Origin of the sequence: Rhodovastum atsumiense (genome assembly GCF_937425535.1) — a bacterium.
GTDB classification, from domain to species: Bacteria; Pseudomonadota; Alphaproteobacteria; order Acetobacterales; family Acetobacteraceae; genus Rhodovastum; species Rhodovastum atsumiense.
This window is the reverse complement of sequence record NZ_OW485601.1, coordinates 1,367,229-1,422,500: the sequence shown is the minus strand read 5'-3', so window position 1 is coordinate 1,422,500 and position 55,272 is coordinate 1,367,229. Positions and strand designations below refer to the sequence as shown.

The window sequence follows — 55,272 nt, the reverse complement described above, 5'->3', positions numbered from 1 at the left end:
GGGACACGTGAAATCCTGTCTGAACATGGGGGGACCACCCTCCAAGCCTAAATACTCCCTGGTGACCGATAGCGAACAAGTACCGTGAGGGAAAGGTGAAAAGCACCCCGATGAGGGGAGTGAAATAGACCTGAAACCGAATGCCTACAAGCAGTCGGAGCCGCATCTGCGGTGACGGCGTACCTTTTGTATAATGGGTCAGCGAGTTTCTGTTCGCGGCAAGCTTAAGCCGATAGGCGTAGGCGCAGCGAAAGCGAGTCTGAACAGGGCGTTCAGTCGCGGGCAGAAGACCCGAAACCGAGTGATCTAGCCATGGCCAGGCTGAAGGTGGGGTAACACCCACTGGAGGGCCGAACCCACGCCTGTTGAAAAAGTCGGGGATGAGCTGTGGCTAGGGGTGAAAGGCCAATCAAACTCGGAAATAGCTGGTTCTCCGCGAAATCTATTGAGGTAGATCGTCGTGTGATCACCCTCGGGGGTAGAGCACTGGATGGGCTAGGGGGTCCCAAAGACTTACCAAACCTAACCAAACTCCGAATACCGAGGAGTGCAGCGCGGCAGACAGACGGTGGGTGCTAAGGTCCATCGTCGAGAGGGAAACAGCCCAGACCGCCAGCTAAGGCCCCCAAATCGTGGCTAAGTGGGAAAGGATGTGGGAATTCCAAAACAACCAGGAGGTTGGCTTAGAAGCAGCCATCCTTTAAAGAAAGCGTAATAGCTCACTGGTCTAATAGAAATCCTGCGCCGAAAATGTAACGGGGCTCAAGCCACGTGCCGAAGCTGCGGGTGCAGAGCAATCTGCGCGGTAGCGGAGCGTTCCGTAGGCCTGCGAAGGGAGTGGGGTGACCCCTCCTGGAGGTATCGGAAGTGCGAATGCTGACATGAGTAGCGACAAACAGTGTGAGAAACACTGTCGCCGAAAGTCCAAGGGTTCCTGCGCAAGGTTAATCCGCGCAGGGTGAGCCGGCCCCTAAGGCGAGGGCGAGAGCCGTAGTCGATGGGAACCAGGTTAAAATTCCTGGGCCTGCTGGAAGTGACGGATGTGAAACGTGGTGGGGGCTTATCGGATTGTCCCTGCGGCCGGAACATCCCGGGAAACAGCTCCAGCGTATAGACCGTACCCGAAACCGACACAGGTGGACTGGTAGAGTATACCAAGGCGCTTGAGAGAACGATGTCGAAGGAACTAGGCAAATTGCCCGCGTAACTTCGGGATAAGCGGGACCCGGCTGTGGGCAACCATGGTCGGGTGGCACAGACCAGGGGGTAGCGACTGTTTAGTAAAAACACAGGGCTCTGCGAAGTCGAGAGACGACGTATAGGGTCTGACGCCTGCCCGGTGCCGGAAGGTTAAGAGGAGGTGTGCGAGCACTGAATTGAAGCCCCGGTAAACGGCGGCCGTAACTATAACGGTCCTAAGGTAGCGAAATTCCTTGTCGGGTAAGTTCCGACCTGCACGAATGGCGTAACGACTTCCCCACTGTCTCCGGCATCGGCTCAGCGAAATTGAATTCCCCGTGAAGATGCGGGGTACCCGCGGTCAGACGGAAAGACCCTATGAACCTTTACTGCAGCTTTGCAGTGGCATTAGGAGAGCACTGTGTAGGATAGGTGGGAGGCTTTGAAACCGGGGCGCCAGCTTCGGCGGAGCCAACCTTGAAATACCACCCTGGGCGCTTCTGATGTCTAACCGCGATCGGTCAGCCCGATCCGGGACCCTGCATGGCAGGCAGTTTGACTGGGGCGGTCGCCTCCCAAATGGTAACGGAGGCGCGCGATGGTGGGCTCAGGCCGGTCGGACATCGGCTGCTGAGTGCAATGGCATAAGCCCGCCTGACTGCGAGAGCGACAGCTCGAGCAGAGACGAAAGTCGGCCATAGTGATCCGGTGGTCCCGCGTGGAAGGGCCATCGCTCAACGGATAAAAGGTACTCTAGGGATAACAGGCTGATCTCCCCCAAGAGTCCACATCGACGGGGAGGTTTGGCACCTCGATGTCGGCTCATCACATCCTGGGGCTGGAGCAGGTCCCAAGGGTTCGGCTGTTCGCCGATTAAAGTGGTACGTGAGCTGGGTTTAGAACGTCGTGAGACAGTTCGGTCCCTATCTGCCGTGGGTGAAGGAGACTTGCGAGGAGCTGTCCCTAGTACGAGAGGACCGGGATGGACGCACCTCTGGTGAACCGGTTGTCGCGCCAGCGGCACCGCCGGGTAGCTATGTGCGGACAAGATAACCGCTGAAAGCATCTAAGCGGGAAACTTCCCTCAAAACCAGGTCTCCCCGAGGGCCGTGCAAGACCAGCACGTCGATAGGCCGGATGTATACGCGCGGCAACGCGCTCAGCTAACCGGTCCTAATCGCCCAACAGGCTCGATCATCTCCCCCATCACGCACAGCAGTCATCCACACCAACCGCCACTCAGGCCTCACCACGCACACACACCGACGCAAACACCAGAACCTGCCCCCACACCCTGACACACACAATCAGGGTGGGTTTGACGACCTGGTGGCTCTGGCGGGGTCCCCCCACCCGATCCCATCCCGAACTCGGCCGTGAAATACCCCAGCGCCCATGGTACTGCGTCCTAAGACGCGGGAGAGTAGGTCGCCGCCAGGTCTTCAAACCCACCCTGACCCCACCACACCAACACTCCATACACCACGATCGTTTTCCCCCCTTCGCATCAAGCGTTTCACCGCAGTTGCGGTCACCTCGAACGGCGCCCGGATCCCGGACGGATCGGCTTATCCGACCATCGGGAGTGCACAGGGCGACTCACCGGCGAGGTGGCAGGCCACCGAATGGCCGGATGTTGCCTCGTGCAGGTCCGGTGTTTCCTGCCGGCATCTCGGGATTGCCAGCGGGCAGCGCGGATGGAAGTGGCAGCCGGGCGGCGGATCAAGCGGGCTCGGCACCTCGCCAGGCAAGGGCGGTGCGACGCGGCTCCGTGCCGCGGCGGGATTGGCGAGCGGTGTCGCGGCCATCAGGGCACGCGTGTAGGGATGCAGCGGGGCCTGCCACAGCATGTCACGTGGCGCGAACTCGACGATCCGGCCAAGATACATCACCGCCACCCGGTCGGCGAGATGGCGCACCACCGAAAGATCGTGCGAGATGAACAGCATGCCGAGACCGTGGTCGGCGCGCAGCCTCAGCAACAGGTTCAGCACCTGCGACCGCACCGAGACATCAAGGGCTGAGACCGCCTCGTCACAGACCAACATGCGCGGCTGCAGCATGAGCGCACGGGCAATGCCGACGCGCTGGCGCTGGCCGCCGGAGAGCTCCGAGGGGTAACGGGTGGCGAGTTCCGGCCGCAGGCCGACGCGCGCGAGCATGGCAAGCGCCTCGGCCCGGCGCGCGGACCTGCCGCCGCGGCGATGCACGATCAGGGGCTGTTCCAGGATGGTGCCGATCGTCTCGCGCGGGTTGAGCGCGGCATAGGGATCCTGGAAGACCATTTGCACGGCGGCGCGGTAGCGGCGCAGGTCCTCGCCGCGGGCCGTTGCCAGGTCGATGCCGTCGAAGCGGATGCTGCCGCTGCCGGGGGCAATCAGGCGCATCGCCAGCCGGGCGAGAGTCGATTTGCCGCACCCGCTCTCCCCCACCAATCCCAGCGTTTCCCCATGGTGCAGCCGCAGGCTGACCTCTTCCACCGCGCGCACCACGCCACGCGCCGTGACGAAGCCGCACGTCACCCTGTGCAGGTCCAACAGCGGCGGCGTCATGCCGCGGCCTGGCCGGCGTCGTCGCCGCGATGCGGGTTGAAGCAGGCATGGCGACAGCCATCGGCTTCGGTGCGCAGCACGGGATCCTCTTCTTCGCAGCGGGGAGAGACGCGGGCGCAGCGGGGGGCAAAGGCGCAGCCCGGCGGCCGCCGCACCAGCGAGGGCACCATGCCCGGGATCTCCGGCAGCCGGCTGCCGGGCGCCAGTGCCTCCAGCCGCACCGCATCGAGCAGGCCGCGCGCGTAGGGGTGGGCGGGGGCAGCGAAGAAACGGTCGACCGGACCTTCCTCCACCACCCGGCCGGCATACATGACGGCGACGCGGTCGGCGACTTCCGCCACCACGCCGAGGTCGTGGGTGATCAGCAGCAGGCCCATGCCAAGACGCCGCTGCAGGTCGCGCAGCAGGGCCAGGATCTGCACCTGGGTGGTGACGTCGAGCGCCGTGGTCGGCTCGTCGGCGATCAGCAATTCCGGCTCGCAGGCGAGCGCCATGGCGATCATCGCCCGCTGGCGCATGCCGCCCGACAGCCGGTGCGGGAATTCGCGGGCCCGCTCGTGCGGCGAGGGGATCTGCACCAGCGCCAGCAATTCCATGGCCCGCTTCCAGGCAGCACGGCGGCTCAGGCGGCGATGCAGCCGCAGCGCCTCGACGATCTGCGCGCCGATGGTCTGCACCGGGTTGAGCGCCGAGAGCGGTTCCTGGAAGATCATGGCGATGCGGTCGCCGCGCACGGCGCGGATACCGGCCGCGTCCAGCCGCAGCAGGTCGGTGCCGCGGAAGAGCACCTCCCCGCCGGCGATGCGCCCGCCGGCGGGCTCCACCAGGCGCAGCAGCGAGCAGGCGGTGACCGACTTGCCGCTGCCGCTCTCGCCGACCAGGGCCAGCGTCTCGCCGCGCTCCAGCGTCAGGTCGACGCCGTCCACCGCCTTGAGCATGCCGGCTTCGGTGCGGAACCAGGTGCGCAGGCCGCGGATCTCCAGCAGGGCCATTCCGGGTTTCCTCAGCGCCGCTGCAGATGCGGGTTCAGCGCGTCGTTCAACCCCTCGCCGAGCAGGTTGAAGGCCAGCACCGTGACGATGACGGCGATGCCGGGCAGGCCGCAGACATACCATGCCTCGCTCAGTTGCTCGCGGCCGCTGCCGATGATGGTGCCCCAGCTCATGACGTTCGGGTCGCCGAGGCCGAGGAATGCCAGGGCCGCTTCCGTCTGGATGGCGTGGGCGATGGTCAGCGTGGAGATGGCGATCACCGGCGGCAGCGCGTTGGGCAGGATCTGCGTGAAGATCAACCGGACCGGCCCCATGCCGAAGGTTTCCGCCGCCAGCACGAATTCCCGCCCACGCAGGGCGAGGAACTGTGCCCGCACCAGCCGCGCGGTGGCCGGCCAGGAGACGATGCCGATGGCCACCGTCGCGGTCGCGACCGATGGCTGGAACACCGCCACCAGCACCACCGCCAGGACGAAGGTCGGCACGGTCTGGAACAGTTCCGTCAGGCGCATCAGCAGGGCATCGACGCGCCCGCCGTAGAAGCCACCCAGCGCGCCGAGCAGCGTGCCCACGCAGGCGGCGATCGCGGTGCTGACGAAGCCGATCAGCAGCGAGACCCGCGCGCCGGAGACCAGCCCCATGGCGAGATCGCGTCCCATCACGTCGGTGCCGAGCGGATTGGCCAGATTCTCGCCCGGCCACAGCATGGGGGGCGCCGCCATCGCCCAGGGATCGCCCGGCCAGACGAACGGCCCGAGCAGTGCCAGCGCGAGCACCAGCGTCAGCAATGCCCCGCCGGCACAGGCGCTGCGCTGCCGCGCGAGGCGGCGCAGCAAGCCCCGCCGCGTGCTGTCCGGAGGGTCGTTCAAGAGCGTCGCGCCTGCAGGTCGACGCGCGGGTCGATCGCGACGTAAAGCAGGTCCACCGCGAGGTTCACCAGCGTCACCAGGATCGAGCTGAAGAACAGGATGCCGAGCAACAGGTTGAGATCGCGCGCGCGGATCGCCTCGAAGGCCAGCCGGCCGAGGCCGGGCCAACTGAACACCGTTTCCACCAGCACCGCGCCGCTGAGCAGCGAGGCGGCCTGGTAGCCGAGCATCGTCACCATCGGCAGCAGCGCGTTGCGGAAGGCGTGCAGCAGGGTCACGCGCCATTCGGGCGCGCCCTTGGCGCGGGCGGTGCGGATGAAGTCGGCGCCATGGAGTTCCAGCATGGCGCCGCGCACCAGCCGGGTATAGACGGCGAGATAAAAGGTGGAGAGCGTCAGCGCCGGCAGCAGCAGATGCGCCAGCACATCCCCTGCCAGCGCGCCGCCGTGCAGATCCGCGCCGACCGTCACCATTCCGCCCGAGGGCAGCCAGCCGAGGCCGGCGGAGAACAGCACGATGGCCATCAGTCCGAGCCAGAAGGTCGGCACCGCGTAGGTCAGCAGCACGAGGCCGGAAATCGCGCTGTCGATCCAGCTATGCACCCGCGCCGCGGCGATGACGCCAAGCAGCGCGCCGAGCACGACGGCAATGACCAGGGCCGAGAGCATCAGCAGCAGCGTGGCCGGCAGCCGGGTCAGGATCAGCTCCTGCACCGGCATGTTCTGACGGAAGGAGAAGCCGAGCTGCAGTTGCGCCAGGTTCCACAGGTAATGGGCGAAGCGCAGCAACAGCGGCTGGTCCAGGCCGAAGCTGCGGCGCAGCGCGGCCATGTATTCCGGGGTCGCCGCGCCGGCCTCGCCCGCCAGCACATCCACCACGTCGCCGGGCGCGATCTGCAGGATGAGGAAGTTCAGCGCGGCGATGCCGAACAGCACCGGCAGTACCTGCGCGAGCCGGCGCAGGAAATAGCGCCACAGCGCCGGCCGGATCACCGGGCGGGCACCAGCCAGGCATCCTCCAGGCCGGCGAACAGGCCGTCGCCCTGCGGCCGCAGCTTGCGCAAGCGCGCGGTGGAAACGGTGGTCCAGGTCAGTTCCACCAGGTCGAGGATCGGCACGTCTTCCTGCGCGATGTCCTGCCAGCGCCGGATCAGCGCCCGGCGGCGCGTCACGTCGCCCTCGGCCGCCGCAGCCTCCATGATGCGGTCCAGTTCCGGGTTGGAATAGCCGGAGCCGTTGGTCCAGGGCGCGCCCTTGATGATGTTGCGTGTCCAGTAGAGGCGCTGCACGCCGAGCGTCGGATCCGGCAGCCGGTGCAGGCTGGAGATCATGATGTCGTAGTTGGCGTCGGTGTAGACGCGGCGCAGGAAGGCGGCGGGTTCGTCGACGATGATGTCGATGTCGATGTCGACGCCGACACGGCCGAGATATTGCTTGAGGAACTCGCTCGCGCGGATGGCTTCCAGGCTGTCGCCGCTGCCGTTGACAAGGTTGAGGCGGAAGCGCCTGCCGTCCGGACCGCGGCGGAGTCCCGCCTCGTCCAGCAGTTGCTCGGCTTTCTTTGGGTCGTAGGCCTGCGGGGTGCCGTGCCAGTAGTACTGCGTGACCGAAGAGGGGATGGGCCCTGTGGCCGGCTTGCCGTAGCCCTGCCATACCAGCCGCACCAGCGCCGCCCGGTCGATGGCATGGGAGAGCGCCTGCCGCACCCGCCGGTCGGACAGGGGCGGGCGCCGGACATTCAGTTGGGCGAGGAAAATGGAAGCGAGGAAGCGTCCGTCCTCGGTGGCGATGGAATAGCGCGAGGTGTCGGCGAAGCGCCGCAGGCTGGTGACAGGGATCAGCGAGCCGATGGCCTGGTCGATTTCTCCTGCTTCCAGTGCCACCGTCCTGGCCACGGCGTCGGGGATGAAGCGGAAGATGATGCCGTCCAGGTAGGGTTTCCCCGGCTGCCAGTAATCGGGATTGCGTTCCAGCGTGATGTGGCTGCCGCGGACCCATTCCTTGAAGCGGAACGGGCCGGTGCCGATGGGCGCGGCGTTGGCCGGGTTCTTCAGGATGTCCGTGCCCTCGTAGAGATGGCGGGGCAGGATCTGCGAGCCATAGGTGTTGATGTAGTTGAACAGATAGAGCGCCGGGGCGGACAGCACGACCACCGCGGTGTGCGGATCGGGTGTCTCGACCTCGGTGACGTTGGCATAGACGGCGCGGCCGAAGGGATGCAGCGCCTTCCACACGTTCAGGAGGGTGAAGCGCACATCGGCCGAGGTGAACGGCGTTCCGTCATGCCATTTTGCTTCACGCCGCAGATGAAAGGTGACGCGCAGGCCATCCGCCGACGTTTCCCACGATTCCGCCAGGGCCGGCACAGGCCTGAGGTCGAGGTCGTAACTGACCAGCCCCTCCAGGATCTTCGAAGAAACCATGCCGATGTTCATCGTCGGCAGGAAGGCGGAGGTCAGGATGGCGGGTTCCTGTACCGCGATGCGGGCCACGCCGCCACGCACCGGCGTGGCGGGCGCCTCGGCGGCGGCGGGGCGGAGCGACAGCCAGGGGATACCGGCGACGGTCAGGCTTCCAGCAAGCAGATCACGTCGGTGCATGGACGAAATTCCGGTTTCGGCAATGGCGGGAAATGGGCCCGGGCGCGATCGCTGAACGGAGAAGCGCGGCGCGGCATCCGGGCATGGACCTGGTCTCACTGGGGCAGGTGGCGGCCATGCGGAGCTTGGCGACCTGGATCATTAAATACAACATTTATTCGCATGGCAAATTAAAACACTATAAATGCACGTTAAATTAAAGGGCCGTCGAACCGAAACTGCAATGACATATGGTCGTTGCCAGGCCCCGATGATAGGGTGTCAGGGTGTTGCATGATTCCGAATGAGTGTTGCGCAACGCAATATGCATCGTATAAAAATCGAATTTACAATCTTGTATCGTGTTCACGGCGAGGCTGACTGTCGGCGTTCGATGCATTCCGGGATCCTGGTATCGTGACCTTCGATGTTTCGCAGGCATCGCTGCATTTTATCCGTCATGCCGCCTTCCGTGCCGACCTGAAGCGGAATCCCGTGGGCCGGATGCCAGGAGCGAGCGGGAGTTCACGCCCTTCTGTGAAAACACGGCGGCGCGAGGTTGTGGAGACAATGCCCCTGCCGTTCAATGCCGATCTCGGATGTTCCGGAGCCCCACCATGCTGACCCGTCGCAGTGTTCTGGCCGCCTCGGCCGCGACCGCTTTCGTTCCGTCGGCGTTTGCCGCCACCCCGAAGGATGTGCTGGTGGTTGGCCAGCAACTGGAGCAACTGATCAGCCTCGATCCCGGCGAGACCTTCGAGGTGAACGGTGGCGAGGCAGTGAGCAACTGCTACAACCGCCTGCTGGAGCCCGATCCCGCCGACCCGAACCGCCTGAAGGGGGATCTGGCCGAGACATGGGAGGTCGCCCCGGACGGCGTCACCTTCACGTTCCACCTGCGCGGCAATGCGAAATTCGCCACCGGCAAGCCGGTCACCGCCGAGGATGCGGCCTTTTCGCTGCAACGCGCGGTGAAGCTGAACAAGACGCCGGCCTTCATCCTCACCCAGTTCGGCTTCGCCAGGGACAACGTCGATGTCCGCATCGTCGCGCCCGATCCCCGCACCCTGGTGCTGACGGTCGGCGCCCAGGTCGCGCCGACCCTGTTGCTGTATTGCCTCACCGCCAACGTCGCCAGCGTGGTCGAAAAAGCCGAGGTGCTGGCCAATGCCCAGGGAGATGATCTCGGCAACCAGTGGCTGAAGACCCATAGCGCCGGCAGCGGGCCGTACGTGCTGCGCAACTGGAAGGCCAACGAGACGGTGCTCTACGAGACCAACCCGCATGCCCTGGTCCGCCCGAAAACGCGGCGCGTCATTGTCAAGCACATCGCCGATCCATCCGCGCAGTTGCTGCAACTGCAGAAGGGCGACATCGACATCGCTCGCGATCTCCAGGCCGAGCAGTTGCGTGCCGCCGAGGCCGACCCGTCGCTGCGACTCTCTCGGGCGCTGCGGGGCTCGCTGCTCTATGTGGGCATGAACCAGGCGCACCCCGCTTTGGCCCGGCCCGAGGTGCGCCAGGCGATCAAGTGGGCGATCGACTACGACGCCATCCAGAAGAACATCACCCCCTTCACCCACCGGGTGCACCAGAGCTTCCTGCCCGAAGGCTTCCCCGCTTCCATCAAGGACCAGCCGTTCCGCCGCGACCTGGCCCGGGCCCGCGACCTGCTCGCCCGTGCCGGGTTCGCCCAGGGCTTCGAGGTGACGCTTGACCATGCCTCCATCCAGCCCACTGCCGACATTGCCCAGGCGATCCAGGCTAACCTGGGGGAACTCGGCATCAAGGTGACGCTGGTCGCCGGCGAAAGTCGCCAGGTGTTCACCCGCACCCGCGCCCGCCAGCATCAGCTTGCCCTGCTCGCCTGGGGGCCGGACTATTTCGATCCGCACACCAACGCCGAAGCCTTCAACATCAACACCGACAATTCCGACACGGCCCGCAGCCGTACGCTCGCCTGGCGCAATTCCTGGCAGGACACCGAGCTGAGCGAGCGTGCCGCCGCCGCCGCGCGCGAAACCGACGCCAGGAAGCGCATCGCCGAATACGAGTCACTGCAGCGCGATTCACAGGCCCGCAGCCCCTTTGCCATCATGCTGCAGAGCCAGGAAACCGCGGCGCTGCGCAAGGTTGTCACGGGCTTCGAGATCGCGCCGCTGTCGGGTCGCAACGTCTTCTACACCGCCAGCAAGACCGCGTGATCCGTCGCCTGGGCGTGCTCGCTGGCGGGCTCGGCAGCGTGGCGATCACGCTGCTGGGCCTGGTGCTGGTGACCTTCTTCATCGGCCGGGTGATGCCGATCGACCCGGTGTTGGCCATCGTCGGCGACCGCGCGCCGCAGGACGTGGTCGAGCAGACCCGTGCCGCACTGGGCCTCGACCGTTCCTTGCCGGTGCAGTTCGCCCTTTATCTCGGGCGGCTGCTGCAGGGGGATCTTGGCCGCTCGGTGATGACCTCGCACAGCGTGGTCGACGACATCGCCCGCTTCTTTCCCGCCACGCTCGAACTGGCGACGGTGGCGATCGTGATCGCCACGCTGGCCGGCGTGCCGCTCGGCGTGCTGGCGGCGGTGAGGCAGGGCACGCGCACCGACCACGCCATCCGGGTGCTGTGCCTCGCCGGGCACTCGGTGCCGATCTTCGTGCTGGCCCTGCTGACCCTGCTGATCTTCTACGCCACCCTCGGCATCGCGCCGGGACCGGGGCGACAGGACGTGGTGTTCGAGGACACCGTGCCGGCGATCACCAACCTCCTGACGGTGGATGCGCTGCTCGCCGGCGATTGGGATGCCTTCCGCGACGCCGTGGCGCATCTGCTGCAGCCCGCGGGCGTGCTGGCTTGGTTCAGCATGGCGTACATCGCCCGCATGACGCGCGCCTTCATGCTCGATGCCCTGTCCGGCGAATACATCGTCACCGCGCATGCCAAGGGGCTGTCGGCCATGCGGGTGATCTGGCGCCATGCCTTCGGCAACATCGCGGTACGGCTGGTGACGGTGCTGGCGCTGACCTATGCCGGGCTGCTGGAAGGCGCGGTGGTAACCGAGACGGTGTTCTCCTGGCCCGGCCTCGGCCAGTACCTGACGGTGTCGCTGCTGAATGCCGACATGAACGCCGTGCTGGGCGCGACGCTGGTGGTGGGGATAACGTATCTGGTGTTCAACCTGGTCGCCGACCTGCTCTACCGCTTAATGGATCCGCGCGTCCGATGAGCGCGGCGTCCTGGCGCGACTGGCTGCTCACCGATACCCCCGCCTCGCGCGCCCAGGCGGCGTGGGGGCAGCGCTACCGGCTGTGGCGCAGTTTCCGCGCCCACCCGCTGGCCCTCGGCGGCCTCGTCGTGGTCATGCTGCTGATCGCCACCTCGCTCGCCGCCCCATGGCTCGCCACCCACGATCCCGCCGCCCAGAACCTCGCCCAGCGTTTGCAGCCGCCCTCGGCACAGCATTGGCTCGGCACCGACGAACTCGGCCGCGACATCTATTCGCGCCTGCTGCATGGCGGACGGGTCACGCTGGGAATGGTGGTCGCGGTGGTGACGCTGGTCGCACCGGTCGGCCTCGCGATTGGCTGTGTCGCGGGCTATGCCGGTGGCCTGCTCGACCGCGTGCTGATGCGGCTGACCGACGTCTTCCTGGCCTTTCCGCGCCTGATCCTCGCCCTTGCCTTCGTCGCCGCCATCCGGCCCGGCATCACCTCGGCCATCTTCGCCATCGCGCTTACCGCCTGGCCGCCCTATGCGCGGCTGGCGCGCGCCGAGGCGCTGACCGTCCGGGGCACCGATTTCATCGCCGCCGCCCGCCTCACCGGTGCCTCGCACGCCCGCATCGTGCTGCGCCACATCGCGCCGCTCTGCCTGCCCAGCGTGGTGGTGCGCGTCACGCTGGACATGAGCAGCATCATTCTCACCGCCGCCAGCCTTGGTTTCCTCGGCATGGGGGCGCAGCCGCCCTCGCCGGAATGGGGGGCGATGATCGCCACCGCCCGACGCTTCATCCTCGATCAGTGGTGGGTGCCCATGGTGCCCGGCATCGCCATCTTCGTTGCCTCGCTGGCCTTCAACCTGCTCGGCGACGGCCTGCGTGACGTGCTGGACCCGAAGCAGCGCTGACATGCTGGTCGAAATCGCCAATCTTCAGATTGCCTTCTCCACCCTGCAGGGGCCCGTAGCGGCGGTGCGCGGCGTGTCGTTGTCACTCGGTGCCGAGAAACTTGGCATCGTCGGCGAAAGCGGTTCGGGAAAGTCGCTCACCGCCCGCGCCATTCTCCGCCTGCTGCCGGCCAACGCGCAGGTCACCGCCGACCGGCTGCACTTCGCCGGCACGGATATCCTGCGCGCGCGCGAATCCGGGATGCGCGCCATCCGCGGCCGTCGGGCAGGGCTGATCCTGCAGGATCCGAAATATTCCCTGAACCCGGTAATGACCGCCGGCGCGCAGATCGCCGAGGCCTGGCGGGCGCATCGTCGCGGTTCACGACGGGAGGCGCAGGAGGCGGCACTGGACCTGCTGCGGCAGGTGCGGATCCGCGATCCCATCCGCGTCGCCGCTGCCTATCCACACGAACTCTCGGGGGGCATGGGGCAGCGCGTCATGATCGCCATGGCGCTTGCCCCCGGTCCCGACCTGCTGATTGCCGACGAACCCACCAGCGCCCTCGATGCCACGGTGCAGGCCGAGATCCTGCGCCTGCTTGACGAGCTGGTGTCGCAGCGGGGCATGGGCCTGATCCTGATCAGTCATGATCTTCCCCTCGTCGCGCATTTCTGTGACCGCGTGGCGGTGATGTATGCCGGCCGCATCGTCGAGGAAGTGCCTGCCGCCGGGCTCACCCATGCCAGCCATCCCTATACGCGTGGCCTGCTCGACTGCCTGCCCACGCTGACCCGCCCGCAATCCCGCCTGCCGGTGCTGCGGCGCGATCCGGCCTGGCTGGCATGATCGAGGTTGGCGACCTGCATGTCCGCTTCGGTGCCGTGCAGGCGGTGCGCGGCGTGTCCTTCACCGTGCCGCGCGGCGCGGCGTTCGGCATCGTCGGCGAGAGCGGCTCGGGCAAGTCCACCGTGCTGCGGGCGCTGGCCGGGCTCAACCCGGCCTGGACCGGCACGATGCGGCTCGACGGCGCATCGCTTGCGCCACGCCGTGACAAGGCGTTCTTCCGCCGCGTGCAGATGGTGTTCCAGGATCCGTACGGCTCGCTGCACCCGCGCCATACCGTCGACCGCACCCTCAGCGAGCCGCTTGCGGTGCACGGGTTGGGTGATGCCGAATCCCGCATCCTGCGCGCGCTTTCCGATGTGGCATTGCCTGCCGCGGTGCGCTTCCGTTACCCGCACCAGCTTTCCGGCGGCCAGCGCCAGCGCGTCGCCATCGCCCGGGCTTTGATGGCCGGGCCGGAGGTGCTGCTGCTGGACGAGCCGACCAGTGCGCTCGATGTCTCCGTGCAGGCCGAGGTGCTCAACCTGCTCGCCGACCTGCAGCGGAGCCGGGGCCTCACCTACATCCTGGTCAGCCACAACCTTGCGGTGGTGGCGCATCTTTGCGGCGCGATCGGCGTCATGCAGAACGGCGAGATGGTCGAGCGCCTTGCCGTCGAGGACCTGCGCGCCGGCCGCGTCACTCATCCGCACACCGCTGCGCTGCGGGCGCTGAGCACGGAACTGGAAGAGACCTGACCTCCCGGCAGGTCTCCCATGGTGCAGCGTGGCGTCAGCTCCGTGTTGCAAGGATCAGGGGCGATGGGCCGGGCACCGGCAATGGACGCACATCGACGAAGCCTGCGCCGGTCAGCCACCCGGCGATTTCCTCGAAGGAATAGGTGCCGCCGGCCTCGGTGTTGACCACCATGTTCACGGCGAAGATCAGGCCCTGCAGCGGCCCGCGGCGGTCGGCATCGACCAGGAACTCGGCGACGGCGATCGTGCCGCCCGGGGCCAGCGCCGCATGCACGCGGCGCAGCAGCGCCTGTGCGCGCTCGACCCCCTCGCTGTGCAGGATATGGCCGAGCGTGGCCACCTGATGCCCGCCGCCGAAATCCACTTCCAGCAGGTCCCCGGCGACCGTCGTGAGCCGGTCGGCCAGCCCGAGCCGCTCCGCCACCGTCCGCGTCACCGGCAGCACCTCGGCCCAGTCCACGGCCCGCACCGTGACATGCGGCGAGGCCTGTGCCAGCGCCAGGCCCCACACCCCCGACCCGGTGGCCAGGTCGAGCACCGAAACCGGTCCGCCGGCCCGGCCGAGGTCGAGCGCCGCGGCCAGCGCCCGGGCCGCCGGATAGTTCATCGGAAACAGGGCTTCCACGAATTCGGCGAAGAAGGCGGCACCATCGCTCACGGAATTGACCGCGGCCACCGGCCGGCCGCTGCCCACGACCTCGGCCAGATGCAGCCAGCTTGTCAGCACCTGTGAGCGCATATGGTGGAAAATGCCGCCGAGATATCCCGGCTGTCCGCTGACCAGGAAGGCCGCGCTTTCGGGGGTCAGCGCGTAGCGTCCGGCCGTGTCGCGGCCGAGCAGCCCGAGACCGGCCAGGACATTGGCAATGGCGATGAGGCCGCGGCGGGACGCACCGGTCGCCTGCGCCAGTTCGTCGATGGTCGCGGGATGCTGCGCCAGCACGTCGAACACCCGGTGCCGGACCGCGGCCTCGATCACCAGCGGGGGCGCGAATCCCCAGGTGAATTGCAGGATCCGCTCGGGCGTAACCGACAGGTCAGCAGGACTCATGGGAGTTCTCCCGGAAAGCTGTTCGATGCGACCGATCGGACTTTATCCACGCCGGGCCTCCCGGTCATGCGATCGCAAGCAGGCGTCGTGCGTTGCCGGCGGCGACCTGCGCGGCGGCGGCCTCGTCCAGGCCGGCGGCGGCGAAGGCGGCGGCGGCGCGGTCGCGGATCGGCGCGTCGTTGACGATCGGCCAGTCGCTGCCGGCCAGCACGTTGTCGATGCCGAGTGTCTCGACGGCGATGCGGATCAGCGCCGGGTCGAAGCCCATGGTGTCGATGTGCACGTGTCGCCGCAGCAGGGAGAGCGCGTCGGGCCGTGCGGCATGGCCGAGATACCCGCGGGCAAGCAACACGCCGCCGATGGCCAGTGTGGTGACCACCACCTTCAGCGCCGGCAGCGTGTCGAACACCTCGCCTTCGATCAGCGCCACCAGGGTTGCCGCGTTGACCGTGCCACGTGCCAGCAACGTGCCAAGATTGGGATACCGCGCGAGTTGCCGGGTCAGCGGCTGCGGATTGACGGGATGCACGAATACCGGCACGCCGAGCGTGGCGGCGGCCTGCAGCGCCGGGCGGGCCTCCGGCGCATCGAGCAGCGCCTCGCCGCGGGCGCTGTCGACGAACACGCCGCGCAACCCCAGTTGCCGCACGCCGCGCTCGATCTCCGCCGCCGCTTCTTCGCCGGCGAAGGCATCCACCGCGACCAGCCCGATCAACTGGCCTGGCCGGGTGGCGACCAGCTCGGCGAGGGTGTCGTTGAGCGCGCGCCAGGTCGCAAGCGGTACCACGTCACCGGCGGCGAACAGGGCAGCGGGGATGTTGACGACCCGGGCCGCCAGATCACCGCTGTCGATATGGGCCACCAGCGCCGCAGGATCGGCGAGGCGGGCATTGATGCGGTCCCAGCGGGCCGCCTGCGCCGGCGGCAATCCGCGGGCCGTGGTCGCCGGCCAGCGGGCGGGCAGGTGATGGCTGTGAAAATCGATCAGGGGGGGGGGCAGGGGGCTGGCCATGCTCTGGGTCCGGTGATTGCACTTGTTCGATTCGTGATTGACTCCGGATGATAGACATCCCAAACTCGTGGAACAAAACAATCAACATTTTGACATTGTTGATGATTGGGGGGTCCATGAGCGCCGGCTCACCGCGCACCGCCGCGTTCCCTGCCTGTCCTGGCGCCAGCCCACGCCATGTGTGTGGCGTCCTTGTGCTGCTGGGCGGTCTGCTCGGGATGTTCCCCGGGGCGGCGCAAGCCCAGCAGCCGGCACCGACCCTGCCGGCCATCAACCTGCCACTGAGCCTTTGGACCGTCATTGCCCAGGCCAGGGGATTCCTCGCCGAGGCCTATGCGCCGCTGGGCACGCGCACGATCCGCCTGGTCGATCCCGGCAGCTCGCAACTCGGCGGCACCGAGGCGGCGCTGCTCGATCGGGGCGGGCTCGCGCTTGCGCAACGCATGATGTATCCGGCAGCGGTTCACAAGGCGAACGGCATTGATGCCCGGGTGGTGTGGCTGTCAGGCCCGTCGACATCGTATCGCACGCCGGTGCTGGCGCGGACCGACTCCCCCGTGCGCACGGTCGCCGACCTGCGGGGGCAGGCGCTCGGCGCCAACCGGATCAGCTGCGGCTGGACCTCTCCCACCGAGATCCTGAGCGCCGCCGGTGTCCCGCTGGATATCGGCGAGCGCCGGGGCGCGGTGCGCTTCACCAACATCAGCAGCACGGTCGCGAACACGAGCGCGCTGCTCAGCGGGCGGATCGAGGCCATCTCCACCCATATCGCCCTGCCGGATGCCGCGGGGGTGTATCTCTCGGGTCAGGTCAAGGTGATCGGCCGCAGCCCCGAGGACGGCATCTACGTGAATGCCGCCGGGCGTGTCGCCTATTTCGCGATGCGTGACTTCGCCGAGCGCTATCCGGAGGCGATCGTCGCCTTCCTGCGCGCGCGCGAGCGCACCATTGCCTGGGTGGCACAAAATCCCGACGCGGCGGCGGCGATCGTCGCGCGCGAGACGCGTGTGCCGGTGGCGGTGGCCCGCTTCGAACTGACCGATCCCTCGGCGTTCGAGTTCATCGACGGCGAGCCCTCGGCCGATGCGGCGCGTGGGGCGATCAAGGCCTTCCAGGCCTGGTACATCGCGCAGGGCGACGACATCCTCGGTCGGCGCCCGTTGTCGGATGACGTGATCGAGGGTTTCGTCGATGGCCGCTTCTTCCGCGGCGGCAGCCATTCGGTGTATCAATGAGCGCTGCCGCCGATGCCGTCCCGGTGGCGGTCGCGGCGACAGGTCGCCGCCCGCCGCGTTGGAGCGGTGCCCCGCTGCGCATCGCGGGGGGGGCCACCCTGCCACTGCTGATCTTCCTCGCCTGGGAACTGGCGTCACATCTGGGCTGGGTTTCGGCGGTGTTCCTGCCGACGCCGGAGCGCACCGCTCTCGCTCTGGTCGAGATGCTGCTGCATCAGAATTTCCTCGACGACCTGGTGATCAGCCTGTCGATCGTGCTGCAGGGATTTGCCTGGGGCGGTGGGCTCGGCCTGCTGGTCGGCCTGGCCTGCGGCCTGTCGCGACCGGTGGAGCGCCTGCTTGGCCCGACGCTGGACAGCGTGCGGCAGATTCCATCGATCGCCTGGCTGCCGCTGATCGTGCTGTGGGTGGGAATCGGCCCGCTCGCCAAGGTGGTGGTGATCAGCAAGGTCGTGTTCTTCCCGGTGTTCCTCAACACGCTGCAGGGCGTGCGGGGCGTGCCGAAGCTGTATGCCGATCTCGGTGCGGTGCTGACGCTGAGCCGCCTGCAACTGGTGCGGCGCGTGATCCTGCCGGCGGCGATGCCGAGCATCCTGGTTGGCATCCGCTACGGCGCGAGCCTCGCCTGGGCGCTGATCGTGGTCGCCGAGGGACTGAGCGGCATGCAGGGCATCGGCTACCTGATCTTCCGGGCCCAGGCGCTGCTGATGACCGACCAGTTGCTGGTCTGCATGGTGGTGATCGGCCTCGTCGGATTCACCATCGACCGTCTGTTGCGCCTGCTCGAGCGCCGGCTGCTGCGGTGGCAGCAGGGCTTTCCGGGACAGTGATCCTTTCCAGCATCGGAGCGAATCCTTCCATGAGCGACATCGTGCTCGACCGGGATGCAGCGATCGACCGGTCTTCCGCCCCGCGCGAGGCGTACTACACCATCTGCCCGGTCTACGTGGCCTCGAACGTGGCCGCCGAACTGGGCTGGCTGGAAGACGAGCTGAAGCGCGTCGGCGCAAAGCTGTCCTATCTGCGTTCGCTGGCCGACGGCGCGGGCTGGCTGCCGCATTTCAGCCACCGCCACCCGGCGCTGTTCCGTGACGGCGGCAACGTTCCCTCGATCTGGGCGCATGCCGACCAGGCGCGGACGAAGCTGCTGGCGCTCACCGCCGCGCATGATGGCGGCCAGATCCTGGTGCGCACCGACAGCGACATCCGCCGGGTCGCCGATCTCGCCGGGCGGCGCATCGGCCTGCCCCGCAGCCTGAACGAACGGAAGGTGGACTGGTGGCGCGCCACCGCCGAGCGGGGCATTGAGCTGGCGCTGGCAGTGTCGGGGTTGACCCGCTCGCAGGTGGAGATCCGCGACATCGCCTGGCCCGACGACGTCGCCCCCGCGCCGGCCCGCCGGCCTTCCGAATTGTGGGGGCGCCATGATCGTGATGCGCTGGCGCAGAACGTGGAAGTCGGTGCCTTGTTCGCCGGCGAGGTGGACGCGGTGTTTGCCGCGCATGGCCGCTCCACCTTGCTGGAGCGCACGGGACGCGTGCGGGTGATCGAGGACCTGGCCCGCCATCCCGACTGGACGCTGCAGATCGCCAACAGCCCGTACGCCCTGACCGTCAGCGCGGAACTGGCCGCCGAGGCACCTGACATCGTCGTGGCGTTCCTGCGTGCGGCGGTGCGGGCGGGGCGGTGGATCAACGCCAATCGCAGCGCGGCGGCTGAGATTCTGGCCCGCGTCACCTACCTGCCCGATGCGGCCGGCACGGCGGCGGCGATTGCCCACACCGATTTCGTGCCGGACCTGTCGCCACGGAACCTCGCCGCGATCGGCATCCAGAAGCAGTTCCTGCGCACGCACGGCTATGTCCATGGCGATTTCGACATTGCCGGGTGGGCCGACGACCGGTTCCTGGCCGAAGCCCTGGCAACGGCCTGAGGCGGTGGCGACCGGCAGCGGCAACGGCCGCCTCGCGCTGCGCCATGTGGGGAAGCGCTACGACGTCGAAGGGCGCCGTCTCGCGGTGCTGGAGGATGTCAGCCTGGAGGTGAACGGTGGCGGCTTCGTCAGCATCGTCGGGCCCAGCGGCTGCGGAAAATCGACGCTGCTGCGGCTGGTCGTCGGCCTGGAGCCGTGCGACCGCGGCGAGATCCTGGTGGACGGAACGGTGGTGCGCGGCATCCATCGGGATCGCTCCATCGCTTTCCAGGATCATCGCCTGTTGCCATGGCTGACGCTGGCAGGAAACGTCTCGCTGGCGCTGGAGGGGCTCGGCGTGCCGGCGGCGGCGCGCCAGGGCCGGGTCAGCGAGGTGTTGCACCTGGTGGGGCTTCAGGACTTCGCCGACGCCTTCCCGCACCAGTTGTCGGGCGGGATGGCGCAACGCGGCGCGATCGCGCGGGCCCTGGTGCGGGCCCCGCGCATCCTGCTGCTCGACGAGCCGTTCGGCGCGCTGGATGCGATCACCCGCCTGCGGCTGCAGGAGGAACTGCTGCGACTGTGGCAGGCACGGGGCGTGACCACGCTGCTGGTGACGCATGATGTCGAGGAAGCGCTGTATCTCAGTGATACGGTCGTGGTGATGCAGTCGACACCGGGGCAGATCGGCGCGCGCATCGAAGTGCCGCTGCCGCGTCCGCGCGACCGCACCGGTGAGGCGTTCGGCACGTTGCGGCGGCAGGTGTTGCGGGCGATGGGGGAAGGTGGCGCGCTGCCGGGGGCGGGATTGCACTGAAGACGGTCATTTTCTCCGCCACCCCGGCCTAGGCCGGGGTGGCGGCGCGGCGGGCGCCGGGCGGGATGCCGTTGCTGCAGGGCAGGTTGTTCTGGCAATGGCCGCAGGAATGGTAGCCCCACTCGGCATAGGCCGGGCGGATGTGGTCGCGCCCGTTGGTCAGGCAGATCGCATGGTCCTTGCCGGTTTCGTGCACCGCCCCTACCGGGCAGCGGGCGATGCAGGCACCGCAACTGCGATCGGTGAACCACGGGCAATACTCGTAGACTTCGCTGTACGCGCGTGGCGTTGGCACCAACGGCAGATCGGTCACCACGCTGCCGATGCGCCCGGCCGCACCCTTGGCGGTCAGCAGGCCGGCATGCAGGCCGAACGTGCCGACGCCGGCGATGAAGGCAACGTGCCGTTCCGACCACATCGGGATGTGATTGACCGCCCGGTAATGCGCCTGCAGGTTCGGCACCACGGCCCTGCCGCCCTCGGCGCGCAGATAGGCGGCGAGCGCCCGCCGCGCCAGGTTGACGAACACCTCGCCGTTGAGGCGGCCCGATACCCATTCCAGCGACGGCAGGTGGGAATGCCGGTCGTAGCTGCGCTTCACCGCGTGCGAGAAAGGCAGGAAGAAGCTGACCACCGCGCGGGCGCCGGGCAGCCAGTACTCCGGGTTCTCGTGGATCGGTCCGACCACGCCCGGTTCCTTGAGCTTCGCGAACAGCGCGTCGTCGGCCGCGGCGATGCCGACCACCGGGGCGTCCCAGATCGGAACGTTGTCGCCTTCGGGCAGCACGTTGCGCGGATCGGTCGCTACCAACTCGGTGAGGAAGGCGGTGAGCGTGTCGGGGTCGGTGCCGCGACGGCCGAAGCGCAGCGAGAGAAAGCCGGTGCGCCCGTCATCGCCGGTGCTGCCGGCCTCGGTGCCATGGCGGCTCATCGCACGGCCTCCGCGCGCTGCGGCGGGAAGCCCGGTTCGCCCTGCAGCCCGCCGCTGGTGGGCGTGAAATCGTAGGCGTTCCACACCCAGAGCTCGTCCCAGATCCCGGCCACCAGGCGTTCGGCATGGGCGCGCGGGGTTTCACCCTCGGCAAGCCGCGTGGCACCGCGCTCAGGGAACAACTCGCCTTCGATGAAGTAGTAGACCTCCCAGCGCACCGGGGTGGCGGCGTTGCGCAGCCAGGCGGTCCGGTCGGAGCGGCGCACCGCCAGCACCTTGCGCGGATCGGGGCGATAGCCGCGGTAGTTCACCTGCAGCAGGTAGTCGGCGATCGCCTCGGTCACCGAGGCACGGTCGAGCAGGATCGGGATGTCGGTCATGTCAGGGTTCCTTGCGCGGACGGGGCGGTCACAGCCGCGCCAGGTGATCGGCGACCACCACCTTGTCGGGCAGCACGCGGCGCGCGGTCAGCCAGTCCGCTGCACGTTGCAGCCCGGCGATGAAGTCCGCGTTGGTGACCGGAATGAAGCGGTAGTGCCGGCGCTTGGCGATGAAGGCGTCACGGATGGCGTCGCTGTATTTTGCCTGCGCCTGGCTGATCTTCTCCGCCTCGATGATGTTTTCGTTGGCCCAGGCGCCTTCGGCGGCAAGCGCCGCATTCACCGCGCGCACCAGGTCGGGATTTTCCTCGGCGAAACGGCGACGGGTGACGAAGGAGGTGAAGTCGATCTGGAAGTCGAGGTCACGTCCCTCGATGAACAGGTCATGTGCCTTGTAGTCGATGCGCGCCACGTCCACCACCGGGCTCCACATCGACCACGCGTCGACCTTGCCGGAACCGAAGGCCGGTCCCGCCTCCGGCGGGTTGAGATAGACGAAGCGCACGCGGCTGCGGTCGACACGATGCTTTTCCAGCGCCGCCACCAGCAGGAACTCGCCAAGCCCGGAGCGGTTGACCGCGACCGAGCGGCCCGCCAGATCCTCGATGCGGTCGATGCCCGAACCGTCGCGCGCGATGATCGCGGTGGTGCGCGGCTCGTAGACGAAGAACTGGGCGAACACGAGTGGGGCCCCCGCGATGATGGTGGCGAGGGCCGGCGTGGTGCTGCCGCCGAAGCTGAAATCGGCGCTGTTGCCGGTGACGGCCTGCAGCGTTGGCGCGTGGTTGGGGAACGGGCCGACCCATTCCACCCGGATCCCCTGGGCAGCCAGCGTCCTTTCCAGCTCGCCGCGGACCTTGGCGATCAGGGTGATGTTGCCGAGTCCCCAGGTGAGCCGCACGACATCCGTGGTGCGGCCGCTGGCGTCGCGGCCCGGCAGCGCCAGGGCGGCGCCCAGCAAGGGGCTGGCCAGCAGCGTGCGGCGGGGCAGCAATCGGTGCGGCATCGGGGACCTCCTGGCAGACCGCATGGCGTCAGGTTTCGGCGGAGCTGTCTGCGCGTGCGCCGACGCCGAGTTCGGCCAGCAGGGTGGCGCGCAGGGGAGGCAGGGCCGCCGTGGCGCGGGTGATCGCGTGCCCGGCGGCGATGCGTCCGTTGCGCATCACCAGCGCGCGGTCGGCGAGCGCCAGCGCCTCGTCGACGTCATGCGTCACCAGCAACACGCCGGGGCGGTGGCGTGCCACCAGCTCGCGCACCAGCGCGTGCATGCGGATGCGGGTGAGGGCGTCGAGGGCCGCGAAGGGTTCGTCCAGCAGCATCAGCGTCGGCTGCTGCACCAGCGCGCGGGCCAGGGCCACCCGTTGCGCCTGGCCGCCCGAGAGCCGGCGCGGCCAGTCATCCAGGCGGTCGCCCAGGCCCACCTCGGCCAGCGCCGCCTGCGCGCGGGCGCGGGCGTCCGGCCGGTCGAGCCCGAGGGCGACGTTGCGCCACAGCGACGCCCAGGGCAGCAGGCGCGGCTCCTGGAACACCACGGCCGGGCGCGCGCCGGTGTCCAGGGCGATGCGGCCGTTCGCGACCGGATCGAGTCCGGCGATCGCGCGCAGCAGCGTCGTCTTGCCGCAACCGCTTTCGCCCAGTAGCGCGACGAACTCGCCGCGGCGGATGGACAGGTCGAGTCCGTCGATCACCACCCGCCCGCCCCAGGCGCGGCGCAGGGCGGTGACCTCGACGGCGTGGGCTTCCGCCGGTGGCGCGGCGGTCATGGATCATCCCCGGCGTAGTTGGGATGCCAGGCCAGCAGCCGCCGTTCCAACATCCGGGCGATGGCGTCCGCCAGCACGCCGATGCCGGCATAGATCAGGATCGCCAGCACGATCACGTCGGTGCGCAGGAATTCGCGCGCATCCATCGCCATGAAGCCGATGCCGGCATCCGCGCCGATGGTCTCGCCGACCACCAGGGCAAGCCACGCGGTCGCCAGCGCATAGCGTACGCCGGCGAGGATGGAGGGAAGCGCGCCAGGCAGCACGATCCAGCGAATGCGGCCGAGGCTGCCGAGGCCACGGACCCGGCCGAGTTCCACCAGTTTGGGGTCGACCTGGCGGATGCCGAGCACGGTGGTGATGTAGAGCGGGAACATCACGCCGAGCGAGACCAGGAAGATCTTGGCGCCCTCGCCGACGCCGAACCAGACGATCACCAGCGGCAGCAGCGCCAGGAAGGGAATGGCGCGCACCATCTGGATGCTGCGGTCGAACAGCAATTCGGCGAGCCGCGACAGCCCGACCGCGGCGCCGAGCAGGAAGCCGATGCTGCCGCCGATGGCAAATCCCGCGGCGGCACGGGCGAGGCTGATGCCAAGGTCATGGACCAGTTGGCCGGTTTCCAGCAGCTTCGCCGCGGTGATCGCGACGCGGCTTGGCGCCGGCAGTACCTGGGGCGAGAGCAGTCCGGCGCGGGCGGCGGCTTCCCACAGGACCAGCAGCAGCACCGGCACGGCCCAGCCGGCGAGCTGGCTCACCACCCCCGCCACGTTCCGGCGCGGCCGTGCCACCGCGGCTGCCGCGTCGGTCAATCCCGGTGGTGAGGTGGGTCGGAGAGGACCGGCAGGGACGCTCGCCGACATGGTGCATCTCGTCGTGAATTAACAGTTATACATATTTTAAATGGATGATATCTGCGTCGTCAACTATGAACAACGTATTTAAATCGCTGTTTGTATGTCGCATGGGCGCCTGCCCGACGCCAGCGTGCCGTGGCACGCTGGCGCGCAGCCGGAGGCTGCGGTCTGGTCAGGCGCTCTTGCGCAACGCCGTGGCGAACTGGCTGTCCGGGCGCGGCAGGCCGAAATGGCCGCGCAGCGTGGTGCTGGTGTAGTCCTCGCGGAACAGGCCGCGCTGGCGCAGGATCGGCACCACGTGCTCGGCGAAGCGATCGAACCCGCCGGTCAGCCAGGGCGGCATCACGTTGAAGCCGTCGGCGGCGCCGCTGGTGCCCCAGGCCTCGATGATGTCGGCGATCTGCTCCGGCGTGCCGGCCACCACATAGTGCCCGCGCGCCCCGGCGAGGCGCCGGATGAGCTGGCGGATGGTCAGCCCCTCGCTGCGCACCAGGTCGAAGATCAACTGCGTACGGCTGGTGTGGCCGCGCGTGGTGTGCTGGTCGATCAGGTGTTGCGGGAACGGGGCGTCGAGGTCGTAGCCGGTCAGGTCGATGCCGGTGAAGTCGCGCAGTTGGCTGATCGAGTAGGCCGGCTGGATCAGGTCGTCGATCTCCTGCTGCAACTGGCGGGCTTCCGCCTCGGTGCTGGCGATGAACGGGCTGATGCCGGGCAGGATGCGGATATGGTCGGGATCACGGCCGAGCGCCGCGGCCTGCGCCTTCACGTCGGCGTAGAAGGCGCGGGCGCTGTCGATGGTCTGATGGGCGGTGAAGATCGCCTCCGCATAGCGCGCGGCGAAGGAGCGGCCGGCGGGCGAGGAGCCTGCCTGCACATAGACCGGCCGCCCCTGCGGCGAGCGCGGCACCGTCAGCGCGCCCTTGACGCGGAAATGCGGGCCGATGTGCTCGATGTCGTGGATGCGCGTCTCGTCGGCATAGATGCCTGCCGCCTTGTCGATCACCAGCGCGTCGTCTTCCCAGGAATCCCAGAGCTTGCTGACGACGTCGACGAACTCGGCGGCGCGCTGGTAGCGTTCGGCATGCGGCTGCTGTGCCGGCTGGCCGAAATTGAAGGCGGCGTTCTCCGCCGAGGTGGTGACGATGTTCCACCCCGCGCGCCCGCCCGAGATGTGGTCCAGCGAGGCGAACAGGCGGACCAGGTTGTAGGGCTCGTAGTAGCTGGTGGACGCCGTGCCGATCAGCCCGATGCGGCTGGTGGCGACGGCGATGGCGGTGAGCCAGGTGATCGGTTCCGGCCGCACGCGCGGTCCGAAGCGGATCTTGTCGGGCAGGGCCGGGCCGTCGGCGAAGAACACGGCGTCGAGCTTCGCCGCTTCCGCCTTGCGCGCGAGGTCCTGGTAGTAGGTGATGTCGAGCGCGCGCTCGGGCTCGGCGGCGAGGTAGCGCCAGGCGGCCTCGTGATGCCCGCCCGGATAGATGAACAGGTTGAGCGTAAGCTGGCGACGCGTGTCGGTCATGCCGGTTCCCTCTTGCTATGCACGCCCTGCGAATGGTGGTGCCGCCGATCGCCGGCCCGCACGCGGGACGGCGATGCCGGCATTCCATGAGACAGCCTGATCAGGGAGAAAACCGGGGGAACTGCACCAGCCCGTCCTGTGCGAGTTCCTCGCCGATCACATGGCCCCAGGCAACGTAGCTGTCGAAATAGGCCCGCCGCTGGTCCAGCGTCAGCGGTTGCGGCAAGGCCTCGGAAGGATCGAGCGGAAGCTGGTCGACGCCGGTCTCGAAGCCGAGGCCGGCGTCGATCCAGCCGTCGGTGCCGCCTTCCAGCACCAGCAGCTCGCGCGATGTGGCCCCGTGCAGATCGGCCGCCGCCAGCGCCGCGAGCCGGCCATCCTTCGAGGTCAGCACGACGGGTATCGTATCCGGCAGGCTGGCGAGACGGGCCGCGAGCGTGCCGCGCCGGCCGACGCGTGCGCCGGGGATATGGCGGCGGATCCGGTGATAGGGTTCCGCCGGATCGAGGTCGATCACCACGGCGTGGTTGCCGGCAAGCAGGCGGGAGAGTGCCTGCGGCGCGATCGTTGCCGCCGGCGCCGGCAAGGGTGGCAGCGGGTCGTCGACCGGCCCGGTTTCATTCAGTTCCCCGGGAGAGGCGGGATAGACGTGGACGTCGGCAAGGCCGAGTTGCAGCAGCCAGGAAGCGGTGATGGTGGCGCGCACCAGGTCGGCATCGTCGATCAGCACGATGCGTCCCTGTCGCGTGCCGATGAAGCGATCGGTATTCTGCACCAGTTGGCCGCCGGCGGCATGGCGGCTGCCGGGCAGGTGGCCCGCGGCGAACTCCCCCGCGGTGCGGATGTCGTAGAGATAGAGTGTTCGCGCATCAGCCGCGTTGCGAAAGGCCGTGAGCTGCTCTGGCGAGAGCGGCACGATGCCGAAGCGTTGCGCGAGGCGGTGTTGCGCCTCCTTCGCCTTTGTCAGCCCTGTCGCGGACGGCCGGGCGGCTTCGCGCGTGGCGCCATGCACCGGGGCTAGACCGGCGAGCTGCCAGGCGGCGGTGCCGTTCTCCAGCGAGACCACCGGGTTGGGCAGTCCGGCATTGATCAGCGCCTGGGCGCCGATGATCGCGCGCGTCCGGCCGGCGCAGTTGACCACGATCGGCGTCTGTGACGAAGGCACCGCATCGAACACGCGATGCAGCAATTCCGCGCCAGGGGCGGCAATGCCCTCCGGCAGCGAGATGAAATGGAACTCGTCGAGCGGGCGGGTGTCGAACACCACGAACTCTTCGCCTGCGGCGAAGCGGTCGCGCAGCTCTTCGGCGGTGATGCGCGGCGTGTGGTCGCGACGCTCGATCACCTCGCCGAGCGCCTTGCTCAGCGCATGCTGGCCGGTAATCAGGCGAAAACCCGCCGCCACCCAGCCGGCGAGCCCGCCGGCCAGCACCCGCACGTCGGTATAGCCGATGGCGGCAAGCCGCCGTGCCGCCAGGGGGGCGAGGCTCTCGCCGTCATCGTCGGTTACCGCCAGTGTGATGCCGCGCCGCGGCAGCAGCGCCAGCGCCTTCAACTCCAGCTCGCTCAGCGGCAACTCGACGGCGATCGAGATGTGCCCGCCATTGATGTAGGCATCGCCCTCGCGCACATCCACCACGGCGATTTCGGCGCCGCTCAATGCGATCCGGCGCAACTCCTCGGGCGTGATGGTCGCAGGCAGGACAGCGGGCGACTGCGCCGCGCTGTCCGTGGCCAGCGGTTGGGTGATCAGCGTCATCGATGGGTCCTTTGTGTCAGCCAGCGGCGGCGAGGATCTGCCTGGGGGGCGGACCGGGATGCCCGCGCGGCGTCGTGCCGGCACGGACGCTGCGGAGCAGGCCGCGCCGGCATGGCGCCGGTCGCCAGCACGCTGGCAATGAGATGTCGTCGCCGTTCGGCGGTCATGTGCGTCTCTCCTGCCGCCGCGCCGCAGACGGTGCAGGGCCCCCTGGTTCTTTGCCGGGGAGAAGTCTATTTATGCGATCGAGAATGTCAAATTAAAGAAAGAACGATTTATCGCAGTGGTTGGCCTTGCCGCCCGGCAGGCGGTGCCGGCCCTTCCGGAAGCCGATGGGGACGCTGCGGCCTCAGGCACAGCGTCCCATCGCACCGGTCAGGCGTCGGCGGCTTCGTGGGCCTCGAGGGGCGCACGGGTGATGCGGCTGGGGGCCTCGCTGATGGTGAAATAGCGGATGGAGATGTCGCTTGCGCCGGCTTCGGTCAGGCGCGAGCGCAACTGCTCCTCGCCCCAGTCACGGGCGTGGGCGAGATCATCGAACAGGTAGATGCCACCACGCGTGGTGTTCTCCTCGTCGTGGATCCAGATTTTCCAGGAAAGCCCGGGAAGTTCGGCGATCCGGCGGGCGGATTCGAGCTTGTCGTCCTCGGTCTGCGCGACCTGGGACGGGCCCGGCGTGAAGTTGACCTGCAACAGGACAGACATGTGGGGCTCCTTCGTTGAGATGCTCAGTGCGAGCCCCGGCAATATAAACACGCACATTGGGCGTTTAAATATATATTCACGTCAAATTTTTGCAGTTACGCGTTTTCGTGGTCGGGCCGCACCGGATCGTCGTCATCGTGCCGCGGCATGCGTCCTCTTTCGCCATCCCTGCGTTGTCAGTCGACGATCAGGCGCAGCGGCGCCCGGTCTTCACTCCTTCGGGGGCGCCATGAGTGGCAAACATGATCACGGGACGGGCATGGAAGCCGGCCTGCCTGTCGACTGGCTATGCATCAACACCATCCGCACCCTGGCCATGGACGCGGTGCAGAAGGCGAAGTCCGGGCATCCCGGCACGCCCATGGCGCTCGCGCCGGTGGCCTACACGCTCTGGCAGGGCGTGCTGCGCTACGATCCCGCCCATCCGTCCTGGCCCGATCGCGACCGTTTCGTGCTGTCGGTCGGGCACGCCTCCATGCTGCTGTACGCGCTGCTGCACCTGACGGGCGTACGCGATGGGGAGGCCGGCGGCGAAGCGGTTTCCCTTGATGACATCAAGGCCTTCCGCCAGCTCGGCAGCCGTACGCCCGGCCATCCGGAATATCGCCTGACCGCGGGGGTGGAGACCACCACGGGGCCATTGGGCCAGGGGGTGGCGAACAGCGTGGGCATGGCGATGGCACAGCGCTGGCTGGCTGCGCGGTACAACCGGCCAGGCTTTTCCCTGTTCGACCATCGCGTCTGGGCCATGTGCGGCGATGGCGACATGATGGAGGGCGTCTCCAACGAGGCGGCGTCGCTCGCGGGCCATTTGCGGCTGTCGAACCTGACCTGGATCTACGACAGCAACGCCATCACCATCGAGGGCGCGACGAGCCTCACCTTCAGCGACGACGTCGGCCGCCGGTTCGAAGCCTATGGCTGGGCGGTGCGGCAGGTGGCCGATGCGAACGACACGGCGGCAGTGGCAGACGCGCTGCAAACCCGCGCGGATGACCGGCCAACCCTGATCCTGGTGCGCAGCATCATCGGCTACGGCGCCCCCCACCGGCAGGGCACGCGCGAGGCGCATGGCGAGCCGCTGGGAGAGGAGGAAGTGCGCCTTGCCAAGCACGCCTATGGCTGGCCGGAGGACGCGCATTTCCTGGTGCCCGAGGCGGTGCGCGCGCATTTCGCCGCCGGGGTCGGCCGGCGTGGCGCCCGGCTCCATGCCGAATGGGAGGATTTGCGGCAGCGCTACCGCGCCGCACATCCGGATCTGTCGCAGGAGCTGGATCTGATGGAGCGGGGCGACCTGCCCGAGGGCTGGGATGCCGATATCCCCGTTTTCCCCGCCGATGCGAATGGCGTGGCCAGCCGCGATTCTTCCCAGAAGGTGCTGAACGCGATCGCGCCGCGCCTGCCATGGCTGTTGGGCGGTGCCGCCGACCTCGCCCCTTCGACCAAGAGCAATCTCACCTTTGCGGGAGCCGGGAGTTTCGCGGCGGACAATCCGGGTGGGCGCAACCTGCATTTCGGCATCCGCGAGCATGCCATGGGCTCGATCGCGAACGGCCTGGCGCTGGCATGGCTGCGTCCCTACGCGTCGGGGTTCCTGATCTTCAGCGACTACATGCGCCCGCCGATCCGGCTGTCGTCCATCATGGAACTGCCGGTGATCTATATCTTTACCCATGACAGCATCGGTGTCGGCGAGGACGGGCCGACGCACCAGCCGGTCGAACAGTTGGCCAGCCTGCGCGCCATTCCCGGCCTGCTGGTGATCCGGCCAGCCGATGCCAATGAGGTGGCGGAAGCCTGGCGGATTGCCGTGACCCATAAATCCCGTCCGACCTGCCTGGTGCTCAGCCGGCAGAATCTGCCGACGCTGGATCGTGCCACCTTGACGCCCGCCTCGGGGCTGGCGCGCGGCGCCTATGTGCTGGCCGAGGCGGACGGCGGGGCGCCGGAGGTGATCCTGATCGCCAGCGGCAGCGAGGTGAGCCTCGCCCTTGCCGCGCGCGAGCGCCTCGCCGCCGAGGGCGTGCGCACGCGCGTTGTCTCCATGCCATCCTGGGAATTGTTCGAGGAGCAGCCGGAGACGTATCGCGCCCAGGTGTTGCCGCCGGACATCCCGGGCCGGGTCGCCATCGAGCAGGCGGCGGTGCTGGGCTGGGACCGCTATGTCGGATCGGCTGGCACCATCATCGGCATGCGCAGCTTCGGCGCGTCGGCGCCGCTGGCGGTGCTGCAGGACAAGTTCGGGTTCACGCCGGAGCGGGTCGCCGAGGAGGGGCGCCGCCAGGCCGCCCTGACCCGCGCCGCAGGCAAGGAAGCATTGCCATGAGCACCCACCTGACGACCAATCCCGTGCAACACCTGGCGGCGTTCGGCCAGTCACCCTGGCTCGACTTCATCCGCCGCGGCTTCATTGCCGATGGCTCGCTGCAGCGCCTGGTGGAGGTGGACGGGCTGAAGGGCCTCACCTCCAATCCGTCCATCTTCGAGAAGGCGATGGGCGAGGGCAGTGATTACGACGACGGCTTCCGCGCCCTGGCGGCCGGGGCGGACCGCACGCCGCAGGAGATCTACGAGTGCCTTGCCGTCGAGGACATCCAGGCTGCCTGCGACGTGCTGCGCCGGGTCTACGACGCGACGCACCGCATCGACGGCTATGTGTCCCTTGAGGTCTCACCTGGTCTTGCACTGCAGACAAAGGAAACCATCACCGAGGCGCGCCGGCTCTGGGCCGCGGTGGCCCGGCCCAACCTGATGGTCAAGGTGCCCGGGACCGAGGCCGGCGGGCCGGCGATCCGGCGGCTGATCGCCGAGGGGATAAACATCAACGTGACGCTGTTGTTTGCCCGCAGCGCCTATGCCGCCGTGGCCGAGGCCTTTATCGCCGGGCTGGAGGAACGGGCCGCGTCCGGGCATGACATCAGCGGTGTGGCCAGCGTCGCCAGCTTCTTCGTCAGTCGCATCGACACCGTCATGGACCGGGAGATCGACCGCCGCGCGGAGGCCGCGGGGGAGGACGCCGCCGCGCTGCGCCAGTTGCGCGGCCGGATCGCCATCGCCAATGCCAGGCTCGCCTACGCCCATTACCAGGATCTGGTGGCGGGCCCGCGCTGGCGCGCTCTGCGCGGCGCCATGCCGCAGCGGCTGCTCTGGGCCAGCACCGGTGTGAAGGACAAGGCCTATCGCGACGTCATGTATGTGGAGGAGCTGATCGGACCGGACACGGTCAATACCATGCCGCCGGCGACACTGGACGCTTTCCGCGATCACGGCCGTCCGCGGGCCTCGCTGGTCGAGGGCGTGGAGGAAGCGCGCGAGGTGCTGGCCACGGCGGAGCGGCTTGGCCTCGATCTCGATGCCGCCACCGAAAACCTGGTGGTGGACGGCGTGCGCCAGTTCATCGATGCGGCGGACCGGCTGCTCGGCGCCGTGGCGGCGAGGCGTGCGGCGACGCCGGCACGCGGATAGCTTCGCCCGTGCCGCGGTGGTGACGGGGAGAGTCGTTAAACCGCAGCACGCGTTCTTGATCGGGTGTTCCCGGCGCGACAAGGCCGGCGATCTGTCACGATCGCCGCACCTGATCGTGGCGGTGCCGGCGCGCAGGACAAAACAGGGGGATGGGCATGGAAATCGGACTCTTCGGCCTCGGCCGGATGGGCGGCAACATCTGCCGGCGGCTGCTGCGGGCAGGTCATCGCTGCGTGGTCTTCAACCGGAGCCCGGAGCCGGTCCGGCTGGCCGTGGCGGATGGCGCGGTGGCAGCGGAGAGCCTGGCCGACCTGGTGCGCCAGTTGACGCCGCCGCGCGCGGTCTGGGTCATGCTGCCCGCCGGCCGGACCACCGGGCAGGCGGTGGCGGAGCTCGCCAGCCTGCTGCAGCCCGGCGACACCGTCATCGATGGCGGCAACAGCTTCTACAAGGACGACATCCGGCGTGCCCGTGAGCTGGCGGCGCGTGACATCGCCTATCTGGACGTCGGCACCTCCGGTGGCATCTGGGGGCTGGAGCGTGGCTACTGCCTGATGATCGGCGGCGATGCCACGGCGGTCGCGCGGCTGGACCCGATCTTCGCGGCACTGGCGCCGGGGCTCGGCACCATCCCGCGCACCCCCGGACGGGAGGGACGCGATTCCCGGGTGGAGCAGGGCTATCTGCACTGCGGCCCGGCCGGCAGCGGCCATTTCGTCAAGATGATCCACAACGGCATCGAGTACGGGCTGATGCAGGCCTATGCCGAAGGTTTCGACATCCTGCGCAACCGCGCCTCGGACGCGTTGCCGGAGGACGAGCGCTTCGTGCTCGACACCGCCGACATCGCCGAGGTCTGGCGGCGCGGCAGCGTCGTATCTTCCTGGCTGCTCGATCTCTCCGCCGCGGCGCTGGCGGAGGATGTGCAGCTCACGGCGTTTTCCGGCGAGGTGCAGGACAGCGGCGAGGGACGCTGGACGATCCAGGCAGCGGTGGAGGAAGCCGTGCCGGCGCCCGTGCTCTCGGCCTCGCTCTATGCCCGGTTCCGTTCGCGGACCTCGCACACCTTCGGCGACAAGCTGCTGAGCGCCATGCGCTTCAAGTTCGGCGGCCATGTGGAGCTGCCGCACCGGCCGGGGGCGGAGAGCTGACAGATGGATGCCCGCTTCTGCCCGGATCCATCCGTGTTGTCGCGCGCGGCACCGGCGCCCGCCTCGACGCTCGTCATCTTCGGCGCCAATGGCGACCTGACCCGGCGGCTGCTGCTGCCGGCGCTGTATAACCTGACCCTGGCCGGGTTGCTCGTGGATGGCTTCACCGTCATCGGCGTCGACCACAACGAGCGCAGCGACGCGGCATATCGACAGCAGCTCACCGAGGCCATTCGCGCCTTCGTCACCGACAAAGGCCGGGAGTCCGGGGGTGATGGCCTCGATGAGCGTGGCTGGGGCTGGTTGCGGGACCGCTTCTTCTATCTGACCGGCGAGTTCGAGGATCCCGACACCCATCGCCGCCTGGCCGGGCGGCTGGCGACGATCCGGCAGGAACATGGGCACGGCAATTGCGTGTTCTATCTCGCCACCGCACCTCGCTTCTTCGCCCCGGTGATCGAAGGGCTGGCCGGGGCCGGGCTGATGCGGGAGGAGGGGGACGATTTCCGCCGGGTCGTCATCGAGAAGCCGTTCGGCACCGATCTTGCGTCCGCGCGCGCCCTGAACGCGCATATCCTCGGCCTGGTGACGGAGCGCCAGGTCTTCCGGATCGACCATTTCCTTGGCAAGGAGACGGTCCAGAACATTCTGGCGCTGCGCTTCGGCAACGGCATCTTCGAGCCGCTGTGGAACCAGAAATACATCGACCACGTGCAGATCACCGCGGCCGAGACGGTCGGGGTCGAGCAGCGCGGGCGCTTCTACGAGACGACCGGGGCGCTGCGCGACATGGTGCCCAACCATATGATGCAACTGCTCGCCATGATCGCGATGGAGGCGCCCAACAGCTTCGATGCCGACGCGGTGCGCGGCGAGAAGGCGAAGGTGGTGCAGGCGATCCGCCCCATGGCTCCGGAGGAGGTGGCACGCGAGGTGGTGCGCGGCCAGTACGATGCGGGCGTGGTGCAGGACGCACCGGTTCCCGGCTACCGGCAGGAACCCAGGGTGGCACCCGACAGCGTCACCGAAACCTATGTCGCGATGAAACTGCATGTCGACAACTGGCGCTGGGCCGGCGTGCCCTTCTACATCCGCACCGGCAAGCGGCTGGCGACGCGGTGCACCCGGATCGCGATCCACTTCCGGCAGGCCCCGCACGTCATGTTCCGTGGCACGGCCGTCCAGCGCCTGACGCCGAATTTCCTGGTGCTGCACATCCAGCCGAGCGAGGGCATTTCCCTTTCCCTCAGTGCCAAGCAGCCCGGGCCGATTCTGCGCCTCGCTGATGTGAAGATGGATTTCCGCTACGCCGACTGGTTCAGGACCGGGCCGAGCACTGGCTACGAGACCCTGCTGTACGACACGCTGATCGGCGATGCCTCGCTGTTCCAGCGCGCGGACAACGTGGAAGCGGGATGGGCCGCCATGCAGCCGGTGCTCGGGCATCCGAACGGTGTCGAGCGTTACGCCGCGGGCAGCGAAGGCCCGGCCGGGGCGGAGGCGCTGCTGGTTCGCGATGGTCGCCAGTGGCTTGGGCTGACATGACCCGTCTGACCCGATCCGGGTGGGAGCACCGTGTTCCCGTCGATCCAGCCGGCGATCCCGTTGCGGAGGATGTCGTCGAGCAGGGCCGTGATGCCGGCTTCATCGTTGAGGCAGGGAACGAGGCAGAACCGCTCACCCCCCGCGCGCAGGAAGGTTTCGCGTAGTCCGCAGCCGAGTTCCTCCAGTGTCTCGACGCAATCGGCGAGGAAGCCGGGTGCGACGACCGCGAGGCGCTTGACGCCCCGCGCGGCCAGGGTGGCGACACGGGCCTCGGTCGCGGGCTCCAGCCAGCGATCACGGCCGAAGCGCGACTGGAAGGTCATCGGGAACTGCCGCGGTGACAGACCGAGGTCCCGGCGCAACGCCGCCATGGTGCGGCCGCACTCCGCCGGATAGGGATCCCCCGCCTGCACGTAGCGCCGCGGCAGGCCGTGGAAGGAGCCGATCAGCAACTCGGGCGTCCAGTCCAGCCTGCCGAGCGTGGTGCGGATCCGCTCGGCCACCGCGGCGACATAGAGCGGGTGGTCGGGGAAGGACGGCGTCGTCCGCACCGCGGGCTGGCGGCGCATGCGCATCAGCGCGCGGAACACCGCGTCGTTGACGCTGGCGGTGGTGGTGGCGCTGTATTGCGGATAGAGTGGCACCACCAGGATCCGGTCGCAGCCTTGCGCGGTCAGCGTTTCTAAACGTTCCGCGATCGAAGGGCGGCCGTAGCGCATCGCCCAATCGACGACGATGCCGCTCGACGCCGGCCAGCGCACGGCGAGTTGCGTGGCCTGGGCACGGGTGAAGCTGCGCAGCGGCGATTCATCGGTGTCGTTGCGCCAGATCGCGCGATAGGCGGCACCGGTGCGGAACGGGCGCGTCGCCAGGATCATCCCCTGCAGCAGTGGTTGCCACAGCAGCGGGTGTGCCTCGATGACGCGCCGGTCGCTGAGGAATTCCGAAAGATAGCGCCGCACCGCCCGGTAGCCGGGCGCGTCCGGTGTGCCGAGATTGACCAACAGCACGCCGATGCGGCCGTTGGCGCGCGCGAAGCGGCTGGACCAGGAGGGGAGGGCGGGGCGGAGCGTCTGCCGGGTCAGATGGCTCATGCGGGATGGTCCTGGGCTGCGTGCCGAAGACGTGGAGGGGAGGGGCCGGCGGATGCGGGGATTCACCGGCCCCGTTCCGGCTATTCCGCGTCGGCGCGGGCGCGGGCGCGTGCCTGCCCGAGCGCCTGTGCGACACCCTCGGCATAGTCCGGGTCGGCGCGTTGGAAATGCACCAGCTGGCGGGCCACGATGGAGTCCGGCACGCCCTGCATGGCGGCGGCGATGTTGCGGAACAGCCGCTCCCGCTGGCCGGCGTCGAACAGGCGGAACAGCGCGCCCGCCTGGGTGTAGTCGTCATTGCCGGCGCGGTGGTCGTAATGGCCGGCATCGCCGCTGATGCGCAGCGGCGGTTCCTTGGCCGCCGGTTGCGGCTGCGGACCGCCGAAGCTGTTGGGATGGTAATACGCATCGGTGCCGTGCGGCGCGTCGAAGCGCATGGCGCCATCGGCATGATGGGTGTGCACCGGGCAGCGCGGGCGGTTCACCGGCAGCGATTCGTAATGCGTGCCGACCCGGTAGCGGTGCGCGTCGGCATAGGCGAACAGCCGTCCCTGCAGCATCTTGTCTGGCGAGAAGCCGATGCCCGGCACGATGTTCGATGGCGAGAACGAGGCCTGCTCGACCTCGGCGAAATAGTGCGCGGGGTTGCGGTTCAGTTCGAGGATGCCGACTTCGATCAGTGGGTAGTCCGCGTGCGGCCAGACCTTGGTGAGGTCGAACGGATTGTACGGCGTCCTTTCGGCATCGGCCTCGGGCATGATCTGCACGCACATGCGCCAGCGCGGATAGTCGCCGTGCTCGATCGCCTCGAACAGGTCGCGCTGCGCGCTTTCCCGGTCATGCGCGATGATCGCTGCGGCTTCCTCGTTGGTCCAGGTGCGGATGCCCTGCAGCGATTTGAAATGGAACTTCACCCAGAAGCGCTCGCCGGCGTCGTTCCAGAATGAATAGGTGTGGCTGCCATAGCCGTTCATGAAGCGGTAGCCCTGCGGCAGGCCACGGTCGCTGAACAGGATCGTCACCTGGTGCAGGCTTTCCGGGCTGAGCGACCAGAAATCCCACATCGCCGTGTTCGAGCGCAGATTGGCGCGCGGGTGGCGTTTCTGGGTGCGGATGAAGTCGGGGAACTTCAGCGGGTCGCGGATGAAGAAGACCGGCGTGTTGTTGCCGACCAGGTCCCAGTTGCCTTCCTCGGTGTAGAATTTCAGCGCGAAGCCACGCACGTCGCGTTCGGCATCGGCGGCGCCGCGCTCGCCGGCGACGGTGGAGAAGCGCAGCAGGGCCTCGGTCTGCCGGCCGATCCCGGCGAAGATCCTGGCACGGGTGTAGCGGGAGATGTCGCCGGTGATGGTCAGCGTGCCGTAGGCGGCCGAACCCTTGGCATGCACGACCCGCTCGGGGATGCGCTCGCGGTTCTGGTGGGCGAGTTTCTCGATCAGGTGATAGTCCTGCAGCAGCACCGGGCCGCGCGGCCCTGCGGTCAGGCTGTTCTGGTCATCGGCGATCGGCGCGCCGGCGGTGGTGGTCATCACCGGGAAGGTCTGGTCGGCCATGAGTCCCTCGTTTGTCCTGCGGCTCCTTCGGGAGCGCGGCGCAACAATGCGGGACGGAAAACATAAGGTTAAATCGATCTTTCCTGGATTTTTATTCGGTGTTACCTGTTAATCCATGCCACCCAGCAACCTTGCCGGCCTGTCCTTGCGTGACCTGGAATATGCGGTCGCCGTCGCCGACCTGCGGCATTTCGGCCGGGCCGCGGAACGCTGCGGGGTCAGCCAGGCGGGCCTGTCGGAGCAGGTGCGCAAGCTGGAGGCATTGCTGGGCGTGACCCTGTTCGAGCGCACCACCCGCCGCATCACCGTGACCCCGGAGGGGGAGATGCTGCTGCGCCAGGCCCGGGAGGTGCTGGGTGCGGCCCGCGTGCTGCTGGAGATGGCCCGCAGCCGGGGCGATCCGCTGGCCGCGCCGCTGCGGCTCGGGGTCATCGCCACGCTGGGGCCCTATTACCTGCCGGGCCTGCTCCGGGACCTGCGCGGACGTTTCCCACAACTGGAACTCCGGCTGCAGGAGGGGCGTACGGTGATCTTGCTGCGGGCCCTGCTGGCCGGAGAACTCGATGCGGTGCTGCTCGCCCTGCCGGCCCGGGCCGAGGGGATCACGGAAGCGCCGCTGTTCTTCGAGCCGTTCCGGGCCGTGCTCCCGGCGGACCATGCCCTGTCCGCGTGCCCCCGCCTTGGCCTGCACGACCTAGCCGGCGAGGGATTGCTGTTGCTGGAGGAAGGCCATTGCCTGCGCGACCAGGCGCTGGCCCTGTGCGGTATCGCGCGGATCGGGCAGGAGCGGCGTTTTGCCAGCAGCCTGGAGATGCTGCGGCACATGATCGCGGCGGGGGAGGGCTATTCGCTGCTGCCGCTGCTCGCGGTGCCGGGGGGCGTGGAGGATGACGGGCTGGTGCGCATCCGTGACGTGGCGGGCGAGGCGGTAGGCCGCTCGATCGGCCTGGCTTGGCGCGCCACCGATCCGCGCACCCCGGCCTTCCAGGAACTCGCCTGCTTCCTGCGCGGCGTGGCGCCTGCCGGCACCACGGCGATGGCGCCGGCGGCACCGGCTGGCCGTGGCCGCCTGTCCGCCTCCCGGGCAGGCTGACCGCGTTCCGGTCAGCCCCGTGGGCTGGCGGTCTCCATCAGAACCCGACGGCGGTGGCGGATTCCGGCCAGGTATCGAGAACCACCTCGACGTTATCGAGGATCGCCTGCAGTACATCGCGCTCGCGGCTGAGCGTCTCGATGACATTCGCGACCGCGTCACAGGCCGCGATCTGTGCCGCCGTAATCGGGCGCTCCATGAGGGGGCGGAGGCAGCGGCGGGCGATGGCGTGCGGGCTGTCATCGCGTCCGCCGATCCGGGCGCTCGTGTCCGGGCGATCCTTGCCGCGGGCCGGGGCAGGGGCGGACGGAAGCTCCTTCAGGGTCAGGCAATGCGCGGCATCGCTGGCGCGACGTCGGGCGCGCCGGTTCGGGGCGGTCGGGACATCCGGCGTGGTGGCGGCGCCGGTTCGGCCCAGCAGCTCGATCTCGGCGTCGACGGCGATGCTCATGCCACTGGCCTCGCCGGCCGCGAACAGGACGCAGGAGCCGCGGAAGGCGCCCGCGGGCCCTACGAGATCGATGTCGACGGGGCTCTCGCCCGGGGAAAGGACGACACGGTCGCCTGCGCGCACGTCTTTCGCTTTGATTTTCACGGCCCAGATCTCCTCGAGATCCGGGGAAAATGCATCAGTCAGCCCAAAAATCAACCGAAGATTACTTGCTATCGCCCAAGTATTGCGCATGTATTATTACGATTCCCTGGGCTATACATGCGGCGCGGCGCCGTATCCGTGGCTTGGCGGATCCTGCTTCGCTCAGGACGGATGCTTGTCTTCGATCTCCAGCAGGCGGGTTGCGGCGGCGATCAGGTCGAGGATCCAGGCCCGGGATTCCTCCAGGCTTCCCGCCCTCGACTGGAACACGCGGGCGAGCCGCCGCGCCCGTGCGATCACCTCCAGCCGGGCGGCGATCGCGACTGCCTTGGTGCCGCAGGGGGACGTCACCACGCCGGCCGGCGTGCCGCCGTCGAGGGCGTGACGAACCCGCGAGAGCGTGGCGAAGGCGTCGTCACGCTCCCGGCCCAGCCGGTCGAGTTCCAGCGTGACCGCTTCGCAGACATCCAGGACTTCCGGTGTCACCGGCCGTTGCAGCAGGGGCTTGAGGCAGCGCCGGGCCGTTGCCTGCGCGGCCTCTCCGGGCTGCGGCAGCGTCGCCAGCACGCGGGCGCGGAGCTGGTCGCGATCCACCAGCAGCGTGGCGAGGTCGTCGCGCCAGGGCAGGTTGCTTTCCTCCTGGACGATGCGGCGGATCCGTTCCTCCTGGTGCGGCAGCAGGATCTCGTTCGGCGTGGTGTCTTCTTCCTCGCGCTGCAGCAACTCGATTTCCTCGTCCAGGCCGACCGAGACCCCGACATTTTCCCCGATCGCAAACAGGATGCAGGTGCCGCGAACGCAGCCAGGGATGCCGACGAGGTCGACGTCAAGGACTCTTTCCCTGGCGCCGAGAACCACACGATCCCCGGCACGAACATCTCTTGCCTTGATCTTCATGGGACGGAAGCCTCCGAGATATGAGCAGGATGCCAGCTACAGTGTAGACGTAAGATGGCCGGCGAAGTTTGTCACTTCGTGTTTCTCGGATTGTCTGGAGGATTCATTTGCAGTGTGTCACCGCTGCAGCAAAATATGAAAATGCGCACCAATTTTTATTTCTTGAATTCTTTACGCATTTAAGTGATTTTGTTGCGTATGTAGCGCGCGTTCGTCGCGTCAGCCGTCGCCCGGCCGGGCGCGCCTTCTATCGGCCGGCGGATGCGGTCCGGGCCGTCTGCGCTTCCTGCTGCATCTGCGTGGCGATCCACAGCCGCAACCGTACCAGGGCGGGTTCGTTCCAGCGGTCACGCCGGGCAACGAAGAGATAGGGATGCATGGCCACCCGGTTATGGCCGATCTCGGTCAGGTCACCGACCGCCAGTTCGTTGGCGCACAGCAATTCATTGCCCAGCGCGACCCCCTGGCCCAGCTTCGCCGCCTCCAGCGCGAGATTGGCGTGCCACAGCCGCGGCCCGCGCAGCCGATCCGGCGGGGTGACGCCATGGGCGGCGAACCATTCCCGCCACTGCTCGTGGCTTTCCTCATGGATCAGCGGCATGTCCACCAGATCCGCCGGGGTGCGGGCGTTGCGGTGGGTGGCGGCCCAATAGGGGCTGGCCACCGGGAACACCAGCGGCCGCGCCAGCACGGTGCAGCGCAGCGTCGTCGAGGGCGGCTCGCCGTAGATGATCTGCGCATCCGCCTCGAACCCGGCCAGGTCGGCCATGCTCTCGTGCGGGCGCACGCTGATCTCGATGGAAGGATAGAGGGCGTGGAAATCCGGCAACCGCGGCGTCAGCCAGCGCAGCGCGAAGCCGGGCACCGACCAGATGCTCAGATTGGCCGAGCGGCGATTGCTGTCCACCCGCGCCGTCGCGGTGGCGAGGTCGGCCAGGATGCGGTTGAGCGAGGCGGCGTATTCGTCGCCCGCCGGCGTCAGCGCCACGCCCTGGCGCGAAGTGCGCACCAGCGGCACGTCCAGCATGGCCTGCAGGCTGCGCACATGCCGGCTGACCACGGTGTGGTCGAGCCCCAGCTCCTCGGCCGCCTTGCGCACGCTGCGGTGGCGGGCCACCGCCTCGAAGGCGCGCAGGGCGGAAAAGGGGGGGATGCGGATCATCGGCGCCGGGTCAGAGGCGCCCGGCCCGCAGACGTTCGCCGCGCCGGCGCAGCAGCTCCACCGCCGCCAGCAGGCCGACCGAGAACAGCGTCAGGATGGCGGCAGCGGCGGTGATGGTGGGGCTGATGTTCTCGCGGATGCCGGAGAACATCTCACGCGGCAGGGTGCGCTGCTCGGGGCCGGCCATGAACAGCACCACCACCACCTCGTCGAAGGAGGTGGCGAAGGCGAACAGGGCGCCGGAAGCAAGGCCCGGCAGGATCAGTGGCAGGATCACCCGGCGGAACGTCACCAGCGGCGACGCCCCCAATGAAGCGGCGGCGCGGGCCAATGTCTGGTCGAAGCCCTGCAACGTGGCGCTGACCGTGACCACCACGAACGGCACGGCCAGCGCGGTATGCGCCAGGATCAGCCCGGCATAGCTGTTGGTCAGGCCGAACGGGGCGAAGAAGAAATAGAGCCCGACCGCGGTGATCACCACCGGCACCACCATCGGCGAGAGCACCAGCGCCAGCACCAGCGGCTTGAACCGGCTGCGCCACTGCGCGAGCCCCAGCGCCGCCAGCGTGCCCAGCAGCATCGCCAGCGCGGTGGCGCTGACGCCGACGATCATGCTGTTGCGCAGTGCCGTCATCCAGCGGGCCGAGGTGAGGAAATCCTCGTACCAGCGCAGGCTGAATCCCGGCAGCGGATAGACCAGGTAGCTGCCGGAGCTGAACGACAGCGGCAGCACCGCCAGCACCGGCGCCATCAGGAAGAAGAACACGAACCCGGAGAGGATCACCGTGCCGGCCCAGGCCAGGCGCTGGCCGAGCGTGCGGGGGGCCTGGTTCGGCGCCATCACTTCAGTCCTCCGGTGGTCTGGCGGTCGGCGAGCAGCCGGGCATAGGCCACCGCCAGGATCGTCGTCACCACCAGCAGGACGGTGCCGAGCGCCGCGGCCATGCCCCAGTTCACCGTCTCGTTGGTGAAGAAGGCAATGAAGTAGCTGATCATCTGGTCGCCGCCGCCGCCGATCAGGGCGGGGGTGATGTAGTAGCCGACGCACAGGATGAACACGAGCAGCGCCCCCGCGCCCACGCCCGGCAGGGTCTGTGGCAGGTAGACGCGCAGGAACGCCTTCAGCGGCGGCGCCCCGAGCGAGGCGGCGGCACGCATGTAGGCCGGTGGGATCGCCTTCATGCTGCTGTAGAGCGGCAGGATCATGAACGGCAGCAGCACGTGGGTCATGGCGATGTAGACGCCGGTGCGGTTGAAGATCATCTGCAGCGGCGCGTCGATCAGCCCGGTCCAGAGCAGCATGTTGTTCACCAGGCCGCTGCCCTGCAGCAGCACGATCCAGGCGCACAGCCGCACCAGCAGCGATGTCCAGAACGGCAGCAGCACGAAGATCATCAGCAGGTTCGCCTGCCGCGCCGGCAGGCTCGCCAGCAGATAGGCGGTGGGGAAACCCAGCAGCAGGCACAGCCCGGTGACGATGACGCTGATTTCCAGCGTGCGCAGCAGCACCTCGATATAGACCGCCTGCTCGGCCGGCGTGCCCACGATCGCCCCGTCGGCGGTGCGGTGCAGGTCCAGCGAGGCCAGCAGGTAGAAATCGGTCAGCGGTCCGGAAGCGCGATGGATGGCGCCCCAGGTCTCGATCTCGCCCCAGCGCGGATCGATGTCCAGCAGCGCCGCCTGGGCCTCGCCCTCGGCGGGGGGCGTGGCGCGGACGCGGCGCGCGGTGCTCATCAGCAGCGTGCGGAAGCCGGTGACGTCGTAGTTCAGCCGCTTCGCCGCGGCCGGCACGGTCTGTTCGCGCGCGGCCTGTTCGAGATCGGCGGCCAGGGCGGCAAAGGCCGGCTCGCCGGGCAGGGAGGTGCCGCGCCAGCCCTGCAGGCTGGCGACGGTGCGCGGCAGCACGCGGGCGACGTCGGAATCCTCGACGCTGTGCCACAGCATGGTGCCGATCGGGATGATGAAGGTGAAGGCGAGGAAGACCAGCAGCGGCAGGATCAGCGCGGCATGCCGCCGCTGCCGGGCGCGCTCGGCGCGCCGCAGACGCAGCTTGAGGGAGGGGATGGCAGTGGCGGACACGGCGGTGATCCTGGCTGGGAAGAAAGCAATGTGGCCGGGCGCGAGGCCCGGCCGGTCGCATGCGTTACCGCGCTGCCCACTTGTTGAAGCGCTCGGTCAGCCGGTCGAGATTCTCCAGCCAGAAATTGTCGCTGATCTCGACGGCCGTCTTCATGTTGACGGGGTTGGTCGGCAGCGTCGCCAGGTATTTCTGCGGGATCAGCGCGTTGGCCTGCTTGTTGGGAACGCCGTAGGCGATCAGCTCGGGCAGCTTGGCCTGGTTGGCGGCGGCGCCGACGAAGTCGAGGAACTTGTAGGCGGCGTCGGTATTCTGCGAGCCCTTCAGGATCACCCAGCTATCGATGGTGTAGAGCGCGCCGTTCCACACCATGCCGAAATTCTTGTGCTCGGTGCGGTTGGCGGCGTCGAGGCGGCCGTTATAGACCGAGGTCATCGCCACCTCGCCGGACGCCAGCAACTGCGGCGGCTGCGCGCCGGCCTTCCACCAGACGATGTCCTTCTTGATGCTGTCGAGCTTGCGGAAGGCGCGGGCGACACCGGCTTCGGTGCCGAGCACCTTGTAGACATCGGCCGGCGCCACGCCGTCGCCGATCAGCGCGATCTCCAGCGTGGTCTTGGGGCCCTGGCGCAGCCCGCGCTTGCCCGGATACTTCTTGGTGTCGAAGAAATCGGCCCAGCCCTTCGGCGCCGTCTTCAGCTTGTCGGCGTCGTAGCCGAGCACGAAGTCGTACACGATCGCGCCGACGCCGCAGGGGCTGACCGCGGCCGGCAGATAGGAAGCCTCGCCGCCGATGCGCTTGAAGTCCAGCTTCTGGAACAGGCCTTCCTCGCAGCCGAGCGCCAGTTCCTCGCTTTCGACCTGCACCACGTCCCAGGGCACGTTGCCGGCCTCGACCTTGGCGCGCAGCACGCCGATGCCGCCGTCCCAGGATTCATCGGTCAGCGCGACGCCGGTCTTTTCCTGGAAGGGCTGGAAATAGACCTTCTTCTGCGCTTCCTGATAGGCGCCGCCCCAGGAGACGACGGTGAGATTGCGCGCCTGTGCGCCGGTCGCGAGCAGCAGGCCGAAGGTGACGGTGGCGGCTAGTCCGAGCGTGCGTGGAAGGGAATGCATGTCTCTCTGTTCCGTGTTGTCGAGGCGGAGGGAGAAGCGACGCCGGGATGGGCTCACACCGGGTCGAGGGCGCGGCAATGCTCGGCGGCGAAGGCGATGGTCACGTCCTGTCCACGGGTCAGCCCGGCCTGCTCCCCGGCCTGCAGGCGCACCATGAAATCGGTGGTGCCGGGAAGGTCGAGCAGGGCGAGCGCGTGGTCGCCGAGATAGACGATATCGCGCAACCGGCCGGAAAGCCGGTTGTCGGTGCCGGGATCCGCATCCGGGGCCAGCAGGCGGACCCGCTCCGGGCGGATCGACAGCGCGGTGGCGCCATTGGCGCGCGGGCTGATCAGCAGCGCCTCGACCAGTTCCCCGCCGGCCAGCCGCACCGTGCCGTGCCGGCCCTCGCGGTGCTCCACCTGGCCGGAAAGCGTGTTGTTCTCGCCGATGAAGTTGGCGACGAAGCTGTTGACCGGGCGTTCGTAGAGCGTGTCGGGGGCGGCGATCTGCTGGATCACCCCGTCATTGAATACGGCGATGCGGTCCGACATGGTCAGCGCCTCGCTCTGGTCGTGCGTGACATAGACCACGGTGATGCCGGTGTCCTGGTGCAGACGCTTGATCTCCATCTGCATGTGCTCGCGCAGCCGCTTGTCAAGGGCGCCGAGCGGCTCGTCCATCAGCACGAGCTGCGGATTGAACACCAGCGCGCGCGCCAGCGCCACGCGCTGCTGCTGCCCGCCGGAGAGCTGGCCGGGATGGCGCTGCGCCAGGGCTTCCAGCTTGACCATGGCCATCGCCCGCGCCACCCGCTCGGCGGTCTCCGCCCGGCCGATGCGGCGGACCTGCAGCGGGAAGGCCAGGTTCTCGGCCACGGTCATGTGCGGGAACAGGGCGTAGTTCTGGAACACCATGCCGATGTTGCGCCGGTGCGGCGGCATGTTCCGGATCGGCTTGCCGTTCAGGTAGATCTCGCCATCGGTCGGGGTCTCGAACCCGGCCAGCATCATCAGCGACGTGGTCTTGCCCGAGCCCGAAGGGCCCAGCAGCGTCAGGAACTCGCCACGGCTGATGTCGAGGTTGAGGCTGCGGACGACCAGGTGCTCGCCGTCATAGGTCTTGTCGATGTCCTCGAAGCGGACGAGCGGCGGCTCGGCGCTGGTGTCCGCGGCGGCGCTCATCGGGCCTCGCACCATGACGGCTGGCCCGGGCGGGCGGGAGCACTGGGCGGGATGGACATCGGGAACTTCCTTTCGTGCCGGATCACGCGGGCCGGGGAGCGGAGCATCGGAAATGAAACCAGCAAGCGGGATGCCAACCGGAACGAAGGCCTCTCCGGGGGCACGCCCGGCGGCCTGCCGGAATGCAGCCTGGTTCGCTTGGGGAATGGTGATATAGATAAAGGCGTTGTTTCGGCAAGGCGCATGAAATTCTGCCAGGACTTGCCTTATTCTGGCAGGAATTGTCCATTAATTGCGCTGTCATTGCTGAAACAATTGGCATTTTCCGCCGTGCGCGTCGAAGATGACGGCTAAGTGACCAGAAAGCGTGCGGGGTTGGCAAGGCGCATTTTGCACCAGTTTTGGTGCATCCCATGCACCATATGCAGGCACGATGCCCCTGGGCGGTGGTGCATTCCATGCCCCATCGATGCTGGATTATGCACTTCGGCCGTCCCGCGGCGTCGTGCTCAAACGGTGTGCAGCCGCACCCATTGAGGCCATCATGCCGAGCAATGCCGCACTTCTCGCCCGCCGTAACGCCGCCGTGCCGCGCGGCGTCGTCCACGCCACGCCCCTCTACGCCGCCCGCGCCGAGAACGCCGAGCTGTGGGACGTGGAAGGCCGACGCTACATCGACTTCGCCGGCGGCATCGCCGTGCTCAACACCGGGCATTGCCATCCCAGGGTGATCGAAGCGGCGACGGCGCAGCTGCGCGCCTTCACCCACACCGCCTTCCAGGTCGCCGCCTACGAGCCCTATGTCGCGCTCGCCGAACGGCTGAACGCGCTGGCGCCGTTCCATGGCGCGGCCAAGACCATCTTCTTCTCGACCGGTGCCGAGGCGGTGGAAAACGCCGTCAAGATCGCCCGCGCCGCCACCGGCCGCCCCGGCGTGATCGCCTTCACCGGCGCCTTCCACGGCCGCACCCTGCTGACCTCGGCCCTGACCGGCAAGGTGGCGCCCTACAAGCACGGCTTCGGCCCGCTCGCCGCGGAGATCTACCACGTGCCGTTCCCGGTGGCGCACCAGGGCGTCACCGTGCAGGACAGCCTGCGTGCCCTGGAATTCCTGTTCCGCGCCGACATCGAGCCGAGCCGCGTCGCCGCCATCATCATCGAGCCGGTGCAGGGCGAGGGCGGCTTCTACCCGGCCCCGGTCGAGCTGCTGCAGGCGCTGCGCGCGCTGTGCGACCGCCACGGCATCGTGCTGATCGTCGACGAGGTGCAGACCGGCTTCGCCCGCACCGGCCGCATGTTCGCGATCGAGCATTCCGGGGTCGAGCCGGACCTCGTCACCATCGCCAAGTCACTCGGCGGCGGCTTCCCGATCTCCGGCGTGATCGGGCGCGCGGCGCTGATGGACGCGGCCGAGCCAGGCGCGCTCGGCGGCACCTATGGTGGCAACCCGGTCGCCTGCGCCGCCGCCCTGGCGGTGCTCGACGTGATCGCCGAGGAGAAGTTGCTCGATCGCGCCAACGCCATCGGCGCCACCATCCGTGCACGGCTGCAGCAATGGACCGAGCGCAGCGATCTGCTGCCGATCGGTGGCGTGCGCGGCCCCGGCGCCATGATCGGCTTCGAGCTGTTCACCCGCCGCGGCGGCCAGGAACCCGACGCGGCCGCGGCGAAGCGGGTCACCGCGCGGGCCCTGCAGGAAGGGCTGATCCTGCTGTCCTGCGGCAATCTCGGCAACGCCATCCGCATCCTGGTGCCGCTGACCGTGCCCGAGCCGGTGCTGCAGGAAGGCCTCGCGCTGCTGGAAAAGGCTCTGGCGGCATGAGTCCGCTGCTGGATCTGCGGCGCCCCGACCTGCTGCGCCAACAGGCCTATATCGACGGTGCCTGGGTAGCGGCTTCCGACACGATCGCCGTCATCAACCCGGCGACCGGCACGGTGCTGGGCCGCGTGCCCGCGCTCGGCGAAGCCGAAACCGAGCAGGCCGTCGCCGCCGCCACGCGCGCCCTGCCGGAGTGGCGCCGCCGCACCGCCCGCGAGCGCGCCACCATCCTGCGCCGCTGGTTCGAGCTGATGCACGCGCACGGCGCCGACCTCGCCCGGCTGCTGACCGCCGAGCAGGGCAAGCCGCTCGCCGAGGCGGCCGGCGAGATCACCTATGCCGCCTCCTTTCTGGAATGGTTCGCCGAGGAAGCCCGGCGTACCTACGGCGAAACCATCCCCGGCCATCGCGGCGACCTGCGCCTGCTGGTGCAGCCCCAGCCGGTCGGGGTGGTGGCGGCGATCACGCCCTGGAACTTCCCCGCGGCGATGATCACCCGCAAGGCCGGCGCCGCGCTAGCAGCCGGCTGCACCATGGTGCTGAAGCCTTCGGAACTGACGCCCTTCAGCGCCCTGGCCCTCGCCCTGCTGGCCGAAGAGGCCGGTGTGCCGGCCGGCGTGTTCAACGTGGTGACCGGCCTGCCCCAGGGGATCGGCGCGGTGCTGACCGGCGATCCGCGGGTGCGCAAGCTGACCTTCACCGGCTCGACCGCCGTCGGCAAGATGCTGACCGCCGCCGTCGCCGGCACGCTCAAGCGCGTCTCCATGGAACTGGGCGGCAACGCGCCCTTCATCGTGTTCGACGATGCCGACCTCGACGCCGCGGTGGAAGGCGCGGTGGTTTCCAAGTTCCGCAACACCGGCCAGACCTGCGTCTGCGCCAACCGCATCCTGGTGCAGCAGGGCGTCTACGATGCGTTTGCCGAAAAGCTGGCCGCGCACGTCGCCGCCTTCCGGGTGGGCGATGGGCTGGCCGGGCCGACCGACCAGGGGCCGCTGATCGACGCGCGCGCCCTGGCCAAGGTGGAACGCCACGTGGCCGACGCGCTGGCGCATGGCGCGAAACTGCTCACCGGCGGGCGGCGCCTGCCGGGGGATGGGCATTTCTACGCCCCGACCGTGCTGACCGAGGCCACGTCCGCCATGGCTCTTGCCCATGAAGAAACCTTCGGACCGGTCGCGCCGCTGTTCCGTTTCGGGACCGAGGATGAGGCGGTGCAACTTGCCAACGATACCCGCTCCGGCCTGGCTGCCTACGCCTATACGCGCGACCTGGCCCGGTTCTGGCGTGTATCCGAAGCCCTTGAGTACGGGATGGTCGGCATCAATACCGGCCTGATCTCGACCGAGGTGGCGCCCTTTGGCGGCATCAAGGAATCGGGGCTTGGGCGTGAGGGAGCGCGCCAGGGCATCGCGGAATACCTGGATATGAAATACATCTGTGTGGGAGAGGTGCGGTAAAGGTCGGGGAAGGCGCGTTGCCTTACCTGAAATACTCCCATGCTTTGACTTCTTGTCTTATGTGATCTGCTTCCCTTCCACTGGCATTCAGGGAAGGCAACAGTGAAACGCGGTCGGGACGCCCCTTGCGGGGCGCTCCCTGCGCGGAACCGTGCAAGCAGCATTCCCACAGGGTCAGGTCGCGGGGCTGGCGGATGTGGGGCTCATGTCTGCAACCGACGACGGCATCATCGGCGCAGCGCACGATGATCATGCCCCCGCTGGCTTTTCGTTGCTGCCAGCGATGGCACAGGCCGCATGGCCCACTTTCTCCAAATCCACCATCCCGGTCTCGATAAGGGCAGAGTTGAGATACGGGGTAAGGAGAGTTGATCTCCTTTGGTGATTATACGCCCAAAGATATTCAACTTTTTGTATTGTGTATCTTGGTGTGCTCCGGTCTTCTGATGTGCCGCCGCAGATACAATTTGAAATGTTACCTAACAGACTGTTGACGAAACGGCTCCAGGCTGATTCGTTCCCGGTCCGAGCAAATGGGCGGTGGTGGATGTCACTGGGACGGCAGCAGGAGCGGCAGGTACCGTTAAGGACGACTTGGGTGGGGGATGCTTCCACCGGGTCGCGCCGTTCGCGGCCGGCCTCCGGCTGGGTCGATCAGTGCCGGGTTTGATGCTTTCGCCCAAGGCGTGTGCGCTCTTCGCGACTCTCCCTGGGACAGCCATCTTTAATGGACAGATAATTGTCTATTCAAAAATACAAATCGGTGGGCCCTGTGGTGGCAGATAGCTTTCTTGATGCGGATGAGGTGATGTGTCTCAGGAATGAAATAAGGAGATTTGAAGGCTCCGTTTCTTTTCAATCAATTCACAATATATGGAATGATATCGCTAGCAGCGTTGCTGATATTCCATTTTATTTGTCATATGATTATTCTAAGGTGGCTGCCGAGATTGCCTTCGCGCATGGCGCTGCGATCGAAATCATTATTGTCTATGATGTCTTTGGACCGGTTGCGATATGGCCATTTGCAATTTATGCAAAGGGACCATTCCTGGTTGGCAAATGTCTGACGTGTGGGAACGATGAGGAATATGGCAGGCCCCTGATCAGAAACGGGGCCCGTGAGGATGTTCTCGCCAGCGTCGTGGATGCGCTCAAGAAAATTCACGCTGACATCCTGCGAATTCCCTTTGTGGAAACCAATAGTTCATTGGATCGTGCCCTCGCCTTGGCTCCACGGGGATGGTTTTTACCATTGGTTACTCCGGAGCGAATCAATGGCTATTGGATTGATTATAGCAAATTTGCAACCTGGGACGAATTTTTAAAATCCATTTCTGCAAAATATTGGAAGAACCTGAGGCGCGGCAAGCGGCATTTGCAGGCGCAAGGAAAATTGGAGATCGGGTGGTGTCATGGCGCCTCTGATACCCTGGTCGCCTTGGAGTGGTTATTTGATTACAAGAAACGATGGGCGATAAACCAAAATTTAAATGTACAATGGTTGTGTGATGACACAGTAAAAGATTTTTTTATCAAGTTGGCGGGCAGGGTTGACCTTTCCCGATCGCCATTTGTGGCTGCGATGCGGATGGACGGTTGCTTCGTTGCCGCGGGAATAGCTATGATTGGCTCCAAATCCGTTGAGCTATATATCATCACTTACGACACAGAATTTAAGAAATACTCTCCAGGAATTTTATTAATTGATTATTTGGCCTGTTGGGCTTATAATAACAAACTAAATTTTGATTTTCGCATATTAGAGTATGATTATAAATCAAGATGGTCAAATGCTCAGACTGAATACTGTAAATCATTTGTCTTTCTGTCTAAATTTGGCCACGCATTAGAAATACCTCTGTTTATTTCGAGAATCAAATATCATGCAAAGAAGTTTTATCAGTTAGTTTACAATGATTTAAAATCAGCCAGAATTGCTTATTTGCAAAAATTTGACAGCCAAAAACAGCTAACTGACGGCATGACCCATATGTTGCAACAAAATCAGTAGCTGTACTGTCAAATTTTTACAAAAAACGACTTCACTTACTTTGTTGTGAATAAACTGACGCCAAAATATGTCGGATTATCATAACGAGATTACACCTGTGGTATGGCAGAACGTCTTTATGAGTTATGATACTTTGTCGCGGCTGGCCTGCGTCGAGCAGGGTGGAGAGGCCGTGGCCTGCTCATCGCCAGCTTCGTTTACGACAGGTCTGACGATATTCCAGGAAAACTGGTGGCTCGATGCCGCAAGCGCCAGTACCTGGGAGGAGGTTGAACTCAAGTGGGACGGGTCGGTGGGGGGGCGACTCCCTTACTACAGGAGACGCCAACAGGGGGCTGTCTTCGTCATGATGCCGCCGTACACGAGGCTTCTTGGCCCCATGCTCACTCTGCCAGCGGGCAAGCCGGTGACCAGGGCCGCCCAACTGAAGCGGACTGTCGGTGCTCTCATCAGGCAGTTGCCGCGGTATGATTGCTTCGTTCAAACGCTTCCGCCGCACTCTGATGCCGACCTGGGTTTCGCACTGAACGGCATGGCGTCGGTTCGCCGCTTCACGTTCCAGATCGCGGCTGACGTCAGCAAGGAGGACGCGTGGAAGGGCATGGACCCGCGGATACGCAGCCGTGTGCGCGTCGCGGGGAACCGTTATGACGTTTCCATCCACTCGGACGCCGACCGCTTCATTTCGCTCCTCAGGTCCCAGTACGCAAAGCGGAAGGGACCAGACAAGAACGATTATGAGGCACTTGCAAGGATACTCGGCAGCGCACTGCCGCGGCAGCAGGCCGCAATCATCTCTGCAACGGGCGACGGCGGCAAGGACGCTGCGGCCGTCGCTGCAGTCTGGGATGACGCCGTGCTCTATCTCTGGGTGACGGCACGCGATCCTGACGTCTCGGATAGCAGTGCGCTCAGCAGCGTGATCTGGCGCGCTGTCGAACTGTCCCGGGATCGCAGGCTGAGCATGGATTTCGATGGGTTCCATGCCGCCGAAAACGGGGCGTTCCTGGCGAGATTCGGGGGTATGCCTGTCGTACGTCCCACAGTGATCAGCCGCAGCCTGCTCGGCTCCGCCTTATACCTTTGCCGCGACCTCGGCCGTGCCGCCTTCTTTCGCCAAGGCGGGCAGATTGGCGGCCGCGAGGAGATCGGGTGAACAGACCCGGCGTTCCGATCGGATCCACAGCGGAATTACCGGCACGGTCCGGCTGAAGTGTGATCACCAAGGCCGAAAGTGCCGAGTCCAGCAATATTCGTCCCTGGCCGCCGCCCCCGCATGGGATCTCCTGGCGGGAGGGCCGGGGACGAAGCCCCCACGGGTGGCGCCGGAACCCGAGTCGTGGCACCAACGCCCGATATGCCGGGTCGGTCATGCGCCAGGGCTCGGTGGCGATCCGGATGATTTCCGCCATTCTTGGGGCGGGCGGAGAAGCCCCGACTGCTTTCGCCTGAAATCCGTTTGACGCGGCGCCGGAAGTGGGTCTAGCCATATGTGGTGCCTGCGGGACTGATGTTCCCCAACATCTTGTGACCACGCGATCGACCTCGATCGCGTGGGGTGCAGTGTCGCCGGTGCGGAACAGTCCGGCGGCGACGCCGCCCAACATCGAGCGTGACCAATGCCAACGAGCCCCTCCGAGACCGCCGCCAGCCTGCCTGCCGCCTTGCGCCCCGCGCCGCAGGCCGCCGTCGGTCCCAATGGCGTGGTCACCCGCGACGGGCAGACCGTGTCCTTCGACCGCGCCCGCATCCGCTCGGCGATCGAGCGGGCCGGCCAGGCCAGCGGCGAGTTCGGCGCCGACGAGGCCGAACTGCTCGCCATCCAGGCGGTCAAGGTGCTGCGCTTCCGCTTCCCCGACCAGATCCCGCATATCGAGCAGATCCAGGACGTGGTCGAGCAGGTGCTGATCAGCGCCAACTACGTTGTCACCGCCCGTGCCTACATCGTCTATCGCGAGCAGCATGCCCGGCTGCGCCGCTCGCAGCAGACCGTCGTCGACGTGGTGTCCTCGATCGAGGACTATCTCGGCCGCACCGACTGGCGGGTCAGCGCCAATGCCAACCAGGGCTATTCCCTGGGCGGGCTGATCCTGAACGCCTCCGGCAAGCTGATCGCCAATTACTGGCTCTCCCACGTCTATCCGCCCGAGATCGACCGCGCCCATCGCGAGGGCGACCTGCACATCCACGACCTGGACATGCTGGCCGGCTACTGTGCCGGCTGGTCGCTGCGCACGCTGCTGCAGGAAGGGCTGAACGGTGTGCCGGGCAAAATCGATTGCGGCCCGCCGCGGCACCTGACCAGCGCGGTCAGCCAGATCGTGAACTTCCTCGGCACGCTGCAGAACGAATGGGCCGGGGCGCAGGCCTTCAGCTCCTTCGACACCTACCTCGCCCCCTATGTTCGGGTGGACCGGCTCAGCTACGAGGAAGTGCGCCAGGCAATGCAGGAGCTGGTGCACAACCTGAACGTGCCCTCGCGCTGGGGCACCCAGACCCCGTTCACCAACCTGACCTTCGACTGGACCTGCCCGGAGGACCTGCGCGAGCAGGTGCCGGTCATCGCCGGCGAGGAGATGCCCTTCACCTACGCCGAGCTGCAGCCCGAGATGGACATGATCAACCGGGCCTATCTCGAGGTGGTCATGGCGGGCGACGCGCGCGGGCGGGTGTTCACCTTCCCCATCCCCACCTACAACATCACGCCCGACTTCCCGTGGTACAGCGAAAACGCCGAGCTGCTCTTTGCGCTGACCGCCAAGTACGGCCTGCCGTATTTCCAGAACTTCCTCAATTCCGAGCTCAAGCCGAACATGATCCGGTCGATGTGCTGCCGCCTGCAGCTCGACCTGACCGAGCTGCTCAAGCGCGGCAACGGGTTGTTCGGCAGCGCCGAGCAGACCGGTTCGCTCGGCGTGGTGACGCTCAACTGCGCCCGGCTTGGCTACCTGTTCAAGGGCGACGAGGCCGGGCTGCTCGGGCGGCTCGACGAGTTGCTGGAACTCGCGCGCACCAGCCTGGAAATCAAGCGCAAGGTCATCCAGCGCCACATGGACGACGGCCTGTTCCCCTATACCAAGCGCTACCTGGGCACGCTGCGGAACCATTTCTCCACGCTCGGCGTGAACGGCGTGAACGAGATGATCCGCAACTTCACCGGCGATGCCGAGGACATCACCACCGCATGGGGCCATGCCTTCGCGCTGCGCTTCCTCGATCATATCCGCGAGCGTATCGGCGCCTTCCAGACCGAGACCGGGCATATGTATAATCTGGAAGCGACCCCGGCCGAGGGCGCCACTCACCGCTTCGCCCGCGAGGACCGCAAGCGTTTCCCCGACATCCTGCAGGCGGGAACTGCGGAGATGTGCTACTATACCAATTCCACGCAGCTACCGGTCGGCTTCACCGACGATCCCTTCGAGGCGCTGGCGCGGCAGGAGAAGCTGCAACAGAAATACACCGGCGGCACCGTGCTGCACCTCTATCTCGGCGAGCAGCTTGCCTCCGCGGATGCCTGCCGCCGCCTGGTGCGACGGGCGCTGGAGAATTTCCGCATCCCCTACATCACGGTCACGCCGACCTTCTCGGTGTGTCCGCGCCACGGCTACCTTTCGGGCACGCACGAGTTCTGCCCGATCTGCGACCAGGAAATCCTTGCCCGCAAGCAGCGTAAGACGCTGCGGGCCGACACCGGAGCGACCGCATGAGCGCCACCATCACCGAGATTCCCGAAACCGTCGCGCTGCGCGACGAGGAACGGCAGCCCTGCGAGGTCTGGACCCGCGTCATGGGCTATCACCGTCCGGTCAGCTCCTTCAATCGCGGCAAGCAGGGCGAATTCCGTGAGCGCGTCTATTTCGACCTCGAACGCTGCCAGGTTGCCGGCCACGCCGACTGACCACGCTACCGCCGCCGACGGGCTTGCCGTCGGCGGCGTCACCGGCTTTTCCACCTGCGACTGGCCCGGCGAGCTGGTTGCCACCGTGTTCTGCCAGGGCTGCCCCTGGGATTGCGGCTACTGCCACAACCCGCATCTGCGGGCCGCCGGTCCTGGTCCCGTTGCCTGGACCGAGGTGCTGGCACGACTGCGCACGCGCATCGGCCTGCTCGATGGCGTGGTGTTCTCGGGTGGCGAGCCGACCTTGCAGGCGAAATTGCCTGCTGCGATCAGGGCAGTGCGTGATCTTGGCTTTCGTGTCGGCCTGCACACTGCCGGTCCTTATCCCGACCGTCTGGCCGCGGTGCTGGATCTGGTCGATTGGGTCGGTTTCGATGCCAAGGCCCCGTTCGACCGCTACCCCGAGATAACCGGTGTCCCCGACAGTGGCCTGCGGGCGCGCGAGAGCCTGCGCCGCGTGCTGGCTGCGGGCATTGCCTGCGAGGTGCGCACGACGGTTCACCCGGCCTTGCTGGATGCCGGGGCGCTCACGCAACTCGCCGATGAACTGGTGGCCCTGGGGGTGCGCGACTATGCGGCGCAGGCTTTTCGCCCGACCGGTTGCCGCCCCGATTTCGTGCAGGCGCACGCCCCGCTGCCCTTGCGGCTGCCGTCCGGCCTGGAGGGGCGCTTCGCTCGTTTTACTGTCCGTGGCTGAACCCGCGAGCCGGCTGGGCATCCTTGCGCAATGCGGCTAGCCTGCGCCTGCACCAGTCCGGAGGCCGAAGCTTGCGGTTTTCCGTTCGCCACGAGACGCTCTACCAGTACAGCGCGCCGGTCCGGTTCACACCGCACCTGTTGCGGCTGACGCCGCGGGTCGATCCCACCTGCATCCTGGCCCGGAGCATCGTCGTGACCCCCGAACCGGTCATGCGCCACGAGGCCACGGACCGCTTCGGCAACCCGATCACCCATGTCCACTTCGAGGGAGTCTCCGACATCCTGCGGGTCGAGAGCAGCTTCGCGGTCGATACCTTTGCTGCACCGGCCTTGCGTGATCCCGGACTGCCACTCCTGCCCTGGCCCACTACCCTGGACGATCCGCTGGCCGGGTACCGTCTTCAGGGCGCACAGGATGACGCCGTGAGCGCCTTCGCGACGGCGCTGGCCGCGGAAAGCGGGTGGGCGGTGTTGCCGTTCCTTGATCATTTGACCCGATGGTTGTTCACGCATCTGGAACGCCGCATCCGCGCCGGCGGCGCCGCACAGGCGCCGGCCCGGACGCTGGCCCTCGGTTCCGGTGCCTGCCGCGATCTCGCGGTGCTGTTCATGGCGGCCTGCCGCAGCCTTGGTCTCGCCGCCCGCTTCGTCAGCGGTTATCAGGCCCGGGCCGACACGCGC

Annotated in this window: 47 protein-coding genes and 2 rRNA genes (2 of these 49 running past the window's edge); 25 read left to right on the top strand and 24 right to left on the bottom strand. The window is 67.3% G+C overall.

The annotated features are described in order from the left end of the window. Together NBY65_RS06300 and rrf are read left to right on the top strand one after the other, a co-directional pair. Positions 1 to 2,377: ribosomal RNA gene (locus NBY65_RS06300) — 23S ribosomal RNA — on the top strand; it begins 360 nt to the left of the window's first position. A gap of 127 nt (positions 2,378 to 2,504) precedes the next feature. After that, positions 2,505 to 2,619: ribosomal RNA gene (gene rrf, locus NBY65_RS06295) — 5S ribosomal RNA — on the top strand. A 128-nt stretch (positions 2,620 to 2,747) separates the two neighbouring features. Here rrf and NBY65_RS06290 read toward each other — a convergent pair. The 5 genes from NBY65_RS06290 to NBY65_RS06270 are packed head-to-tail and all read right to left on the bottom strand — an operon-like array spanning position 2,748 to position 8,191. Then, entirely contained in the window at positions 2,748 to 3,731 is a 984-nt protein-coding gene (locus tag NBY65_RS06290; RefSeq protein ID WP_150038208.1) for an ABC transporter ATP-binding protein, read from the bottom strand. Further along, positions 3,728 to 4,723: an ABC transporter ATP-binding protein gene (locus tag NBY65_RS06285; protein WP_150038210.1), complete on the bottom strand. Its 996-nt coding sequence runs from the start codon at positions 4,721 to 4,723 to the stop codon at positions 3,728 to 3,730. Before NBY65_RS06285 ends, NBY65_RS06290 begins: the two co-directional genes overlap by 4 nt. Before the next feature lie 11 nt (positions 4,724 to 4,734). Beyond that, entirely contained in the window at positions 4,735 to 5,592 is an 858-nt protein-coding gene (locus NBY65_RS06280) for an ABC transporter permease (RefSeq protein ID WP_239002606.1), read from the bottom strand. Next, the gene (locus NBY65_RS06275) at positions 5,589 to 6,584 is read right to left on the bottom strand and encodes an ABC transporter permease (RefSeq protein WP_150038212.1); all 996 of its coding nucleotides are present in this window, start codon (positions 6,582 to 6,584) and stop codon (positions 5,589 to 5,591) included. Before NBY65_RS06275 ends, NBY65_RS06280 begins: the two co-directional genes overlap by 4 nt. Further along, positions 6,581 to 8,191, bottom strand: a complete 1,611-nt coding sequence (locus NBY65_RS06270; protein ID WP_150038214.1) for an ABC transporter substrate-binding protein — start codon at positions 8,189 to 8,191, stop codon at positions 6,581 to 6,583. The genes NBY65_RS06275 and NBY65_RS06270 overlap by 4 nt, the downstream gene beginning before the upstream one ends. 596 nt (positions 8,192 to 8,787) lie before the next feature. On the opposite strand from NBY65_RS06270, the gene NBY65_RS06265 reads away from it, so the two are divergent. From NBY65_RS06265 to NBY65_RS06245, 5 genes are read left to right on the top strand one after another with little or no spacing between them, the layout of a single operon-like run. After that, positions 8,788 to 10,374 carry an ABC transporter substrate-binding protein gene (locus NBY65_RS06265; protein WP_150038216.1) on the top strand — a complete coding sequence of 529 codons (1,587 nt, stop codon included), beginning with the start codon at positions 8,788 to 8,790 and terminating at the stop codon, positions 10,372 to 10,374. Next, complete coding sequence (locus NBY65_RS06260) at positions 10,371 to 11,384, top strand: ABC transporter permease (RefSeq protein ID WP_239002607.1); 1,014 nt, start codon at positions 10,371 to 10,373, stop codon at positions 11,382 to 11,384. Before NBY65_RS06265 ends, NBY65_RS06260 begins: the two co-directional genes overlap by 4 nt. After that, the gene (gene nikC / locus NBY65_RS06255; RefSeq protein ID WP_150038218.1) at positions 11,381 to 12,283 is read left to right on the top strand and encodes a nickel transporter permease; all 903 of its coding nucleotides are present in this window, start codon (positions 11,381 to 11,383) and stop codon (positions 12,281 to 12,283) included. The genes NBY65_RS06260 and nikC overlap by 4 nt, the downstream gene beginning before the upstream one ends. Position 12,284: 1 nt before the next feature. Beyond that, positions 12,285 to 13,112: an ABC transporter ATP-binding protein gene (locus tag NBY65_RS06250; RefSeq protein WP_150038220.1), complete on the top strand. Its 828-nt coding sequence runs from the start codon at positions 12,285 to 12,287 to the stop codon at positions 13,110 to 13,112. Further along, complete coding sequence (locus NBY65_RS06245; protein WP_150038222.1) at positions 13,109 to 13,846, top strand: ABC transporter ATP-binding protein; 738 nt, start codon at positions 13,109 to 13,111, stop codon at positions 13,844 to 13,846. The genes NBY65_RS06250 and NBY65_RS06245 overlap by 4 nt, the downstream gene beginning before the upstream one ends. A gap of 34 nt (positions 13,847 to 13,880) precedes the next feature. Here the strand turns inward: NBY65_RS06245 and NBY65_RS06240 are convergent, their stop codons facing one another. Beyond that, on the bottom strand, positions 13,881 to 14,897 hold the full coding sequence (locus NBY65_RS06240) for a methyltransferase (protein WP_150038224.1): 1,017 nt from the start codon (positions 14,895 to 14,897) through the stop codon (positions 13,881 to 13,883). 64 nt (positions 14,898 to 14,961) lie between these two features. Next, complete coding sequence (locus NBY65_RS06235) at positions 14,962 to 15,909, bottom strand: amidohydrolase family protein (RefSeq protein WP_150038226.1); 948 nt, start codon at positions 15,907 to 15,909, stop codon at positions 14,962 to 14,964. A 116-nt stretch (positions 15,910 to 16,025) separates the two neighbouring features. On the opposite strand from NBY65_RS06235, the gene NBY65_RS06230 reads away from it, so the two are divergent. From NBY65_RS06230 to NBY65_RS06215, 4 genes are read left to right on the top strand one after another with little or no spacing between them, the layout of a single operon-like run. Continuing rightward, positions 16,026 to 17,144 (top strand): ABC transporter substrate-binding protein, encoded by a 1,119-nt coding sequence (locus NBY65_RS06230; RefSeq protein ID WP_150038228.1) that lies wholly within the window; start codon positions 16,026 to 16,028, stop codon positions 17,142 to 17,144. Then, positions 17,141 to 17,974, top strand: coding sequence for an ABC transporter permease (locus NBY65_RS06225; RefSeq protein WP_150038230.1), 834 nt, complete (start codon positions 17,141 to 17,143; stop codon positions 17,972 to 17,974). Before NBY65_RS06230 ends, NBY65_RS06225 begins: the two co-directional genes overlap by 4 nt. Positions 17,975 to 18,003: 29 nt before the next feature. After that, positions 18,004 to 19,077 (top strand): ABC transporter substrate-binding protein, encoded by a 1,074-nt coding sequence (locus NBY65_RS06220; RefSeq protein WP_150038232.1) that lies wholly within the window; start codon positions 18,004 to 18,006, stop codon positions 19,075 to 19,077. Further along, a complete protein-coding gene (locus NBY65_RS06215) occupies positions 19,010 to 19,873 on the top strand; it encodes an ABC transporter ATP-binding protein (protein ID WP_150038233.1) in 864 nt (287 codons plus the stop codon). The genes NBY65_RS06220 and NBY65_RS06215 overlap by 68 nt, the downstream gene beginning before the upstream one ends. 28 nt (positions 19,874 to 19,901) lie before the next feature. Here NBY65_RS06215 and NBY65_RS06210 read toward each other — a convergent pair whose 3' ends face one another. From NBY65_RS06210 to NBY65_RS06175, 8 genes are all read right to left on the bottom strand, one after another. Beyond that, positions 19,902 to 20,804, bottom strand: a complete 903-nt coding sequence (locus NBY65_RS06210; protein ID WP_150038235.1) for an epoxyqueuosine reductase — start codon at positions 20,802 to 20,804, stop codon at positions 19,902 to 19,904. Then, entirely contained in the window at positions 20,801 to 21,184 is a 384-nt protein-coding gene (locus NBY65_RS06205; protein WP_150038237.1) for a hypothetical protein, read from the bottom strand. The genes NBY65_RS06210 and NBY65_RS06205 overlap by 4 nt, the downstream gene beginning before the upstream one ends. Before the next feature lie 28 nt (positions 21,185 to 21,212). Then, the gene (locus NBY65_RS06200; protein ID WP_150038240.1) at positions 21,213 to 22,190 is read right to left on the bottom strand and encodes an NrtA/SsuA/CpmA family ABC transporter substrate-binding protein; all 978 of its coding nucleotides are present in this window, start codon (positions 22,188 to 22,190) and stop codon (positions 21,213 to 21,215) included. A gap of 28 nt (positions 22,191 to 22,218) precedes the next feature. Further along, a complete protein-coding gene (locus NBY65_RS06195) occupies positions 22,219 to 22,947 on the bottom strand; it encodes an ABC transporter ATP-binding protein (RefSeq protein WP_150038242.1) in 729 nt (242 codons plus the stop codon). After that, entirely contained in the window at positions 22,944 to 23,810 is an 867-nt protein-coding gene (locus NBY65_RS06190; RefSeq protein ID WP_150038244.1) for an ABC transporter permease subunit, read from the bottom strand. The genes NBY65_RS06195 and NBY65_RS06190 overlap by 4 nt, the downstream gene beginning before the upstream one ends. Positions 23,811 to 23,976: 166 nt before the next feature. Continuing rightward, positions 23,977 to 25,323: an LLM class flavin-dependent oxidoreductase gene (locus tag NBY65_RS06185; RefSeq protein ID WP_150038246.1), complete on the bottom strand. Its 1,347-nt coding sequence runs from the start codon at positions 25,321 to 25,323 to the stop codon at positions 23,977 to 23,979. Between the two features lie 100 nt (positions 25,324 to 25,423). Then, a complete protein-coding gene (locus NBY65_RS06180) occupies positions 25,424 to 27,082 on the bottom strand; it encodes a rhodanese-like domain-containing protein (RefSeq protein ID WP_150038248.1) in 1,659 nt (552 codons plus the stop codon). 375 nt (positions 27,083 to 27,457) lie between these two features. Then, positions 27,458 to 27,787: a YdhR family protein gene (locus tag NBY65_RS06175; RefSeq protein ID WP_162530333.1), complete on the bottom strand. Its 330-nt coding sequence runs from the start codon at positions 27,785 to 27,787 to the stop codon at positions 27,458 to 27,460. 229 nt (positions 27,788 to 28,016) lie between these two features. Between NBY65_RS06175 and tkt the strand changes: the two genes are divergently transcribed. From tkt to zwf, 4 genes are all read left to right on the top strand, one after another. Continuing rightward, complete coding sequence (gene tkt / locus NBY65_RS06170) at positions 28,017 to 30,113, top strand: transketolase (protein WP_203330328.1); 2,097 nt, start codon at positions 28,017 to 28,019, stop codon at positions 30,111 to 30,113. Further along, the gene (gene tal / locus NBY65_RS06165) at positions 30,110 to 31,252 is read left to right on the top strand and encodes a transaldolase (RefSeq protein WP_150038252.1); all 1,143 of its coding nucleotides are present in this window, start codon (positions 30,110 to 30,112) and stop codon (positions 31,250 to 31,252) included. The genes tkt and tal overlap by 4 nt, the downstream gene beginning before the upstream one ends. 155 nt (positions 31,253 to 31,407) lie before the next feature. Then, positions 31,408 to 32,403 (top strand): phosphogluconate dehydrogenase (NAD(+)-dependent, decarboxylating), encoded by a 996-nt coding sequence (gene gnd / locus NBY65_RS06160; RefSeq protein WP_150038254.1) that lies wholly within the window; start codon positions 31,408 to 31,410, stop codon positions 32,401 to 32,403. Positions 32,404 to 32,406: 3 nt separating this feature from the next. Further along, a complete protein-coding gene (gene zwf, locus NBY65_RS06155) occupies positions 32,407 to 33,948 on the top strand; it encodes a glucose-6-phosphate dehydrogenase (protein ID WP_150038256.1) in 1,542 nt (513 codons plus the stop codon). Here the strand turns inward: zwf and hemH are convergent. Both hemH and NBY65_RS06145 read right to left on the bottom strand, forming a co-directional pair. Next, positions 33,867 to 35,042: a ferrochelatase gene (gene hemH / locus NBY65_RS06150; RefSeq protein ID WP_150038258.1), complete on the bottom strand. Its 1,176-nt coding sequence runs from the start codon at positions 35,040 to 35,042 to the stop codon at positions 33,867 to 33,869. The genes zwf and hemH overlap by 82 nt on opposite strands. 80 nt (positions 35,043 to 35,122) lie before the next feature. After that, positions 35,123 to 36,595 (bottom strand): catalase, encoded by a 1,473-nt coding sequence (locus NBY65_RS06145; RefSeq protein ID WP_150038260.1) that lies wholly within the window; start codon positions 36,593 to 36,595, stop codon positions 35,123 to 35,125. A gap of 115 nt (positions 36,596 to 36,710) precedes the next feature. Between NBY65_RS06145 and NBY65_RS06140 the strand changes: the two genes are divergently transcribed. Further along, a complete protein-coding gene (locus NBY65_RS06140) occupies positions 36,711 to 37,688 on the top strand; it encodes a LysR substrate-binding domain-containing protein (protein WP_150038262.1) in 978 nt (325 codons plus the stop codon). A 37-nt stretch (positions 37,689 to 37,725) separates the two neighbouring features. Here the strand turns inward: NBY65_RS06140 and NBY65_RS06135 are convergent, their stop codons facing one another. The 7 genes from NBY65_RS06135 to NBY65_RS06105 all read right to left on the bottom strand — a co-directional run bounded on the left by NBY65_RS06135 (position 37,726) and on the right by NBY65_RS06105 (position 44,698). Beyond that, the gene (locus NBY65_RS06135; protein ID WP_150038264.1) at positions 37,726 to 38,337 is read right to left on the bottom strand and encodes a hypothetical protein; all 612 of its coding nucleotides are present in this window, start codon (positions 38,335 to 38,337) and stop codon (positions 37,726 to 37,728) included. Positions 38,338 to 38,445: 108 nt separating this feature from the next. Continuing rightward, positions 38,446 to 39,180 carry a hypothetical protein gene (locus tag NBY65_RS06130; RefSeq protein ID WP_150038266.1) on the bottom strand — a complete coding sequence of 245 codons (735 nt, stop codon included), beginning with the start codon at positions 39,178 to 39,180 and terminating at the stop codon, positions 38,446 to 38,448. Between the two features lie 247 nt (positions 39,181 to 39,427). Beyond that, positions 39,428 to 40,342: a LysR substrate-binding domain-containing protein gene (locus tag NBY65_RS06125; RefSeq protein WP_150038268.1), complete on the bottom strand. Its 915-nt coding sequence runs from the start codon at positions 40,340 to 40,342 to the stop codon at positions 39,428 to 39,430. A 10-nt stretch (positions 40,343 to 40,352) separates the two neighbouring features. Continuing rightward, positions 40,353 to 41,183, bottom strand: coding sequence for an ABC transporter permease (locus NBY65_RS06120; protein ID WP_162530334.1), 831 nt, complete (start codon positions 41,181 to 41,183; stop codon positions 40,353 to 40,355). Further along, the gene (locus NBY65_RS06115; protein WP_338110364.1) at positions 41,183 to 42,421 is read right to left on the bottom strand and encodes an ABC transporter permease; all 1,239 of its coding nucleotides are present in this window, start codon (positions 42,419 to 42,421) and stop codon (positions 41,183 to 41,185) included. The genes NBY65_RS06120 and NBY65_RS06115 overlap by 1 nt, the downstream gene beginning before the upstream one ends. 64 nt (positions 42,422 to 42,485) lie before the next feature. Continuing rightward, positions 42,486 to 43,535, bottom strand: coding sequence for an ABC transporter substrate-binding protein (locus NBY65_RS06110; protein ID WP_150038272.1), 1,050 nt, complete (start codon positions 43,533 to 43,535; stop codon positions 42,486 to 42,488). A 53-nt stretch (positions 43,536 to 43,588) separates the two neighbouring features. Continuing rightward, positions 43,589 to 44,698, bottom strand: a complete 1,110-nt coding sequence (locus NBY65_RS06105) for an ABC transporter ATP-binding protein (RefSeq protein ID WP_150038274.1) — start codon at positions 44,696 to 44,698, stop codon at positions 43,589 to 43,591. A 51-nt stretch (positions 44,699 to 44,749) separates the two neighbouring features. Between NBY65_RS06105 and NBY65_RS06100 the strand changes: the two genes are divergently transcribed. The 9 genes from NBY65_RS06100 to NBY65_RS06060 all read left to right on the top strand — a co-directional run. Beyond that, a complete protein-coding gene (locus NBY65_RS06100; protein ID WP_150038276.1) occupies positions 44,750 to 45,052 on the top strand; it encodes a hypothetical protein in 303 nt (100 codons plus the stop codon). Between the two features lie 190 nt (positions 45,053 to 45,242). Next, positions 45,243 to 46,520, top strand: a complete 1,278-nt coding sequence (gabT, locus tag NBY65_RS06095) for a 4-aminobutyrate--2-oxoglutarate transaminase (RefSeq protein WP_150038278.1) — start codon at positions 45,243 to 45,245, stop codon at positions 46,518 to 46,520. Next, a complete protein-coding gene (locus NBY65_RS06090; RefSeq protein WP_150038281.1) occupies positions 46,517 to 47,977 on the top strand; it encodes an NAD-dependent succinate-semialdehyde dehydrogenase in 1,461 nt (486 codons plus the stop codon). The genes gabT and NBY65_RS06090 overlap by 4 nt, the downstream gene beginning before the upstream one ends. Before the next feature lie 739 nt (positions 47,978 to 48,716). Next, the gene (locus NBY65_RS06085; RefSeq protein ID WP_150038283.1) at positions 48,717 to 49,991 is read left to right on the top strand and encodes a GNAT family N-acetyltransferase; all 1,275 of its coding nucleotides are present in this window, start codon (positions 48,717 to 48,719) and stop codon (positions 49,989 to 49,991) included. 67 nt (positions 49,992 to 50,058) lie between these two features. Then, entirely contained in the window at positions 50,059 to 51,147 is a 1,089-nt protein-coding gene (locus tag NBY65_RS06080) for a GNAT family N-acetyltransferase (RefSeq protein WP_150038285.1), read from the top strand. 463 nt (positions 51,148 to 51,610) lie between these two features. Continuing rightward, entirely contained in the window at positions 51,611 to 53,701 is a 2,091-nt protein-coding gene (locus NBY65_RS06075; RefSeq protein ID WP_150038287.1) for a ribonucleoside triphosphate reductase, read from the top strand. Further along, on the top strand, positions 53,698 to 53,892 hold the full coding sequence (gene nrdD, locus NBY65_RS06070; protein WP_150038289.1) for an anaerobic ribonucleoside-triphosphate reductase: 195 nt from the start codon (positions 53,698 to 53,700) through the stop codon (positions 53,890 to 53,892). The genes NBY65_RS06075 and nrdD overlap by 4 nt, the downstream gene beginning before the upstream one ends. After that, positions 53,837 to 54,589 (top strand): anaerobic ribonucleoside-triphosphate reductase activating protein, encoded by a 753-nt coding sequence (locus NBY65_RS06065; protein WP_239002608.1) that lies wholly within the window; start codon positions 53,837 to 53,839, stop codon positions 54,587 to 54,589. Before nrdD ends, NBY65_RS06065 begins: the two co-directional genes overlap by 56 nt. Positions 54,590 to 54,660: 71 nt before the next feature. Further along, positions 54,661 to 55,272, top strand: partial view of a transglutaminase family protein gene (locus NBY65_RS06060; RefSeq protein ID WP_150038291.1) — the 5' portion only. 216 nt of this gene lie beyond the right edge of the window; the window shows 612 of its 828 coding nt (coding positions 1-612); the start codon lies at positions 54,661 to 54,663; its stop codon lies off the right edge, out of view.

What these genes read in the sequence shown, in the direction of transcription:
- NBY65_RS06285 (WP_150038210.1), bottom strand. Translation starts at nt 4,723, where the DNA reads ATGGCCCTGCTGGAGATCCGCGGCCTGCGCACCTGGTTCCGCACCGAA.
- gnd (WP_150038254.1), top strand. Translation starts at nt 31,408, where the DNA reads ATGGAAATCGGACTCTTCGGCCTCGGCCGGATGGGCGGCAACATCTGC.
- NBY65_RS06240 (WP_150038224.1), bottom strand. Translation starts at nt 14,897, where the DNA reads ATGAGTCCTGCTGACCTGTCGGTTACGCCCGAGCGGATCCTGCAATTC.
- NBY65_RS06105 (WP_150038274.1), bottom strand. Translation starts at nt 44,698, where the DNA reads ATGAGCGCCGCCGCGGACACCAGCGCCGAGCCGCCGCTCGTCCGCTTC.
- gabT (WP_150038278.1), top strand. Translation starts at nt 45,243, where the DNA reads ATGCCGAGCAATGCCGCACTTCTCGCCCGCCGTAACGCCGCCGTGCCG.
- NBY65_RS06130 (WP_150038266.1), bottom strand. Translation starts at nt 39,180, where the DNA reads ATGAAGATCAAGGCAAGAGATGTTCGTGCCGGGGATCGTGTGGTTCTC.
- NBY65_RS06230 (WP_150038228.1), top strand. Translation starts at nt 16,026, where the DNA reads ATGAGCGCCGGCTCACCGCGCACCGCCGCGTTCCCTGCCTGTCCTGGC.
- NBY65_RS06140 (WP_150038262.1), top strand. Translation starts at nt 36,711, where the DNA reads ATGCCACCCAGCAACCTTGCCGGCCTGTCCTTGCGTGACCTGGAATAT.
- NBY65_RS06185 (WP_150038246.1), bottom strand. Translation starts at nt 25,323, where the DNA reads ATGACCGACACGCGTCGCCAGCTTACGCTCAACCTGTTCATCTATCCG.
- NBY65_RS06075 (WP_150038287.1), top strand. Translation starts at nt 51,611, where the DNA reads ATGCCAACGAGCCCCTCCGAGACCGCCGCCAGCCTGCCTGCCGCCTTG.
- NBY65_RS06195 (WP_150038242.1), bottom strand. Translation starts at nt 22,947, where the DNA reads ATGACCGCCGCGCCACCGGCGGAAGCCCACGCCGTCGAGGTCACCGCC.
- NBY65_RS06245 (WP_150038222.1), top strand. Translation starts at nt 13,109, where the DNA reads ATGATCGAGGTTGGCGACCTGCATGTCCGCTTCGGTGCCGTGCAGGCG.
- NBY65_RS06220 (WP_150038232.1), top strand. Translation starts at nt 18,004, where the DNA reads ATGAGCGACATCGTGCTCGACCGGGATGCAGCGATCGACCGGTCTTCC.
- NBY65_RS06225 (WP_150038230.1), top strand. Translation starts at nt 17,141, where the DNA reads ATGAGCGCTGCCGCCGATGCCGTCCCGGTGGCGGTCGCGGCGACAGGT.
- NBY65_RS06270 (WP_150038214.1), bottom strand. Translation starts at nt 8,191, where the DNA reads ATGCACCGACGTGATCTGCTTGCTGGAAGCCTGACCGTCGCCGGTATC.
- NBY65_RS06100 (WP_150038276.1), top strand. Translation starts at nt 44,750, where the DNA reads ATGGACATCGGGAACTTCCTTTCGTGCCGGATCACGCGGGCCGGGGAG.
- tkt (WP_203330328.1), top strand. Translation starts at nt 28,017, where the DNA reads ATGAGTGGCAAACATGATCACGGGACGGGCATGGAAGCCGGCCTGCCT.
- NBY65_RS06290 (WP_150038208.1), bottom strand. Translation starts at nt 3,731, where the DNA reads ATGACGCCGCCGCTGTTGGACCTGCACAGGGTGACGTGCGGCTTCGTC.
- nikC (WP_150038218.1), top strand. Translation starts at nt 11,381, where the DNA reads ATGAGCGCGGCGTCCTGGCGCGACTGGCTGCTCACCGATACCCCCGCC.
- zwf (WP_150038256.1), top strand. Translation starts at nt 32,407, where the DNA reads ATGGATGCCCGCTTCTGCCCGGATCCATCCGTGTTGTCGCGCGCGGCA.
- NBY65_RS06215 (WP_150038233.1), top strand. Translation starts at nt 19,010, where the DNA reads ATGGCGATTTCGACATTGCCGGGTGGGCCGACGACCGGTTCCTGGCCG.
- NBY65_RS06250 (WP_150038220.1), top strand. Translation starts at nt 12,285, where the DNA reads ATGCTGGTCGAAATCGCCAATCTTCAGATTGCCTTCTCCACCCTGCAG.
- tal (WP_150038252.1), top strand. Translation starts at nt 30,110, where the DNA reads ATGAGCACCCACCTGACGACCAATCCCGTGCAACACCTGGCGGCGTTC.
- NBY65_RS06110 (WP_150038272.1), bottom strand. Translation starts at nt 43,535, where the DNA reads ATGCATTCCCTTCCACGCACGCTCGGACTAGCCGCCACCGTCACCTTC.
- NBY65_RS06125 (WP_150038268.1), bottom strand. Translation starts at nt 40,342, where the DNA reads ATGATCCGCATCCCCCCCTTTTCCGCCCTGCGCGCCTTCGAGGCGGTG.
- NBY65_RS06120 (WP_162530334.1), bottom strand. Translation starts at nt 41,183, where the DNA reads ATGGCGCCGAACCAGGCCCCCCGCACGCTCGGCCAGCGCCTGGCCTGG.
- NBY65_RS06205 (WP_150038237.1), bottom strand. Translation starts at nt 21,184, where the DNA reads ATGACCGACATCCCGATCCTGCTCGACCGTGCCTCGGTGACCGAGGCG.
- NBY65_RS06180 (WP_150038248.1), bottom strand. Translation starts at nt 27,082, where the DNA reads ATGACGCTGATCACCCAACCGCTGGCCACGGACAGCGCGGCGCAGTCG.
- NBY65_RS06090 (WP_150038281.1), top strand. Translation starts at nt 46,517, where the DNA reads ATGAGTCCGCTGCTGGATCTGCGGCGCCCCGACCTGCTGCGCCAACAG.
- NBY65_RS06145 (WP_150038260.1), bottom strand. Translation starts at nt 36,595, where the DNA reads ATGGCCGACCAGACCTTCCCGGTGATGACCACCACCGCCGGCGCGCCG.
- NBY65_RS06210 (WP_150038235.1), bottom strand. Translation starts at nt 20,804, where the DNA reads ATGAGCCGCCATGGCACCGAGGCCGGCAGCACCGGCGATGACGGGCGC.
- NBY65_RS06265 (WP_150038216.1), top strand. Translation starts at nt 8,788, where the DNA reads ATGCTGACCCGTCGCAGTGTTCTGGCCGCCTCGGCCGCGACCGCTTTC.
- NBY65_RS06080 (WP_150038285.1), top strand. Translation starts at nt 50,059, where the DNA reads ATGTCGGATTATCATAACGAGATTACACCTGTGGTATGGCAGAACGTC.
- hemH (WP_150038258.1), bottom strand. Translation starts at nt 35,042, where the DNA reads ATGAGCCATCTGACCCGGCAGACGCTCCGCCCCGCCCTCCCCTCCTGG.
- nrdD (WP_150038289.1), top strand. Translation starts at nt 53,698, where the DNA reads ATGAGCGCCACCATCACCGAGATTCCCGAAACCGTCGCGCTGCGCGAC.
- NBY65_RS06175 (WP_162530333.1), bottom strand. Translation starts at nt 27,787, where the DNA reads ATGTCTGTCCTGTTGCAGGTCAACTTCACGCCGGGCCCGTCCCAGGTC.
- NBY65_RS06235 (WP_150038226.1), bottom strand. Translation starts at nt 15,909, where the DNA reads ATGGCCAGCCCCCTGCCCCCCCCCCTGATCGATTTTCACAGCCATCAC.
- NBY65_RS06190 (WP_150038244.1), bottom strand. Translation starts at nt 23,810, where the DNA reads ATGTCGGCGAGCGTCCCTGCCGGTCCTCTCCGACCCACCTCACCACCG.
- NBY65_RS06200 (WP_150038240.1), bottom strand. Translation starts at nt 22,190, where the DNA reads ATGCCGCACCGATTGCTGCCCCGCCGCACGCTGCTGGCCAGCCCCTTG.